This window comes from Thermosipho sp. 1074, assembly GCF_001999655.1.
Classification (GTDB): domain Bacteria; phylum Thermotogota; class Thermotogae; order Thermotogales; family Fervidobacteriaceae; genus Thermosipho; species Thermosipho affectus.
Window position 1 is genome coordinate 1 of record NZ_LBEX01000018.1, and the last position, 56694, is coordinate 56694.

68 protein-coding genes, 1 tRNA gene and 1 other RNA gene (1 of these 70 only partly in view) are annotated in these 56694 nt (G+C 32.3%); 43 read left to right on the forward strand and 27 right to left on the reverse strand.

Annotated features, from left to right (window positions below):
- The first annotated feature begins 43 nt into the window (after positions 1–43).
- Genes XO08_RS06655 through XO08_RS06665 form a run of 3 tightly spaced genes read left to right on the forward strand, consistent with a single transcriptional unit; the run spans position 44 to position 1120 of the window.
- Positions 44–553: a ferritin gene (locus XO08_RS06655; protein WP_075666234.1), complete on the forward strand. Its 510-nt coding sequence runs from the start codon at positions 44–46 to the stop codon at positions 551–553.
- Between the two features lie 4 nt (positions 554–557).
- Complete coding sequence (locus XO08_RS06660) at positions 558–743, forward strand: HTH domain-containing protein (protein ID WP_077287731.1); 186 nt, start codon at positions 558–560, stop codon at positions 741–743.
- Positions 740–1120, forward strand: coding sequence for a desulfoferrodoxin (locus tag XO08_RS06665; protein WP_075666236.1), 381 nt, complete (start codon positions 740–742; stop codon positions 1118–1120). Before XO08_RS06660 ends, XO08_RS06665 begins: the two co-directional genes overlap by 4 nt.
- Before the next feature lie 23 nt (positions 1121–1143).
- On the opposite strand, the gene XO08_RS06670 is transcribed toward XO08_RS06665, so the two are convergent.
- Entirely contained in the window at positions 1144–2799 is a 1656-nt protein-coding gene (locus XO08_RS06670) for an HD domain-containing phosphohydrolase (RefSeq protein WP_075666237.1), read from the reverse strand.
- Positions 2800–2908: 109 nt separating this feature from the next.
- Here XO08_RS06670 and XO08_RS06675 point away from each other — a divergent pair, with 109 nt between their 5' ends.
- The 4 genes from XO08_RS06675 to XO08_RS06690 all read left to right on the forward strand — a co-directional run bounded on the left by XO08_RS06675 (position 2909) and on the right by XO08_RS06690 (position 6389).
- Positions 2909–3271 carry a PadR family transcriptional regulator gene (locus XO08_RS06675; RefSeq protein WP_075666238.1) on the forward strand — a complete coding sequence of 121 codons (363 nt, stop codon included), beginning with the start codon at positions 2909–2911 and terminating at the stop codon, positions 3269–3271.
- Positions 3272–3718: 447 nt separating this feature from the next.
- Positions 3719–3907 (forward strand): hypothetical protein, encoded by a 189-nt coding sequence (locus XO08_RS06680; RefSeq protein WP_077287733.1) that lies wholly within the window; start codon positions 3719–3721, stop codon positions 3905–3907.
- 132 nt (positions 3908–4039) lie between these two features.
- Positions 4040–4594, forward strand: coding sequence for a thymidine kinase (locus XO08_RS06685; RefSeq protein WP_075666239.1), 555 nt, complete (start codon positions 4040–4042; stop codon positions 4592–4594).
- Positions 4595–4598: 4 nt separating this feature from the next.
- Positions 4599–6389, forward strand: coding sequence for a 5'-nucleotidase C-terminal domain-containing protein (locus XO08_RS06690; protein ID WP_075666240.1), 1791 nt, complete (start codon positions 4599–4601; stop codon positions 6387–6389).
- 28 nt (positions 6390–6417) lie between these two features.
- Here XO08_RS06690 and XO08_RS06695 read toward each other — a convergent pair whose 3' ends face one another.
- Together XO08_RS06695 and XO08_RS06700 are read right to left on the reverse strand one after the other, a co-directional pair.
- Complete coding sequence (locus XO08_RS06695; protein ID WP_077287735.1) at positions 6418–7059, reverse strand: lactate utilization protein; 642 nt, start codon at positions 7057–7059, stop codon at positions 6418–6420.
- 13 nt (positions 7060–7072) lie between these two features.
- Complete coding sequence (locus tag XO08_RS06700; RefSeq protein WP_075666242.1) at positions 7073–7696, reverse strand: redox-sensing transcriptional repressor Rex; 624 nt, start codon at positions 7694–7696, stop codon at positions 7073–7075.
- Between the two features lie 299 nt (positions 7697–7995).
- Between XO08_RS06700 and XO08_RS06705 the strand changes: the two genes are divergently transcribed.
- The 15 genes from XO08_RS06705 to XO08_RS06775 all read left to right on the forward strand — a co-directional run bounded on the left by XO08_RS06705 (position 7996) and on the right by XO08_RS06775 (position 19353).
- A complete protein-coding gene (locus XO08_RS06705) occupies positions 7996–8478 on the forward strand; it encodes a Na+/H+ antiporter subunit E (protein ID WP_075666243.1) in 483 nt (160 codons plus the stop codon).
- Positions 8475–8732 carry a cation:proton antiporter gene (locus XO08_RS06710; RefSeq protein WP_075666244.1) on the forward strand — a complete coding sequence of 86 codons (258 nt, stop codon included), beginning with the start codon at positions 8475–8477 and terminating at the stop codon, positions 8730–8732. The genes XO08_RS06705 and XO08_RS06710 overlap by 4 nt, the downstream gene beginning before the upstream one ends.
- A complete protein-coding gene (gene mnhG, locus XO08_RS06715; RefSeq protein WP_075666245.1) occupies positions 8729–9049 on the forward strand; it encodes a monovalent cation/H(+) antiporter subunit G in 321 nt (106 codons plus the stop codon). The genes XO08_RS06710 and mnhG overlap by 4 nt, the downstream gene beginning before the upstream one ends.
- On the forward strand, positions 9046–9285 hold the full coding sequence (locus tag XO08_RS06720; RefSeq protein ID WP_075666246.1) for a hydrogenase subunit MbhD domain-containing protein: 240 nt from the start codon (positions 9046–9048) through the stop codon (positions 9283–9285). The genes mnhG and XO08_RS06720 overlap by 4 nt, the downstream gene beginning before the upstream one ends.
- On the forward strand, positions 9282–10001 hold the full coding sequence (locus XO08_RS06725) for a Na(+)/H(+) antiporter subunit B (protein ID WP_075666247.1): 720 nt from the start codon (positions 9282–9284) through the stop codon (positions 9999–10001). Before XO08_RS06720 ends, XO08_RS06725 begins: the two co-directional genes overlap by 4 nt.
- A gap of 2 nt (positions 10002–10003) precedes the next feature.
- A complete protein-coding gene (locus XO08_RS06730; protein ID WP_077287737.1) occupies positions 10004–10345 on the forward strand; it encodes a sodium:proton antiporter in 342 nt (113 codons plus the stop codon).
- The gene (locus XO08_RS06735; RefSeq protein ID WP_075666249.1) at positions 10342–11691 is read left to right on the forward strand and encodes a complex I subunit 5 family protein; all 1350 of its coding nucleotides are present in this window, start codon (positions 10342–10344) and stop codon (positions 11689–11691) included. Before XO08_RS06730 ends, XO08_RS06735 begins: the two co-directional genes overlap by 4 nt.
- Positions 11692–13533, forward strand: a complete 1842-nt coding sequence (locus XO08_RS06740; protein WP_077287739.1) for a proton-conducting transporter membrane subunit — start codon at positions 11692–11694, stop codon at positions 13531–13533.
- Positions 13534–13536: 3 nt separating this feature from the next.
- The gene (locus tag XO08_RS06745) at positions 13537–14418 is read left to right on the forward strand and encodes a respiratory chain complex I subunit 1 family protein (RefSeq protein WP_075666250.1); all 882 of its coding nucleotides are present in this window, start codon (positions 13537–13539) and stop codon (positions 14416–14418) included.
- Between the two features lie 12 nt (positions 14419–14430).
- Entirely contained in the window at positions 14431–14973 is a 543-nt protein-coding gene (locus tag XO08_RS06750) for an NADH-quinone oxidoreductase subunit B family protein (RefSeq protein WP_075666251.1), read from the forward strand.
- Positions 14954–15484 (forward strand): NADH-quinone oxidoreductase subunit C, encoded by a 531-nt coding sequence (locus tag XO08_RS06755; RefSeq protein WP_075666252.1) that lies wholly within the window; start codon positions 14954–14956, stop codon positions 15482–15484. Before XO08_RS06750 ends, XO08_RS06755 begins: the two co-directional genes overlap by 20 nt.
- Complete coding sequence (locus XO08_RS06760; protein ID WP_075666253.1) at positions 15477–16580, forward strand: NADH-quinone oxidoreductase subunit D; 1104 nt, start codon at positions 15477–15479, stop codon at positions 16578–16580. Before XO08_RS06755 ends, XO08_RS06760 begins: the two co-directional genes overlap by 8 nt.
- 12 nt (positions 16581–16592) lie before the next feature.
- The gene (locus XO08_RS06765; protein WP_077287741.1) at positions 16593–18443 is read left to right on the forward strand and encodes an FAD-dependent oxidoreductase; all 1851 of its coding nucleotides are present in this window, start codon (positions 16593–16595) and stop codon (positions 18441–18443) included.
- Positions 18443–18946: a ferritin family protein gene (locus XO08_RS06770; protein WP_075666255.1), complete on the forward strand. Its 504-nt coding sequence runs from the start codon at positions 18443–18445 to the stop codon at positions 18944–18946. The genes XO08_RS06765 and XO08_RS06770 overlap by 1 nt, the downstream gene beginning before the upstream one ends.
- Positions 18947–19041: 95 nt before the next feature.
- On the forward strand, positions 19042–19353 hold the full coding sequence (locus tag XO08_RS06775; protein ID WP_075666256.1) for a ferritin family protein: 312 nt from the start codon (positions 19042–19044) through the stop codon (positions 19351–19353).
- Here the strand turns inward: XO08_RS06775 and XO08_RS06780 are convergent.
- The 9 genes from XO08_RS06780 to XO08_RS06820 all read right to left on the reverse strand — a co-directional run bounded on the left by XO08_RS06780 (position 19350) and on the right by XO08_RS06820 (position 25073).
- Positions 19350–19922 (reverse strand): NTP transferase domain-containing protein, encoded by a 573-nt coding sequence (locus XO08_RS06780; RefSeq protein WP_075666257.1) that lies wholly within the window; start codon positions 19920–19922, stop codon positions 19350–19352. The two genes, XO08_RS06775 and XO08_RS06780, sit on opposite strands and share 4 nt — an antisense overlap.
- 62 nt (positions 19923–19984) lie before the next feature.
- Positions 19985–20251: a 4Fe-4S binding protein gene (locus tag XO08_RS06785; RefSeq protein WP_075666258.1), complete on the reverse strand. Its 267-nt coding sequence runs from the start codon at positions 20249–20251 to the stop codon at positions 19985–19987.
- A gap of 4 nt (positions 20252–20255) precedes the next feature.
- A complete protein-coding gene (locus tag XO08_RS06790) occupies positions 20256–20579 on the reverse strand; it encodes a NifB/NifX family molybdenum-iron cluster-binding protein (protein ID WP_077287743.1) in 324 nt (107 codons plus the stop codon).
- Between the two features lie 9 nt (positions 20580–20588).
- A complete protein-coding gene (locus tag XO08_RS06795; RefSeq protein ID WP_075666260.1) occupies positions 20589–20933 on the reverse strand; it encodes a NifB/NifX family molybdenum-iron cluster-binding protein in 345 nt (114 codons plus the stop codon).
- Positions 20930–21811, reverse strand: coding sequence for an ATP-binding protein (locus XO08_RS06800; RefSeq protein ID WP_075666261.1), 882 nt, complete (start codon positions 21809–21811; stop codon positions 20930–20932). Before XO08_RS06800 ends, XO08_RS06795 begins: the two co-directional genes overlap by 4 nt.
- Positions 21808–22656 carry an ATP-binding protein gene (locus XO08_RS06805; protein WP_075666262.1) on the reverse strand — a complete coding sequence of 283 codons (849 nt, stop codon included), beginning with the start codon at positions 22654–22656 and terminating at the stop codon, positions 21808–21810. The genes XO08_RS06800 and XO08_RS06805 overlap by 4 nt, the downstream gene beginning before the upstream one ends.
- Before the next feature lie 128 nt (positions 22657–22784).
- Positions 22785–24128: an FAD-dependent oxidoreductase gene (locus tag XO08_RS06810; protein WP_077287746.1), complete on the reverse strand. Its 1344-nt coding sequence runs from the start codon at positions 24126–24128 to the stop codon at positions 22785–22787.
- A 142-nt stretch (positions 24129–24270) separates the two neighbouring features.
- Complete coding sequence (locus XO08_RS06815; RefSeq protein ID WP_077287748.1) at positions 24271–24621, reverse strand: PadR family transcriptional regulator; 351 nt, start codon at positions 24619–24621, stop codon at positions 24271–24273.
- 2 nt (positions 24622–24623) lie between these two features.
- Positions 24624–25073, reverse strand: a complete 450-nt coding sequence (locus XO08_RS06820) for a methylated-DNA--[protein]-cysteine S-methyltransferase (RefSeq protein ID WP_077287750.1) — start codon at positions 25071–25073, stop codon at positions 24624–24626.
- A 99-nt stretch (positions 25074–25172) separates the two neighbouring features.
- Between XO08_RS06820 and XO08_RS06825 the strand changes: the two genes are divergently transcribed.
- From XO08_RS06825 to XO08_RS06890, 14 genes are all read left to right on the forward strand, one after another.
- Complete coding sequence (locus tag XO08_RS06825; RefSeq protein WP_075666266.1) at positions 25173–26975, forward strand: family 20 glycosylhydrolase; 1803 nt, start codon at positions 25173–25175, stop codon at positions 26973–26975.
- Between the two features lie 89 nt (positions 26976–27064).
- Positions 27065–27631 (forward strand): serine O-acetyltransferase EpsC, encoded by a 567-nt coding sequence (epsC, locus tag XO08_RS06830; protein ID WP_075666267.1) that lies wholly within the window; start codon positions 27065–27067, stop codon positions 27629–27631.
- A gap of 16 nt (positions 27632–27647) precedes the next feature.
- Positions 27648–28502 carry a PLP-dependent cysteine synthase family protein gene (locus XO08_RS06835; protein WP_075666268.1) on the forward strand — a complete coding sequence of 285 codons (855 nt, stop codon included), beginning with the start codon at positions 27648–27650 and terminating at the stop codon, positions 28500–28502.
- Positions 28503–28689: 187 nt separating this feature from the next.
- A complete protein-coding gene (purE, locus tag XO08_RS06840; protein WP_075666269.1) occupies positions 28690–29142 on the forward strand; it encodes a 5-(carboxyamino)imidazole ribonucleotide mutase in 453 nt (150 codons plus the stop codon).
- Between the two features lie 12 nt (positions 29143–29154).
- Positions 29155–29841, forward strand: coding sequence for a phosphoribosylaminoimidazolesuccinocarboxamide synthase (locus XO08_RS06845; protein WP_075666270.1), 687 nt, complete (start codon positions 29155–29157; stop codon positions 29839–29841).
- A complete protein-coding gene (purS, locus tag XO08_RS06850; protein WP_075666271.1) occupies positions 29817–30065 on the forward strand; it encodes a phosphoribosylformylglycinamidine synthase subunit PurS in 249 nt (82 codons plus the stop codon). Before XO08_RS06845 ends, purS begins: the two co-directional genes overlap by 25 nt.
- Positions 30062–30694 (forward strand): phosphoribosylformylglycinamidine synthase subunit PurQ, encoded by a 633-nt coding sequence (gene purQ, locus XO08_RS06855; protein ID WP_075666272.1) that lies wholly within the window; start codon positions 30062–30064, stop codon positions 30692–30694. The genes purS and purQ overlap by 4 nt, the downstream gene beginning before the upstream one ends.
- Positions 30691–32469, forward strand: coding sequence for a phosphoribosylformylglycinamidine synthase subunit PurL (gene purL / locus XO08_RS06860; protein WP_075666273.1), 1779 nt, complete (start codon positions 30691–30693; stop codon positions 32467–32469). Before purQ ends, purL begins: the two co-directional genes overlap by 4 nt.
- A gap of 423 nt (positions 32470–32892) precedes the next feature.
- On the forward strand, positions 32893–34515 hold the full coding sequence (locus tag XO08_RS06865) for a phosphoenolpyruvate carboxykinase (ATP) (RefSeq protein WP_233120240.1): 1623 nt from the start codon (positions 32893–32895) through the stop codon (positions 34513–34515).
- A gap of 41 nt (positions 34516–34556) precedes the next feature.
- Positions 34557–35309 (forward strand): protease complex subunit PrcB family protein, encoded by a 753-nt coding sequence (locus XO08_RS06870; RefSeq protein WP_233120241.1) that lies wholly within the window; start codon positions 34557–34559, stop codon positions 35307–35309.
- Positions 35310–35320: 11 nt separating this feature from the next.
- On the forward strand, positions 35321–36199 hold the full coding sequence (locus tag XO08_RS06875; RefSeq protein ID WP_077288053.1) for a pseudouridine-5'-phosphate glycosidase: 879 nt from the start codon (positions 35321–35323) through the stop codon (positions 36197–36199).
- Between the two features lie 99 nt (positions 36200–36298).
- Complete coding sequence (gene yfcE / locus XO08_RS06880) at positions 36299–36850, forward strand: phosphodiesterase (protein ID WP_075666276.1); 552 nt, start codon at positions 36299–36301, stop codon at positions 36848–36850.
- Complete coding sequence (locus XO08_RS06885) at positions 36847–37440, forward strand: YigZ family protein (protein ID WP_075666277.1); 594 nt, start codon at positions 36847–36849, stop codon at positions 37438–37440. The genes yfcE and XO08_RS06885 overlap by 4 nt, the downstream gene beginning before the upstream one ends.
- Before the next feature lie 3 nt (positions 37441–37443).
- Entirely contained in the window at positions 37444–38637 is a 1194-nt protein-coding gene (locus XO08_RS06890) for a pyridoxal phosphate-dependent aminotransferase (protein WP_075666278.1), read from the forward strand.
- A 12-nt stretch (positions 38638–38649) separates the two neighbouring features.
- Here the strand turns inward: XO08_RS06890 and purB are convergent, their stop codons facing one another.
- Positions 38650–39927 (reverse strand): adenylosuccinate lyase, encoded by a 1278-nt coding sequence (gene purB / locus XO08_RS06895; protein ID WP_075666279.1) that lies wholly within the window; start codon positions 39925–39927, stop codon positions 38650–38652.
- Positions 39928–40070: 143 nt separating this feature from the next.
- On the opposite strand from purB, the gene XO08_RS06900 reads away from it, so the two are divergent.
- From XO08_RS06900 to XO08_RS06920, 5 genes are all read left to right on the forward strand, one after another.
- Positions 40071–40361, forward strand: a complete 291-nt coding sequence (locus tag XO08_RS06900) for a helix-turn-helix transcriptional regulator (protein ID WP_231450368.1) — start codon at positions 40071–40073, stop codon at positions 40359–40361.
- Entirely contained in the window at positions 40354–41229 is an 876-nt protein-coding gene (locus XO08_RS06905) for a cation diffusion facilitator family transporter (protein ID WP_075666281.1), read from the forward strand. The genes XO08_RS06900 and XO08_RS06905 overlap by 8 nt, the downstream gene beginning before the upstream one ends.
- Before the next feature lie 26 nt (positions 41230–41255).
- Positions 41256–41332: transfer RNA gene (locus XO08_RS06910), tRNA-Pro, on the forward strand.
- A gap of 67 nt (positions 41333–41399) precedes the next feature.
- Positions 41400–41768, forward strand: coding sequence for a 6-carboxytetrahydropterin synthase QueD (queD, locus tag XO08_RS06915; protein WP_075666282.1), 369 nt, complete (start codon positions 41400–41402; stop codon positions 41766–41768).
- Positions 41761–42879: a MalY/PatB family protein gene (locus XO08_RS06920; RefSeq protein WP_077287756.1), complete on the forward strand. Its 1119-nt coding sequence runs from the start codon at positions 41761–41763 to the stop codon at positions 42877–42879. The genes queD and XO08_RS06920 overlap by 8 nt, the downstream gene beginning before the upstream one ends.
- Here the strand turns inward: XO08_RS06920 and XO08_RS06925 are convergent.
- The 14 genes from XO08_RS06925 to rnpB form a co-directional block, all read right to left on the reverse strand.
- Positions 42869–44350, reverse strand: a complete 1482-nt coding sequence (locus tag XO08_RS06925; RefSeq protein WP_077287758.1) for a TrkH family potassium uptake protein — start codon at positions 44348–44350, stop codon at positions 42869–42871. The genes XO08_RS06920 and XO08_RS06925 overlap by 11 nt on opposite strands.
- 1 nt (position 44351) lies before the next feature.
- Positions 44352–45011, reverse strand: coding sequence for a TrkA family potassium uptake protein (locus tag XO08_RS06930; protein WP_077287760.1), 660 nt, complete (start codon positions 45009–45011; stop codon positions 44352–44354).
- Positions 45008–45433, reverse strand: a complete 426-nt coding sequence (locus tag XO08_RS06935) for a TrkA family potassium uptake protein (RefSeq protein ID WP_075666286.1) — start codon at positions 45431–45433, stop codon at positions 45008–45010. Before XO08_RS06935 ends, XO08_RS06930 begins: the two co-directional genes overlap by 4 nt.
- Positions 45420–46010, reverse strand: coding sequence for a response regulator (locus tag XO08_RS06940; protein ID WP_077287762.1), 591 nt, complete (start codon positions 46008–46010; stop codon positions 45420–45422). The genes XO08_RS06935 and XO08_RS06940 overlap by 14 nt, the downstream gene beginning before the upstream one ends.
- Positions 46011–46059: 49 nt before the next feature.
- The gene (gene tpiA, locus XO08_RS06945; RefSeq protein WP_304441961.1) at positions 46060–46803 is read right to left on the reverse strand and encodes a triose-phosphate isomerase; all 744 of its coding nucleotides are present in this window, start codon (positions 46801–46803) and stop codon (positions 46060–46062) included.
- Positions 46803–48011: a phosphoglycerate kinase gene (pgk, locus tag XO08_RS06950; protein ID WP_077287766.1), complete on the reverse strand. Its 1209-nt coding sequence runs from the start codon at positions 48009–48011 to the stop codon at positions 46803–46805. Before pgk ends, tpiA begins: the two co-directional genes overlap by 1 nt.
- A 66-nt stretch (positions 48012–48077) precedes the next feature.
- Complete coding sequence (gene gap / locus XO08_RS06955) at positions 48078–49076, reverse strand: type I glyceraldehyde-3-phosphate dehydrogenase (protein WP_077198532.1); 999 nt, start codon at positions 49074–49076, stop codon at positions 48078–48080.
- A 91-nt stretch (positions 49077–49167) separates the two neighbouring features.
- Entirely contained in the window at positions 49168–49884 is a 717-nt protein-coding gene (locus XO08_RS06960) for a hypothetical protein (RefSeq protein WP_075666290.1), read from the reverse strand.
- A gap of 12 nt (positions 49885–49896) precedes the next feature.
- Positions 49897–51216, reverse strand: coding sequence for a hypothetical protein (locus XO08_RS06965; RefSeq protein ID WP_075666291.1), 1320 nt, complete (start codon positions 51214–51216; stop codon positions 49897–49899).
- A gap of 13 nt (positions 51217–51229) precedes the next feature.
- A complete protein-coding gene (gene fliI, locus XO08_RS06970; protein WP_075666292.1) occupies positions 51230–52534 on the reverse strand; it encodes a flagellar protein export ATPase FliI in 1305 nt (434 codons plus the stop codon).
- Positions 52527–53210, reverse strand: coding sequence for a FliH/SctL family protein (locus tag XO08_RS06975; RefSeq protein WP_075666293.1), 684 nt, complete (start codon positions 53208–53210; stop codon positions 52527–52529). Before XO08_RS06975 ends, fliI begins: the two co-directional genes overlap by 8 nt.
- A gap of 40 nt (positions 53211–53250) precedes the next feature.
- Positions 53251–54471 (reverse strand): acetate kinase, encoded by a 1221-nt coding sequence (ackA, locus tag XO08_RS06980; protein WP_077287768.1) that lies wholly within the window; start codon positions 54469–54471, stop codon positions 53251–53253.
- A 22-nt stretch (positions 54472–54493) separates the two neighbouring features.
- Positions 54494–55429, reverse strand: coding sequence for a class II fructose-1,6-bisphosphate aldolase (gene fba / locus XO08_RS06985; RefSeq protein WP_075666295.1), 936 nt, complete (start codon positions 55427–55429; stop codon positions 54494–54496).
- A 43-nt stretch (positions 55430–55472) separates the two neighbouring features.
- An RNA gene (gene rnpB / locus XO08_RS06990) (RNase P RNA component class A) lies at positions 55473–55794 on the reverse strand.
- A gap of 39 nt (positions 55795–55833) precedes the next feature.
- Here rnpB and XO08_RS06995 point away from each other — a divergent pair.
- Positions 55834–56316: a DUF4894 domain-containing protein gene (locus XO08_RS06995; protein WP_232218175.1), complete on the forward strand. Its 483-nt coding sequence runs from the start codon at positions 55834–55836 to the stop codon at positions 56314–56316.
- A gap of 5 nt (positions 56317–56321) precedes the next feature.
- Positions 56322–56694, forward strand: the 5' portion of a protein-coding gene (ftsA, locus tag XO08_RS07000) for a cell division protein FtsA (protein WP_075666296.1). Its footprint extends 893 nt past the window's final position; 373 of the gene's 1266 nt are visible here — the first part of the coding sequence; its start codon is at positions 56322–56324; its stop codon lies beyond the right edge, outside the window.

Below are 56694 nucleotides of genomic sequence, written 5' to 3' on the forward strand. Positions count from 1 at the left end.
AATCGAAAATATTTCTAAACTTAACTAAAAAAGGGGGGGTATTATGTTAAACGAAAAAATGGTTCAGGCTTTGAATAATCAAGTAAATGAGGAATTTTATTCGGCGTATTTATACCTTTCCATGGCAGCATATTTTGAAAATATTGGATTAAAGGGGTTTGCAAATTGGATGAGGATTCAAGCAATGGAAGAAAGGGATCATGCTATGAAAATATTTGATTATCTTGCAAGACAGGGTGCAAAAATTAAATTGGTGACAATAAATGAGCCACCACAAGATTTTGGAGGTATAAAGGAAATTTTTGAAGAAGTTCTTAAACATGAACAACATATTACTTCTAAAATAAATGAATTGGTTGATTTAGCAGAAAGTTTGAAAGATAGGGCTACTTTTAATTTCTTGCAATGGTTTGTTGATGAGCAAGTAGAAGAGGAAGAAAATGCAAATGATATTCTAAGCCAATTAGAATTAATTGGTGATAATAAAAACGCACTTTTCATGCTTGACAAGGAACTTGCTCAAAGGGTTTACACACCAATTGTTGCGGAGTGATATTATGAACAAAGAGAAGATAATTGAAGTATTAAAATATGAAAGAAGACCTATGAAAACTGGAGAAATTGCTGAAAAATTAGGAGTAGATACCAAACTTGTAAGTAATTTAATTAAAGAGTTGAGGAAAGAAGGTAAGGTGGAAAGTCCAAAGAGGTGTTATTATTCAATTAAGGAGGGAGAATCATGACAAAAAGAGGGCAAATATACAAATGTGAAAAATGTGGAAATATTGTTGAAGTTTTACACGAGGGTGCTGGAACACTTGTTTGCTGTGGAGAACCAATGAAACTTTTAGAGGAGAAGACGGCAGATTCTACTCAAGAAAAACATGTTCCGTTTATTGAAGAAATTGAAGATGGTTATAAGGTTAGAGTTGGAGAAAATGCAATGCATCCTATGGAAGAAAAACACTATATAGAATGGATAGAACTAACAGTAGATGGAGTTGTTTACAAAAAATTTTTGAAACCTGGTGATAAACCTGAAGCAATTTTTGAGGTGAAGAAGGGAAGTAAGGTTTCAGCAAGAGAGTATTGTAATATACATGGACTTTGGAGAAAGTAACCCGGGGATAAACCCCGGGTTATTTAATTGTTCTCATTTAAATTATCCCATAATTCTTTGATTTCTCTTTCATATTTTTTGAAGAGCTCTAATATTTTTGGGTTAAAATCATCAGGTGATGTTCTCCCATCACCTTTTATTATTATTTCTAATGCTTTTTCGTGTGAAAGAGCAGCTTTATATGGTCGTTTAGAACGTAGTGCGTCATAGACATCTATTATGTTAACTATTTGTGCTTCTATTGGTATTTCATCTTCCTTTAAGCCATATGGATAACCCTTTCCGTTGTATTTTTCATGATGATATAGTGCAATTTTTTTTGCTGTCTCAAGTCTTGGATCGCCATTTAATATCTCTGCACCCCATATTGTGTGTTTCTTCATTATTTCCCATTCTTCTTTTGAAAGAGGGCCAGGTTTTGATAGTATTTTTGGGGGGACTTTTATTTTACCTATATCATGCAATGGTGAATAAAGGTAAACTTTTCTAACAAGGGTTTTTGGCAATTGCAATTTTTTTGCTAGAAATTCAGATAGTATTTGTACTCTTTTTATATGATTTCCTGTAGTTTCGTCAAATCCTTCTACTATGTTTGACATTTTTTCTATAAATAATTCATAGGTTGATTCAAGTTCACCAGAATATCTTTCAATTTCACTGTATGCATCAAGCAGTTCTTCGTTTGTTGATTTAAGTTCTTGAAAATTTGCTTCAATAATGGAAATCATATCTGCTACTTCATTGATTAGAAAATCTATTTCTTTTATATTTGATGAAATTTTTGAAGAGTTAAATGTTTGGTTTGTAAGATAATTTTTAGTTTCATTTACTAGGTTTTTAATAGGTGTTGCTATTGATTCTTTAAGTTCTCTTTCAATATTTTTATGGACGGTCTTTGCAAGTAAAAAGATGAGAAGTATACTAGATATAGAAGTAAAATAATATGGCAAAAGTTCTAAAAATAAATTTTTATAAATGACAAAATATACATCACCGCGAGCTTCTTTGGATACTATTAGATAATTTTTATAAATGTAATCACCCTTTTTTATGGCAAAATCAAATTTCTTTCCAATATTTTCTGGAGTTCCATAAAGAATTGTGTTGTCATTTTTTGAGATTAACAGTGCGTTTTTGCTTAAAGTTTTTAAAAATTTTGGATTTAAATCTATTCCAATTATACCTGAAATGTTTTTTCCTTCCACGTATTTTGAAACGGTAATTACAATTTCTTTTGTAATTTTGTCAACATAAGGTTCAGTAATTTGAACTTTATCTTTTTTATTTATTGCAGATACGAACCAAGGTCTGTTTTTTGGATTTTCATTTTCTATCGAAGAGTTATGTGGATATATAATAAGATTTTTCTGATCAGTTGAGAAGTATATATATGAAATTTCTTTTGAAAATTTTTTGTATATATTTTTTAAAGCATTTTCTAATTTCTTTTGATCATCTACAAGTTGTGGGTCAAGAGAAATAAATTGTAGAATGTTTTCAAGGTTAAAAAATAAGTTGTTCCATCTTTCTGTGGATCTTTCAAGCTGAATGAATGCTTCTATTGATATAGAACGAAATCCCAAAAAAACAAAGAATATTCCAGAGACTATTGCAATAACGATGAATGGAATGATGAGATGTTTGTTAATTTTTCTTTTAAAAAAGTCATTTAAATTCAAATTATCACCCCATTACTCTTTTACATTAGTATTTTAACATGATTTTGTGAATTTTATAAGTGAAAAGAATGGTATAATTAAAATAGTAAAAGTGTGCGGAGGTGAATTTGTGCCAAGAAGACTTGGAAGAAGAGGAAGAGGATTTGTGTTAGGTGATTTTTTAACGGCAAGTTTGCTTTTATTGTTGAAAGAGAAACCTTCTCATGGTTATGAACTTGTACAAAGACTTTTTGAATCTAAATTTTATAATTTCAGGCATGATCCAGGTGTCATATATAATATATTAAGGAAATTGGAAATAAATGGGTTTATAACATATGATTTAGAAGAAGGAGATGGTCCATTTAGAAAGGTGTATAAGATTACAAAAGAAGGAGAAAAGTATCTAATGTTGATTAAAAGTGAAATAGAGAGCCTGAGCGAACAATTGGAAAATTTTTTGGATGAATTTTACAAAATGGAAGAAAGTTAATCTATTAGAGTATAACTTTACTTAATGAAAACTTTAAAGGATAGATAATTAGACAAAAAATGAAAAAAACAAACGAGTTTTTAGGAAATTTTAATAATTAGGTGTTATACTATTGTTACCCAACTAGTAATAGGAAAGGTCAGGGAAAATGTACATATGAAGCATGCGGTATTAAAAGAAACTTATTTTTATCGATGTAGTTATATATGAAAAATATGTAAAAACAGTTGTTATTGTATTAGGAAATTTTTTTTATTTGAAAGTAGAAATGTTTATAATGTACAATTGGCGTTGGTATGGAATAGAACTATAATGAAATAAAAATTCTAAAGAAAACGAGTTTTTTAAAATATTAGCAAAGGGTGAAACAAGAAAAAGGCAATATTCAAGAAAGAGGAGACTTATTTTAATGAATTAAAGGAAAGTTGAAATATGATGTTAATATGATTGTTATTACTAGGAGTTTTAATTTGTTGTTTTATAAAAAATTCCGATGTGTTGAAAGAATTAGATAATTTTCAAAATAATAGTGGTGGTGCAAAGAAAAAGGCTTTAGAAATATTAAATGAAAAATTTATTAATGGAGAAATCACAGAAGAATATCTTAGAAAGAAAAAACTTGTCGAAAAAAATTGAAAATAAGATTTGTTATATATAGGAAAATGTATTATTAAAAAATTTCAATGTATTAAATCCCTTCTTTTTTTAAAGAAGGGATTTTGTTGTGATATAATATATCTAGAATTACATTGTTTTGGAGGGAATGAAATGCCTGGTAAGATAACAGTAATTACTGGACCTATGTATTCTGGTAAAACAACGGAACTTTTGTCCTTTGTTGAGATTTATAATATTGGGAGAAAAAAGACAAAGGTTTTTAAACCAGCTATTGATAATAGATATGGAGAAGATATAGTATCAACTCATACGGGTTTTAAAGTTAAAGCATTTAAAGTTGATAAGTCCAAAGAAATATACGAATATATTGATGAGACGGTAAGTGCAATTTTCATTGATGAGGTGCAGTTTTTTGATATTGAATTAATTGATCTTGTAAAAGATTTGGTTTTTAAAGGTATAGATGTTTATTGTGCAGGATTAGACATTTCTTATCTTGAAAATCCATTTGAAGTTACAGCAAAGCTTTTAGCTATTGCAGATGAGGTTATAAAGAAAAAAGCAGTGTGCGAGAAATGTGGAGAACATAGAGCCACATATTCATACAAAATAGTTCCAGATGGTGGAGAAATAGATATTGGTGGTAAGGAAAAATACATAGCAATTTGTAGAAAATGTTTGCATAAGTTAAAAAATGGGAGGTGATGGTGTGAGGAAGATTTTTGTTTTATTTTTGTTTGTTTTTATGGTTTTAAGTTTTTCAGTCCAGTTGGTTATTTTACATACCAGTGATTTGCATGGAAACATTTTACCAATTAGTTATGCTACAAACAAGCCTTCTGATGTGGGACTTGCAAAAATTGCAACTCTAGTAAAGCAAATGAGAAAGGAATGTGGGAATGTTATTTTGATCGATTCTGGAGATTTAATACAAGGTACTCCATTGGAATACTATCATGCAAGAATTGACAACAAACCTATTGATCCTATGATTTTAGTCATGAACAAATTGGGATACTCTGCATGGACATTGGGAAATCATGAATTTAACTATGGATTGGATATTTTGAACAAGGCGGTTTCAGAGGCACAATTTCCGGCATTGAGTGCAAATATATTAGATGAAAATGGAAATCCCGTGTTTAAGCCTTATCATATAGTTAATGTAGGTGGAATAAAAGTTGGAATTTTAGGTTTGACTACGAAATTTATCCCGAATTGGGAGGATCCAAAGAATATAAAAGGATTAAAATTTGAAGATCCTGTGAAAGTTGCAAAGAAGTATGTAAAAGAATTAAGGGATAAAGTGGATGTTATTGTCGTAGCATACCACGGAGGATTAGAAAGAGATCCAGAAACAGGAACCCCAACTGAGGAATTGACAGGTGAAAATCAAGGGTATCAACTTTTACAAGAAGTAAATGGGATTGATGTGTTATTGCTTGGACACCAACACAGAACAATTGCTGCAAAAATAAATGGTGTACCAGTATCAATGCCATCAAAATGGGGAAAATACCTTGGAAAGATTGTTTTAAATTTAGAAAAAGTTAATGGAAAGTGGAAGATTATTGATAGTTCTGTGGAAGAAATACCTGTAAAAGGCGTTGAAGCTGATAATGAAGTTGTTGCTATGGCAAAGCCATATGAAGAAAAAGTTCAAGCATGGCTCGATCAACCTGTAGGTTACGCTAAAGGAGATTTTTGGATTTATGATCCATTATTTGCAAGACTACAGGATAATAGTTTAATTGAATTCGTTAATAAAGTTCAAATGTACTACAGTAAGGCTAAAATTTCTTCGACAGCTTTGTTCAATAACGACATAAAAGGTTGGAAAAGTGGACCAATAACATTAAGGGATATAAATGCCGTATACATTTATCCTAATACATTAAAGGTTATAAAAGTTACAGGAAAAGATATAAAGGAAGCTTTGGAAAAAAGTGCGGATTATTTTGCTTTTAATAATTTTAAAGTTTCTGTTAATAAAACTTGGGTTGAGCCAAAACCAAGACATTACAACTATGATATGTGGGAAGGTATAAGTTATAAGATAGTGCTAAATAATCCTTCAGGAAATAGAATAATTGATTTAATGTTTGAAGGGAAACCTATCGAAATGGACAAAGAATATGAAATTGTGTTAAACAATTATAGAGCTGGTGGTGGCGGGGGATATACAATGTTTAAAGGAAAACCAGTTGTCAGAGAGGTAATGATGGAAGTATCAGAATTAATGGCAGATTACGTCCTTAATAGAAAAGAAATAAAAGCGACAACCGATAATAACTGGGAAGCAGTTGTTAAATTTGAATATATAGTAAAACCAGGTGACAATCTTTGGAATATTGCAAAGAGATTTGGAATTTCGATAAAAGATTTAATAAGATGGAATAATATTAAGAATCCTTCAATATTAAGAGTAGGAGAAAAATTACTATACTATAAAAACTATATCGAAACTTTGCCACCTATAAAGGAAGTTTCAGGTTTTTAAAATCCAAGGGGATTTCCCCTTGGATTTTTTATAAACCCAATTCTTCCAAAACAAGGATAACTTTAATCCTTCCAGGATGTCTGTGATCAGATTCTATGATTGTGTAGTAATTACATATTCTTTGAGCCGAGGCACAATTAATGCAATATCCTGTTTGTGTGCAAGGTGTATTTAAGTCTAGACGTTTGCTATTCATTGGGGATATGTATCTTATTCTTTCCCTTGCTTCTAACAGATTTGAGACAATTTTATTTACACTAGTTACCAAAATTACATTTTTTGGTCCGTATATTACAGCTGCTACTCTATTTCCATTTCCATCTAAAAGTGCTATTTCACCATTTTCAGTTATTGCATTTGCACTACAAATGTAATAATCTGCAAAAAAAGCTTTTCTTTCTAATTCGTATTTTTCTTCTTTTGATTTAGCACTATATCTGTCATAAAAAATGTAATTCCCATTTCTTAGTGCATCTAATAGTTTGATTTGATTTAACGTTAGAGAGCCACCTGTGGCAACAGAAGAATTTTCTGGAATAAGTTCCAATACTTTTTTGAGTGCTTCATTTGTATCTTTGACTATGTATGCATCGTGACCTTTTTTATTTAAATTATCTGCAACTTTTCTTGCAAGTGAAAAGTATTTCCAAAGATAAAGATCCCTTCTCATTACTTTCACCTTCTTATTTTAAACTTCTTTCAATTTTAAAAGATAGCGCTTTAAAAGATAAAGTAATATCCACATCTTCCACGTGAAGTTTTGTTCTTAATTTTATTGGTGCAAAATTTATTAATCCTTTTACACCTAATTCTTCGAGCTTTTCAACCACTAATTGAGCAGCATTTTCGGGAACGGCAATCACAGCAATTTCTACGATATTTTTTTTGAAAAATTCTTCGATTTCAGAAATGTGTTTGATTTGAAGTTTTCCAATCTTTTTTCCAACCTTTGATCTGTCAGCATCAAATATTCCAATTATATTGAATTTTTCTTTTTTTAAACCTTCATAACTTACAAGTGCACTTCCTATATTTCCTGCTCCTATTACAACTACATTCCAAATTTTATTAACACCTATTATTTTTTCAAGACTATTCATTAGTTCGTATGTGTTATATCCCACACCTCTTTTTCCAAACTCTCCAAAGTATGAAAGATCTTTCCTTACTTGACTTGATTTAATTCCTAGTCTTTCCGCAATGTCTTTTGATGCGACAAACTCAATGCCTTCTTCGTATAGCCTGTTTAAACATCTATAGTAAAGGCCTAGTCTTTTTACAACTGGTTTTGGTATTTTCTTTTCCATCTTTTTCCTCCTTTCAATTTTGTGAAGATAGTCACAATAAATTATACTATATTTTTCACAAATAATTCAAGGGGGGATTGATAGAAATAATACTGGAAATTTTCGTTTTGTTTGTTTTTTTGATATTTGGAAATATTGTTTAAAAATAAAAAAATTTATCTATATAGAATAATTTGAATCTATTTTTGTGATTTGAATAATTTCAATTTTATGTTAAAATACACTTAGAAAGTGGACATTATAACTCGGGATTTAATAACGAATTCAAATTTATTATTCTTTATAAAGGAGGGAACGTTATGAGCTTGTCAACCTTTTTTGTGACCTATTTCACATGGATATTACTAACAGGTTATAGTAATGTTTCAGAACTTATTGTCGGTTTTTTTGTATCGCTTGTTATTTCCATGATATTTAAAAAGTATTATGGAATAAAATTTGACAAGTTATTTTTAGTAAGATTTGTGAAATTTGTGTTAATATATCTTCCTGTTTTTATATGGGAGATGATAAAGGCGAATTTTGATGTAGCTGTACGTGTTTTAAATCCTAAACTTCCTATTAATCCCGGATTTGTTAAGCTTAACACGAATTTAACAAAAGATAGTTCAAAGTTTGCGCTTGCAAACTCTATAACTTTAACTCCAGGTACTTTAACATTAGATGTTAAAGAAGATGTCCTCTATGTTCATTGGATTGACGTTAAAACTACAGAAGAAGGAGAAAAGAAAAAATACATTTCGGAAAAATTTGAAAAAATTCTAAAGGGGGTATTTGAATGATTTTCTTACAATACATTTATTTTGTGCTTGTGGGTCTTGGAGCCTTATTATCTTTTTTAAGAATCTTATTTGGACCTACAAGTGCAGACAGAGTTGCCGCCCTTGATACTTTAAACGTAGTTTTAACTGGAACAATAGTTTTTTTGGCATTGATTTTTAACAATGGATTGTATCTTGACATAGCACTGGTTTATGGCTTGTTATCTTTTGTTGAAACTGTAGTTATTGCACGATATTTGGAGGGGAAAAAATGATTATAGTGGGATATATACTGATTGTAATTGGTGCGTTTTTTTATTTTTTGGGAGGACTTGGGATTTTTAGGATGCCTGATGTTTACAATAGGCTTCAAGCTGGTACCAAAGCTACTACTTTGGGTTCATTTTCTGTTGTATTAGGTGTGGGGCTTGTTGATATTGATTATTTACCAAAAGCTTTATTGATAATAGCATTTATTGCTTTGACTAACCCTGTCGGGAGTTCAGTTTTAGCTAGAGCAGCGTATTTGAAAGGGATTAAACCTACGGAAAAAACTATAGTTGATGAATACAAAGGTGGTGGAGAAGAATGACAATCATCACTATTTTTGTAGGGGTCTTGATGATTATATCAGGAATTTATGCAGTAGAGGCAAAAAAAATACTTGATTCTTTTATAGCACTTTCGCTTTTGAGCTTGTTGTCTGTGTTTTTGTTTGTAATTATGAAAGCTCCAGATGTTGCTATTACAGAAGCATCGGTGGGGGCCGGCTTGACAACAGCAGTATTAATTTTAGCTTTTAGAAGAATAGGTGGTGAGAAAAAATGAGAAGATTTTTTTCCGTTTTAATAGTATTAGGTTTGATTTTGTTCTTATCAAATTCTTTATCTATTCTTCCAAAATATGGACAGGCAAAAATTTCTAAAGTTTCGGATGCTTATATAAATAAAAGTGTGAATAGTGAAAAAAGAGAGGTTAAGTTTGGTGAAACTAAGGATTTGGAAGATGGTGCCGCAAATGTTGTAACTTCAATAGTGGTTGATTACAGATCTTTTGATACTTTAGGTGAAGTTACGGTGCTTTTCACTTCGGCATTAGGTGTGGGTTTTGTTTTACATGGGATTAGAAGAAAAAAATATGGAAGAATGCCCAATTTTGTTTTGAGGGTATCTGTGGGGATTTTATTACCACTAATACTTTTGTTTGGAACTTATGTATTTATTCACGGCCATCTTACACCTGGTGGAGGATTTCCAGGTGGAACGATAATAGCTGTGGGAATACTTTTATTGTATTTATCAAACGAAGAATTTTCTCTTTCAAAAACATCCAAATTTATCGAAGGCTTTGCGGGAAGTCTATACGTAATTTTGGGATTAATTGGATTGGCCGTAGGAGGAGTGTTTCTTGTTAATTTCCTTCCAACAGGAGTAATAGGTACTTTGTTTAGTGCTGGTATTATACCAATTGTATATATTTTAATTGGATTTAAGGTTGGAGCGGAATTATCTGGAGTAATTGCCGATATGTACAGGGAGGGATGATAATGGTCTATTATATTGCTTTTGTTTTAATAGGAATAGGTATATACGGAATCTTAACTCAAAAAAATTTGTTTAAATTTTTAGTATCTTTAACGATTATAGATACCGCGATAAATATATTTATAATTTCTCTTGGATATATTGAAGGAAAAGATGTACCAATATATTCTCAATATACCCCTGTTGCCAATTTTGTAGATCCATTACCACAAGCATTGGTACTTACAGCAATTGTAATTAGTGTTGGAACCCTTGCGCTTGGTGCATCTTTATTGATAAAAGTTTACGAAAAATATGAAACTTTAGAAGTTGAAGAAATCGCCACAAAGGAGGCGAAAGAATGACGGCGTTGCTTGTTGTTGTACCTTTACTTTCTGCATTTTTGTTTGTACCTTTTAAGGAAAAGGCAAAATATGTCCTGCCATTTATAGTTATTATTAACCTTTTTTTATTGATGAATATTCCTGTTAATTCCACGGTGCAAATGGGAGGATGGAAGGCACCATTTGGAATTGTTTTAGTTTTAGATTCTGCAAGTTTTAACACACTTTTGGTTGTTAACATAATATTTTTAATTGTTTCGTTGATACCTCAAATTGCCAATGGTTTATCGATAGTAGTGTTGATTTTACTTTCTTCATTGAATGGAATAATTTTAACCGGTGATATTTTCAACTCATTTGTTTTCTTAGAAATAACAGCGGCTGCAGCTTACATTATTGCATCTTCAAAGAAAAATTATTATGGTGCGTATAAATATCTTATTGTTGGAAGTGTTGCAGGTGGATTTTATCTTTTAGGTGTTATATATGCATATATAGGAACAGGTTCTTTGAATTTTGCAGATATTTCGCTTAACATGAAAAGTTCATTTTTGCCTTATGTTACCCTTATGTTGTTTATAGGTTTGGCGGTTGAAAGCAAAATTTTACCATTAGCAGGTTGGATTCCAGACGTTTATGCTTCTGGATCTGCAATAACACCAACTATTTTGGCTACAAGTGTAACTTTCTCAATGTTTTACCTTTTAAGTAGGATATTTATCACAATCTTCAACGGTTATTTTTTGGATGTTTTGTATGTTTTTGGATTGATTACTTTGGTATTAGCTGAAATTGCCGCATTTAGACAGGAAAATCTTCTAAAAGCGCTTGCGTTTTCCTCTATAGCACAAGCGGGTTTAGTATTAAGTGTGCTTTCTCTCAATACATCTAACGCATTAACTGCTGCTTATTTTCATTTGTTGAATGATGCAACGTCAAAAATAATTTTGTTTGTTATTGGTGCAACCTTAATAGGAAGTTTTATGAATAACAAAACTGCAGGTATTTCCTTTAGTATTGCATCGTTTTCGTTAATTGGCTTTCCACTTTTTGCAGGATTTAGAAGTAAATTGTTAATTTTGCAAAGTGCATTTGAAAAAGGGGATTATTTGTTACCTGCGCTTTTGTTGTTTTCAACTATAATAGAAGCTGCATATTTGTTGAGGTGGAATATAAAGCTTTGGTATTGTAAGTATAAAAAAGATTCTAATATTTCATGGAATATTTTGTTAATTGCTTTGGTGTTATCTCTACTTTTAATCTATATAGGTATATACCCTGAAATGTATCTAAAGATATCTGAAAACATATCACAAGGTATAATGAGCTCTCAGACGTATATTAATAACGTTTTAGGAGGGATGTAAATGATATCCTTAACTAATTTAATTTTGGTTTTTCTTTTTGGTTCAGTTGTAAGTTATCTGTTGACAAAATCTAACAGAGTTTTAGGTTCAATATTTAACTTTTTACTCACCGCGTATGCACTTTATGAAATTTGGAATTTAAATATAAATTATAGTGAAAAACTTTTTGGACTTTTTAACAATTTAGAAAGTACATTTAAAGTTACATATTTAGGGAAGTATTTTGCTTTAGTAAGTATGATTATAATTTCTTTTGTGGCATTTTTTATAATTGAATGGATTAAGAAAAAGGGTATTAAACCTGCCGCTTTTAACGCTTTTATGTTGATTATGATTTCTGGAGTTTTAGGGGTATTTTTTGCAAATGACTTGTTAACTCTTTACATTTTTTGGGAATTAGCCGTTTTGGGTTCATTTTTGATAGTTCCCATGGGAAAAGAAGATTCAAAAAAAGCAGCTGTAATTTATGCTGTGACAAGTGCCATTGGAAGTTACATGTACCTTTATGCAACCTTTGCAATTTTTAAGAGGTATGGTGTGCTTTCGTTTGAACAGGTATCTCAACAATTAGTTAATGATTCGTCGTTGTTTAAATGGTTTATAATTTTATTTATTGCAAGTGCTGGTATAGCAAAAAGTGGAATTTTTCCACTCCATACTTGGCTTAGAATTACCCACGGTAACGCTCCAGATGCGTTTAGTGCAATCTTATCTGGGCAATTGGTAAAAATGGGATCTTATGTTTTGGCAATTGCAATATCTGTTTTCCCAACTGTTCAAATGTTTTCTTCATTTTATCATGGGATTCCACTACTTAATTACCTTTTAATTTGGCTTGGTAATATTTCAATATTAATTGGTACGTTTATGGCAATTAGGCAAAATGATATGAAACAATTAATTGCATTTTCATCTATTGCAAATGGTGGATACATCCTCGTGGGATTAGGAACTATGAATTCAATAGGTTATGCAGGTGGATTGTTTCATGTATTTAACCATGCAATAGCTGCTGCTATGATTTTCTTATCTTTTGCAGCAGTTGTGTATAGGACGGGAACTACGAAGATTGATGAAATGGGTGGATTAATTTGGAGAATGCCATGGACATTTGTTACATATCTTGTTGGAATAATTTCACTTGCGGGGATACCACCTACAAGCGGATTTATATCAAAGTGGATGATTTTTAGTGCGCTTGTCAACAAGGGTATGTTTATCACGTTGGCAATTACATTTATTGGAAGTGTCGGATCTTTTCTTTATGTTTTTAGACCATTAGCAGGTGTATTTTTGGGGCAGCTAAAGAGAAAACATGCGGATGTAAAAGAAGTCCCAGGTATTATGTTAATACCTATGTTGTTGTTTGTTGTTCTGGTGCTTTTTATTGGAGTTTATCCAAAGCCAGTTTTAGATTATATAAGTTCAATAGAGAAAGTTCTTGGAATAAAACCTATTTCATACAGTGGATTTGAGATAGTAACTCCGTTGGGTAAGTGGAATACTTTAACAGTTTTTACAATGTTTGCAGTAGGTTTTATAATCGCAACAGTTTTGTATTTGATATTCCCAAGGGGAAAGAGGGTTGAATTAACTGATCAATATACTGGTGGGGATTACTTATACAATTATGACTTGTACCACTATGCGACAGGATTTTATAGGTTTATTGAACGATTGTACGATAGACATCCATCTTTTGAAAAATTGTATGGTATGTTAGCTGTGTTCTTTAGATCAATTGGTGATATTGTAACTGATTTGATTTATAAACCAAGTCCGAGTGGATACGTTTTTTGGATTTCTGTTGTAATCCTCATAATATATTGGGTGAGGTGGTAAGAGATGACAATATTAAAGGTAATTGCAGTTTTATTAACGGGATTTTTTGTTGGATTAACTCTAGAAGGAATTGCAAGGAAAATAATGGCCAGAGTACAAAGAAGGTATGGCCCGCCTTGGTATCAGAATTTTATAGATGTTTTCAAGGCTCTTTCAAAAAGGGGAATTTCTCATGGTTGGATTTTTGATTTTGGAATCTTAATGGCATTGGGAGGAGTTATTGCAACTTTAGCTTTTGTACCATTGGGGGATTTAGTTGCATTTCCTGGACTTGACAATATTTTTATAATAGTGTATTTGTTTGCAGTTGGATCACTTGGAATGGCAATGGGAATGGTTGGTTCTGGGAATCCTAATGCTAGTATAGGGGTTGCAAGAGCTTTAACTCAAATGCTTGGTTATGAACTACCTTATTTAATTTCTATAGCAGGTGTTTTGTATTATTATAAAACCAGTTCTGTGTCTGGGTTGATGATGGCTCAGCAGGATACTTGGACTTTATTTAAAATGCCAATAGGTGGAATTGTTGCTTTTGTTTCGCTGCTTGGAATGCTGGGTAAAAAACCTTTTGATACACCTATTGCACCTGCTGAAATTGCGTCTGGTCCAATGGTGGAACTGTCTGCCAAATATATGGGACTTTTAATGTTAATGCATACTTTTTCGATATTCGTTGAAATAGGATTGTTTGTGGATATATTCCTTGGAGTAAGTAATTATTTTACATTTCTTTTGAAATTTACTATAGTTTGGATAATTGCAACATTAATTTCATCGGTTTTGCCAAGATTTAGAATAGAACAAGTTGTTAAATTTTATTGGAAAGTACCGTTAAGTTTAGCGTTTGTCCAGGTTTTATTTGTATTACTTGGTTGGGTATTTTAGGAGGTGAAAGAAATGGCCGTTGATGAAAGAAGTTTATGGGAAAAAATAGCAGATAAACTTAGAAGTAGATCATTGTGGATGCTACATTATTGTACAGGTTGTGGAGCTATGGAACTTCCTCCAACAATGACTTCAAGGTTTGATATGGAAAGATTTGGTATGGGGCCAATGGCTACTCCAAGGCAGGCGGATATTTTGTTTATAACTGGATATCTAAGTGCTAAAACACTTAGAAGGGTTATTTATACTTATGAAAAAATGGCGGAACCTAGATATGTTATTGGATTTGGATCATGTACGTTAAACGGAGGTATATATTACGATTCATATGCTACAATAAACAGATTGGATTATTACATTCCCGTGGATTTGTATATTGCGGGTTGTATGCCAAGACCTGAAGCATTACTTGAAGCATTTAATGAACTTATGAGGATGATAAGAAGAGGAGAAGCAAATGGATGGAAAAAATACAAAGAAAATTATGAATGGTATAAACAGAATCAGATAAGATCCCTTGGGGAGGTGTTTGTACATGATGAATTCCATGAGTAATACAGTAGAGAAACTAAAAAGAATAGTTAATAATTTAGATATAACAAAGGTAGACGAGAGAGAAATAAAACTTGAATTACCAAATGAACAAGTTTTACCAGCGCTTTTAGCTTTAAAAGAAGATGGATATTCACATTTATCTTTAATAACGGCAGTTGATTGGATAGATGAGGGAAAGTTTGAGCTTGTTTATATTCTCTATTCTTGGAATAATGGTGGAAAATTTTTGATTACAACAAAAATAAATAGGGATACTCCAAAATTTGTTACTGTAAAACACATGTGGCCTATTGCAAGATATTACGAAAGAGAGCTCCATGAGTTTTTTGGAATAAAGTTTGAGGGAAATAATGATATGAGGCCGCTTTTCTTAGAAATGTGGGATGACATGCCACCTTTAAGAAAGGATTTTGATCCATTTGAGTATTCGAAAAAGAAATTTCCAGATAGGGAATATCAAAAGGATGTCATTCATGAAGCTAAGATAATAAGAGGTGATATAGATGGGTGAAGTAAAGCTCTTTTTTGGTCCTAACCATCCGGGAATGCACGGTAATTTTAGTGTCCATATGTATGTTGAAGGGGATACTGTTGAAAAAGCAAGACCGTTACCTGGTTTTTTGCATAGAGGTTTTGAGAAGCTAATGGAAAGAAGACTTTGGTATCAGAATCTTGCATTAATCCCAAGGATTTGTGTGCCTGAACCAGATATTAATGAAGCATGTTATGCAATGGCTGTTGAAAAGATTGCAAAGATAGATGTTCCTGAAAGAGCCCAATGGATAAGGATGATTGTTTTAGAATTAGCAAGGATTGCAAGTCATTTAATGAGTTTTCCGGGTATTGGCGGCACTATTGGCCTTTATACAAGTTCATTTTGGGGAGTATCGGATAGAGATCGTATTTTAGATATTTTTGAAAGTTTAACTGGTGCAAGAGTTTATCATATGTACATAATACCCGGAGGAGTTAGAAAAGATTTAACTCCAAAGATACAAGATTTAATCTTTAATACTTTAAATTACATTGAAGAAAGATTGGGAGAATATGAAACTTTGATTTTTAAGAATAGGATAGTTCATACGAGATTAAAAGGAATAGCTTTATTAGATAAGGAAACAGCATTAGGGCTTGGTGTTACTGGAGTTGGCCTTAGAGCGACAGGAGTGCCGTATGATATTAGAAAAGTTGATCCTTATTTGTTCTACGATAAAGTTGATTTTGAAGTTCCTACAGCTACTGAAGGAGATGCATATGCAAGGGTATATCTTAAATATCTTGAGATATACCAAAGTATAAAAATAATTAGGCAATGTCTTGAAAAAATGCCAGAAGGAAAAATTAATGTTCCAATTAGTGAAGGTAACGCCCTTAGGTATAGAGTACCAAAAGGTCAAGCTTACGTGCATATAGAATCAACAAGAGGAGAGTATGGTTATTATATGGTTTCAGATGGAGGAGAAAAACCATATAGAGTAGCAGTACGTGGGGCTTCATATCCTCAAACATTTATAGGTATAGAAAAGTATTTGCCTGGAACAAGAATAGAAGATGTTCCAATTTGGCTTTCAACAATGGATGTTTGTGCTCCAGAGGTAGATAGATAAGGAGGGGACATAATGGCAAATAAATCAATTCCTAAAAAAGAGTTTTTTGCTCCTATAAAAGCGTGGAAATATATATTTAAAAAGCCAGTTACTATAAAAGTTCCTTATGTTAAAAGAGAGGCTGCAGAAAGATATAGGGGATTTCACATAAATGATTGGAATGAGTGTATTGGATGTGGAACATGTGCAAAGATATGTCCGACAGATGCCATTAGAATGGTTGAAGTTGATGATTTGCCACACGAATACGGTAAAAAACCCCAACGTCCTGTTATAGATTATGGAAGATGTTCATTCTGTGCGATGTGTGTGGATATATGTACTACAGGTTCACTAAAGATGACGAGAGAATATGTCCATGTTTCTCCAGAACCAGAAGATTTTATATTTGCGCCTACCGAAAAGGGAATCCATGGAATTGAGGATGTTCCTGTAGGATGGATTAGAGATGAAGGTTCTGATTTACTTGAACTTGAAAGAGTAGAAATGGAAATGATTGAAGGTGAGGGGCGTTCAAAATCTTTTATTGAATATGTGAAAGGATACAGCAAGGAGCAAGCCATGCATGAGGCAGCACGATGTGTTGAGTGTGCTTTGTGTACGGATAGGTGCCCTCAACATATGCAAATTCCAGAGTACATAAAGGCAATATGGAGAGATGATTTAACAGATGCACTAAAATGGCTTTTAAAGGGAAATGAGGAAAATAATATGTTAGGTGCAAATCCATTTTCTGCAGTTTGTGGAAGGGTTTGTACGCACAAATGTGAAGAAGCTTGTTCTTTGGGAAATAGAGGAGAGGCTATAGCAATAAGGTGGTTAAAGAGGTATATTGTTGATAACGTACCAGAGTATGATAAAGTTTTAGAAGCTAGACCGGAAAATAAAGGTAAAAAAGTTGCAATTGTTGGTTCAGGGCCTGCAGGGCTTTCAGCTGCGTACTTTTTAGCAACTATGGGATATGAGGTAGAAGTTTTCGAATCTTTGTCAAGACCCGGTGGGGTAATGAGATATGGGATACCATCCTACAGGTTGCCAGATGAGGCTCTTGACAAAGATATAGCTTTTATTCAAGCTTTAGGTGTAAAGATACTCGTTGGTGTTTCTGTTGGAAAAGATATACCTCTACAAAAATTAAAAAACGAATTTGATGCGGTATTTGTATCAACAGGGTTTACTTTGGGACGTTCAACTGGAATTCCAGGAACGGAACATGAAGATGTAATTCAGGCATTACCTCTTTTAAGGGAAATTAGAGATTATCTTAGAGGAGAAGGACCAAAACCCAAGATCCCTAAAAGTTTAGTAGTAATAGGTGGAGGTAATGTGGCAATGGATGTTGCAAGATCTATGGCAAGGCTCCAGATAATGGAATACGGTAAAGTTGATGTAAAGGTAACGAGTTTGGAAAGAACATATGAGGAAATGCCTGCTGATATGGATGAAATAGAAGAAGGGGCTGAAGAAGGTGTAAAATTCTATCCGGGATGGGGTCCTGTAAGGATCGTTATTAAAAACGATAAAGTTATGGGAATAGAATTAAAGAAGTGTTTACAGGTTTTTGATGAAAATAGAAGATTTAATCCTAAATTCGATGAAAATGAAAGACAGACATTAGAAGCTGAAATGGTTGTTGAAGCTATTGGTCAAGCACCGGATTATAGTTATCTTCCTGAAGATTTAAAAGAAAAATTGGAGTTTGTCAGAGGAAGAATTTTGACAAATGAATATAGACAGACATCTGTTAAATGGTTGTTTGCGGGAGGAGATATTGTAAATGGCCCGGATATTATACACGGTGTAGCAGATGGATATTGGGCAGCAAGGGGAATTGATGAATTTCTTACAAAGGGGGTAAAATAATGTCTATTGAAGATATTTTAAAGGTTGCGGAAAATTTTGAAATAGAGGGATTTAAGTTTTACAAAGAGAAAAAAGAAGAGGTAAAAAATAAGTTGGCAAGAGAAGTGTTGGAATTTTTACAAGAAATGGAAAAAGAGCATACGGAGTATATTAGAAAGATAAGGAAAGCCTTAGAAGAAGAAGAAGAAATACCAGTTGCACCTTTAGATACGACAAAAGATTTTTTTAATGAGAGACTTAGGGGCCAAAAGATAGAAGAAACACCATCTGAAGATGATATCAAAGATTTGTCAATTTTAAGAATGGCATTGTTAATAGAAAAAGATTTTGTAAATTATTATGATAAAGCTGCAGAAAGAGCAAAGGTAATGGAAGATAAGACGCTAGAAAGTATATTAATAAACTTAAGAGAATGGGAAAAGGGACATGTAAATTTAGTTAAAGAGCTTATCTTACAGATATTTGAGAAAAACAGATTGGATTTGGGATTTTATCCATTTTAAATAAAAAAGGCACCCATTTGGGTGCCTTTGTTTATAGATGAAAATGCAGTATAATAAAAGTGTACCATAACTTAATTTTTAAAGGAGTGGATAACATGCCAGAATTTTCTAATCCATTTTCAGGGTTAAAATCTGATAGAAAATTAACTCATGATGAATTGGTTAGAGCTATTCGTTATATGATTTCAGCTGAGTATGAAGCTATACAACTTTACATGCAGTTAGCAGAATCTACGGATAATGAACTTGCAAGGGAAGTATTAATAGATATAGCAAATGAAGAGAGAGTACATGCAGGTGAATTTTTAAGGTTATTAAAAGAACTTGAACCAGATGAAGAGAAGTATTACAACGAAGGAGCTATGGAAGTTGAAGAAGAAATAAAAAAGTTAAAGGGTAAACTTTAATCGTCTATATCTCTTAAAATTCTATTTGTACTAAAGTTTACTTTTGTCAATAAAGAAGGATTTTTGTTTATTATTTGCTTGATACCTATGTCATTTTCAAGTTTAAAAATTTCATCGAAAAGTGATTTGTGTACAAAAGTTGGAAAACCCTTCTTGTTGTTAAAAAATGGAGCAATAATTAAGTGTCTTCCATTACAGTATTTTTTGAGTGTCTTTATATCTTCTTTTTTTATAAACGGCATATCTGCTAGGAAAATAGCAACATATTCGGGGAGAATGTTTGTGCTTTTTATTTCTTTTATTGCTAATTTGATCGATGTACTGATACCTTCTTTGTAATTTTTGTTTTTAAGAATAAAAAAATTGTCTGGAACCACAAAATTGTCCTTTATAAAATTCCATAAAGGATTAACAACTATGTAATTTTTATCGAAATTGCAACTTTTTACTAGGTTTATTACCATTTGAAGCATGAATTTATCACCAATAGTATGTAGCAATTTTATGCCGTTTTTATACCTTTTTCCTTCACCTGCAGCTAAAATAATTGAATATATGCTTTTTTGCATTTTTATCCCCTTTAAATATTATATCATATAAAAAATCTCTCTGCAGATGCAGAGAGATTTGTTTAATATCCTCTTCCCCTTCCATGTCCTAAACCTCTTCCAAAGCCGCGATGGCCCATTCCTTTTCCCATACCTCTAAGTGAGGGGTTTTCATAGTTTGGTCGAATTGCGTTTTTGGGACATTTTTCCATACATAAGCCGCATCTTGTACAAATGTTGTTGTTTATAAAAGGATAGCCATCATCTTGGATGAAGATAGCATTTTCCACAGGACACACATTGACACAGACCTTACATTTTACACAATCTTCTTTCTTTACCCATGGCATATTATCACCCCTGTAATTGCATTTTAACTAATTCCAACGCTTTACTTACTTCGGGTGTATCCACTGTAATTGGTATGTATCCAAGTTCTTTAAGTCTTTTTTTGGAACTTTTTCCCATAGATATTCCTACCCATACTTTGCAATCTCCTAAAAATTCAAGAATTTCATCCACTTTTGCATGTAAGTGGGTTTCTGCATATGGATTTTTCCTTTCTTCTTTTTTTATAAAATTTGTTCCATCAAATTCGTAAATCAAATAAGTATTAGAGTGACCAAAATGTTCTGGGTTCATTGTTTTTCCATCTGCTGTTCCTATTGCAACCAACATAATATCACCTTAATTTGTTGCGCTTTCTGTTTTTTCTAGTTTTCCATTCTTGAAATTTTCAATTGTATTTTTTACTGTGTCTTTTTGTGTTATATAAACATCTATTTTTGCAGCTTTAAGGACATCAAAAGCGTTCTTTCCCACACTTTGGGAAATTAATACTTTAACGCCTTTGTTTACAAGCATTTGGGAGACTTTTGGACCTTTACCATGTGCTTCTGATGAGTCGTTTTCTATAACTTCTACTATTTCATCTTTTTCAGTATCGTAAATGATAATATACTCGGCCCTTGCGTACCTATCGTTGATCATTGAATCAAGAATTTTACCTTCAGATGGAATTGCTATTTTCATACTTTCTCCTCCTTTTTTATGATTTTAATTAATTTTTTGTATATTTCCATTATTGCCTTTGCCGCTTTACTATCTTTAAATATAACTATAGGTTTACTTTCAAGGATTGCGTTTTCTACAGTTTCGTCAAATGGAATTTTTCCCAGTATTGGTATGTTTTCTTTTTGACAAAAACTTTCTATTTCTTTTGAAATTTTTTCATTAATGTCGTATTTGTTAATTACAATTGCAAAATCTCTTTTAAAATGCCTAACGGTATCTATGATCCTTTTTAAATCATGTATACCACTTGAAGTAGGTTCTGTTACAATTATGACGAAATATGTGGCGGCGATTGATGAAGTTGCTGGACAACCAATGCCAGGTGCTCCATCGATTAAAACTATTTCTTTTTTTAGACTTTTAGCCTTTTCAATTGCTAATTTTCTAACCTCTGCAACCAATCCTCCTGAAGTTTCTTCACCTGGAGTTAAATTTCCATGGACTATATTTTTTGTTTCTGAGGTAGAATAATAAAATTTACCAGATAATGATTCTTCCAATTTAATGGCATTTTGTGGGCATGAAATTACACACGCATTACAACCTTCACAGGCATATGGATCAACTTTATATGAACCATCAAATACAATTGCTTCAAATCTGCATATTTTTTTGCATATCCCACAATTATTGCATTTTTCGTGATCAATTATTGCTTTTTTTCCTCCGTAGTATTCATGTTTTTCTAATACCTTTGAATTAAACATTAGGTTTAAATTTGCCGCATCTACGTCACAATCTGCTAGAATTGCATTGTCAAATAAAATTCCAAGTGAAGAACTTAATGTTGTTTTACCGGTTCCACCTTTACCACTAACTATTGCTATTTGTTTCATTTTACCAGCTCCTTTATTGTTTCATAAACTGCTATGAATTTTTCTTGATAATCCGGAAAATATTCAGTAAATAATTTTCCTTCGGAGTAGATTTTGGCGATTTTCCTTTCAAAAGGCACTCTCATTAAAATTGGTATTCCTTTTTCTGCAGCAAAGTCATCAATTATCTTTGTTTTGGAACTATCACGATTTATTATAATGCCTGAAGGAATGTTCATTTCGCTAACAAGTTCGAAAGCAAGCTTTAAATCGTGCAATCCAAAGGTAGTAGGTTCTGTAACGAGAATTGCAAAGTCAACATTTCTTAGTGTTTCAACAACTGGACATGAACTTCCAGGTTGCGAATCAATTATTACAATTTCTGCACTGTTATCAATATGTTTTTTTAATTGTCTAATAATTTTGACACCAGAGGGCTCACCTATGTTTAACAATCCCATCCCAAATTTTAAATTTTCATTTATTTTTCCCAGCATTATTTTACCGATGCTTTTGGGATTTTCAGTTATGGCGTTTACAGGACATACCATTTTACACACTCCACAGCCATGACACAAGCTTTCAAAAACCATAGCTCCAGATTCAAAGACGGATATGGCTCCGAATTGACAGTTTTTTGAACATTCACCACATCTAATACATGTATTATTATCAACAACAGGAAGTAAAAGTTCTACATTTTCTTCGTGAGTAAATGAAATATCGAAAAAAATGTGATCATTTGGTTCTTCCACGTCTGCATCGAGTAATTGTACAGATTTTATTTTGGATAATGTCCATGCGAGGTTTGTTGAGATGGTTGTTTTACCAGTTCCACCTTTTCCGCTTAATATTGCAATCTTCATACGACACCCTCCTATATGCATTTTACATATACCTACTTTCATTATAATAATCAATGGTAAATGTGTCAAATTAATTTAATTTAACATTTATATTAAATAGCCCGTCTGAAAATAGACGGGCTACTTTTTTATTTGGATATAAAAACATTTTGTGCGGCTTTAATTAATGGGTAAGCTGTTGGCGCCGATGTTAGAAGAGGATGTGTACCAATTTGGGAAATGAATAATTCTGTAATACTTGTATTTTTTTGTATAGCTATTCCTATAACATTTATAAGTTCACCTGCGCTATCTCCGCCGACTACTTCTCCACCAATTATGACATCGGATTCTTTTGATACTATCAACTTTACGATTTGTTTATTTGCATTTGGAAGAGATCCAGGATGTTTGTCGACACCTTCGAAGTATCCTGTTTTGACATCAAAATTGTTTTTTAAGGCTTCTTCTTCGGTTAAACCTGCGGAGGCAAAAACCTTGTTTCCAATCTTTGTCGAAAAGATTCCTATGGTTCCAAGAAAACTTCTTACAGTTGAGAGTTTATACAAATTCATTCCTGCAATTCTTGCTTCAGAAGTTGCAGTTGAAGCAAGCATTATAGAAACACTTTTTCTTGTTATAAAATCGACCTTTTGTGCACAGTCACCAATTGCAAATATATCTGGATCACTAGTACGCATATAACTATCAACTCTAATTGCATTGTATTTATTCAATTCTAATCCCATATTTTTTGCTAATTCAGAATTTGGGGTGTATCCTGTGGCAAAAATTACTGCATCTGCTTTTAAGATTTCATTATTTTCTAATTTTACCCCTTCAACTTTTCCTGAACCTGTAATTTCTGTGACTTTTGTGTTGGTTAATACTTTTATTCCCATACTTTCAAGTTCTTTTTGGGCTATATTTGCTATATCACTATCGAAGGCTTTACCCAAGATATGTGGCAAAATTTCAACAAGTGTAACATCTTTTCCAATGTGTGCTAATTGGTCAGATATCTCTACACCAATAAAGCCTGCACCTATAACTACTACTTTGTTCGATCCTTTTAACGCTTCTAACATTTCATCAAGGTATTCTTTGTTTTTTGGAACGTAAAATACGTTTTCTAAATCTTTACCTGGAATATTCGGGATAAATGGTTTTGATCCTGTTGCAAGTATTAGCTTTTCATACTCAAATTCGTTACCACTCTTTGTGAATATTTTCTTTTCCTTTCTGTCAATTTTTATTACCTCATCTTGTAAAAAGTCTATCCCTGCTTTTTCAATAGGAGCTAGTGGAATAATGTTTTTTTCCGTTGTTCCTAAAAATCCAAAAACGTATGGAATACCACATGGAACCATTGCATCTTTTTCTTTCCTAATCATTAGAAAGCTTTTGTCTGGATAACAACATTTTCCCGTTGTAGCCGCTACAATTCCCGCTGCACTTCCGCCTATTGTTATTACATCGTATTTCTGTTTCATATCAATCCCTCCTTAATTATCTGGGTGAATAAATTCACAATAAAAAGTGCCACATACTCTTATGAAGACATTTTTGTTATATATATATTGCATATATATTCAATTTTATTATAGTATTCTATTATGTATATGTCAAGAACAATTATTCGAGTTCAAACTTTGAAACTTTTGTGATGAATTTTTCTATAATGTTTTTAATCTTTGTTAATTCTTTCTTATTTAGTTTGAGTTGTTCAATTCCTTTGTTGGTTATATTGTAAACTTTTTTTGAAGGGCCTTGAGCATTTGAATCCCATTTAGATGTTATAAAACCTTTGTTTTCTAGTCTTGATAAAATTCTATATAAGTTTCCCATTTGGCCCAATCCAGCAAGTTCTATCCCGTATTCTGAGAGTCTATTTGCGATTTCATATCCATGGAGAGGAGTTTCTGCTATAATTAGCAATATAAATGGTTCTATAAAAGTTTTCCTGTATTTTCCTGCGCCTTTCATAATTACCTCCAATTTGTAATTTTTTCCAATTCAAGAAGATATTTTTTCCATTTCAAATCGCTATTAAATCCGCCTATATTGTTTTTTCCAATTACTCTATGACATGGAATATATATTGGGAGTTGGTTTTTGTTCATGGCAAATCCTACTACTCTTGGGTTTACATCTAATTTTTTTGCAATTTTGCCATATGTCATTGTTTGACCATAGGGTATATTTTTAACAAAGTCCCAAATTTTTTTGAAAACTTTTCCTCCAGATATTTTTACATTAAAATCAAGTTTTTTTCTATTTCCATTTAGGTATTCAATTATCTGTTGAGTGAAAATATTATCCTGAGTTTCTTCTTCTTCTTCTTCAATTTTGTTTGAAAGCTTGATTTTGGTTACTTTATTATCTTCAACGTATAAAATTATACTTCCAATTTCCACATTTACAAAGAATTTTTCCAAATTTTCTCCTCCATTTCCTATTTAATATTATATCACTTTTTGATGTATGATTTTTGTTATATAATATTATTATAAATGTCTTTTTAAGAGGTGATTTATATGTTGTTGGTTCCAAATCCTAAAGAATTAAAGATTAAAAATGGGTATTATGAAATAAAATCTGGTGGTTACATTTTTATTCCTACAAAATCACTTTTTGCGTCGGCAAATATGGTAAAAGAGCTTCTAAATGAAAATGGTATAACCATTAATATTACGTTATACATGGGGAAAAAAGTTTTTATTTACTCGAAGATAGATAGAAATAAGATAAAAAAAAGAGATGGATATATTCTAGAAATCAATGAAGACGGAATTTTTATAGTTGCCAATAATAACGCAGGAATTCATAATGGGTTTATGACCTTTATGCAGATTGTGAAAAACTTTGAAAATAAAATACCTTTTCTTGAAATAAAAGATTGGCCAGATATTGAGAATAGGGCATTTATGCTTGATATAAGCAGGGATAAGGTACCTAAAATGGATTTTTTCTTTGAACTTATTGACCTATTAGCACAATTGAAGTACAATCAGCTTCAACTTTATATTGAACACACTTTTGCATATCAAAATCACGAAAGGGTTTGGAAAGGATATTCGCCATTAACTGCGGATGAAATCATAATTTTAGATAAATATTGTAAAGAACGTTTTATTGAATTAATCCCAAACCAGGCTTCTTTTGGACATATGGAAAAATGGTTGATACACAATGAGTACAGTTATATGGCTGAGACTTTTGAGTTTGACACACCCTGGGGAGAACATTATTCCAAACCTTTTACCCTTTCTCCTGCTGTAAAAGACACGATATTGTTTTTAGATTCGCTTTATAGCGAACTTTTACCTCATTTTTCTAGTAAGTATTTTAATATAAATGGAGATGAAACGTTTGATCTTTGTCAAGGAAAATCAAAAGTTTTATGTGAAAAATATGGAAAAGGTAAAGTTTATTTGGATTTTATTCTAAAGATACATAAATTGGTTAAAAAACATGGGAAAAGAATGATGATGTGGGCGGATATATTAAAATATCATCCAGAGCTTTTTGAAGAACTTCCCAAAGATGTAATTTATTTGATTTGGGGATATGAAAAAACACATGAATTTGACAGAGAATGCGAATTATTTAAGAGGTTTGATTTTTACGTTTGTCCTGGGACTTCTAGTTGGAATTCGTTTTTAGGGCGAGTTGAAAATGCAATTTTGAACATTAAAAATGCCGTGGAAAATGGGTTAAAATATAAAGCTAAAGGGATTATGTTAACTGATTGGGGAGATAATGGTCATTGGCAACATATTCCCATTTCATATCCCGGGATTTTTTATGCAAGTGCTTTATCTTGGGGATTCAATGAAAATAAAGATTTGGATGTTTTTGATTTTCTTAAGCTTTATTTTGGAAAGGAAACAGCAATTCTTTTGGTAGATATGGGAAATGCGTATAAATTAACAGGTGTTGATTTTCCAAATTCAACCATTTTTGCACTTGTTTATATTTATCCTGAAAAACTCAGATATGAGTTTTTAAAAGACCTTGATTTGGAAAAACTTTTAAATACAAAGAAATTTTTAGAGGAAAAGTATGAATTTACAAAACATGTGCATGATGAATTAATAAAGAAGGAGTTAAGAAATTCTATAAAATTTTCTATTTTATCTTTAGAAATAATAATAGCATTGAAGAAGTTAGCTATGAGAACTATAAGGGAACTTCCTAAAGTTACCAAGCAAGAATTTAAAATAAGATTGGAAAAGTTAATCAGTGAATTTAAGGAAATATGGTTATCAAGAAATAGAATAGGTGGGTTGAAATCTAGTGTGCAGAAATTAGAAAAAATAAAGAAGTTTTTTGAGTAGCGCACCTTTAAGGAGTGGTTTGTTTACAAAAAAATGAAGTATGGTATAATTGAATTAGTATTTTCTAAGTGGAGGTGAAGATTTATGGGGTGCGTAGTTTTATAAGAGATTTTATTGATACTATTAAGGCTATTGAAGAAGATAGAAAGGAGCTTTCCAAAAAAGATCCTTCCATTGAGAAAGTTTACCAAATTTTTTTGCATACCGGTTTTCAGGCATTGGTTCTTCACAGACTTTCACATCTTTTTTACAAATATGATTTAAAATTTCTTGCTTTTTTGGTTCATTATATTTCAAAAATTTTATTTTCTGCAGATATAAGTCCTGCTGCTTATATTGAACCTGGGGTTGTAATTGATCATGCTATAGGAGTTGTAATAGGATCTACTGCAACGGTTAGAACGGGGACTTTGATATATCATGGTGTTACACTTGGAGCTAGAAATATTCAAAAAGGTAAAAGACATCCTGATATTGGAAAAAATGTTTTAATAGGTGCAGGGGCAAAAATTTTAGGACCTGTAAAAATAGGTGATGATGCAAGGATAGGAGCTAATTCTGTTGTGCTTGCGGACATTCCAAGTGGAACAACTTTTGTAGGGGTGCCCGCAAAAAATGTGTATGAAAAAATTGAAAAAATAGAATGGATTATATAAAGGGAGGATAAAGTGTATGGTGGAAAGTACACATTTGATATATATTGAAAAGTTAAATCTTTTTGCAAAGTTAGAGAAAAGTAATTTAGGAGGTAGTATTAAGGATAGACCCGCATTTTTTATGTTAAAAGGAGCTTTGAAAGATGGGATAAAGACAAAATTAGTTGTTGAACCTACTAGTGGAAATACGGGAATTGCACTTGCTTGGATTGGGAAAAAATTAGGATTTGATGTAATACTTACAATGCCGGAAACTATGACAAAGGAAAGGATAGATTTGATGAGAGCTTTTGGAGCAGACGTTGTCTTAACACCGGGTGAAAAAGGTATGAAAGGGGCAATTGAGAAGGCAAAAGAAATTGTAAATGAAAAAGGAGCATATATGCCAAATCAATTTTCAAATAAATACAATGTTTTGGCACATAAATTAACAACTGGGCCGGAGATCTTACGACAAATGAAGTTTGATGTTGACGTGTTTGTTGCGGGTGTAGGAACTGGTGGAACTATAACAGGTGTTGGTACTGTGTTGAAAAGTATTTTTGGTGATAAAGTTAAGATTGTTGCTGTTGAGCCAGAAAGTTCAGCAGCTCTTTCTGGAAGACCTGCAGGAAAACATAAAATACAAGGTATTGGTGCAGGCTTTATACCAGATATTTTAGATTTAAATGTGATAGATGAAATAGTTACAGTTTCCGATGAAGAAGTGTTTGAGATGTTTGGTTACTTGAATAAAAATTTAGGATTAAATGTAGGAATTTCTTCTGCTGCCAATGCGTTGGTTGCTACAAGATATTCAAAGCTTGGAAGAGTGGTTACAGTTTTTCCAGATGATGTTAGTAAATATATTTCTATTTTAACTAATTTGTAACTTCTAAAGTGTTGACCTTTTGTTTTTTTTCATGATATACTGATAGTGTAGCCTTTAATTTGGTCCAGTGAGGCCAAAAAGGAGATGAGAAAATGTCTTTAATTTTAGTTTTTTCAGGAATTAAATATGAATATTGGCTTCTACCGTTCTTACGGTAGAGGCCTTTTGTTTTTTAGGGGGTGTTAGTTTGGTTGTCATTGTTGCGGGAAGTAAGAGTGATTCTTATGTGGTTGATAAGGTAGTATCTATTTTGGATGAGTTTAAAGTGGAGTATGTGGTAAAGTATTTATCTGCTCATAGGACGCCAGAACTTTTGGATGAATTTATCAAAAAGTGTGAAAGAGATGGTGTAAAAGTTTATATTGCTATCGCAGGAGGGGCTGCGCATTTACCAGGGGTTATTGCTTCTAAAACTTTAAAGCCTGTCATAGGTGTTCCTGTGAAGTCGGAAGATTTAGGGGGATTAGATTCTTTACTTTCAATTGTTCAAATGCCCAATGATATTCCAGTTGCAACTGTGGGGATTAACAGGGGGAAGAATGCGGCTATGCTTGCAGTTGAAATGTTAGCGTTAACCGACGATGTTTTATCTAAAAAGTTAAAAGAATACCGCTCAAAGCTTGTGGGGAAGTATCTCTAAGGGGGAAACTATATGGAGGGAAAAACAAAAATAGTTGAAAATTATGGGGATTATGTTATTTTGAACTTTAAAGATGATATTACTGCGGGGGATGGAGAAAAACATAGTATTTTAGCAGGTAAAGGATCTATTTGTGCGGAGATAACGGCAATAGCAATGAAATATTTAAATTCTAAGGGGATTTACACGCAATTTTTGGATTTTGAAAAACCTAATAGAATAAAAGCTGTGCCGTTGAAAATGTTTCCAATTGAAGTAGTTGCCAGATTAAAAAAGGCGGGATCTTTTATAAGAAGGTATGGGGGAGATGAAGGAGAAGAGATAAAAGAACCTCTTGTTGAATTTTTTATTAAGGACGATACTAAACATGATCCCATGGTGTGTGATGAACACTTGGTGCTTTTTGGATTATGTACAAAGGATCAAGTAAAGGAAATAAAAAATATTACAAAAAAAATAGCTTTGGAATTAAAAAACTTTTTTGAAGAAATTGGATTTGATTTGTGGGATATGAAGTTTGAATATGGTCTAGATAGAAATGGAAAGGTTTGTCTTGGAGATGAAATTTCTCCCGATACGTTAAGACTTAGGAAAACTAAAGAAATATTTGATAAAGATGTGTACAGAAAGGATTTAGGAAATCCTCTTGAAAAATATAGGGAGGTTTTAAACGCATGCAAAAGTTTAAATTTATTGTAGATATACAATATAAGAGTAATGTAAGGGATCCACGGGGAGAAACGATTGCAAGAGTATTAAGGGAAGAAAATAACATACCCGTTGATAGTATAAGAATAGGAAAATCTATACATGGTGAGATTGAAGCAAAGGATAAAGAAGAAGCCAAAAGAAAGGTGATTGAAGCTTGTGAAAGACTTTTAGTAAACCCTGTGACAGAGGAGTATAGGGTGGAGATAGAATGAAGGCCGGTGTGGTAGTTTATCCAGGTTCAAATTGTGATAGAGACGCGTATTATGCTTTAAATTTGGCTGGATTTAAAACTTATTATGTTTCACCAAAAGATGATATAAATAATCTAGATTTGGTTGTTTTGCCTGGGGGATTTTCATATGGGGATTACTTAAGACCTGGAGCAGTTTCTGCAAGAGAGTCTAGTTCTATAAAAGAATTTGTGGAAAATGGAGGTTTTGTTATTGGAATATGTAATGGATTTCAAATTTTAGTGGAAATGGGATTGTTGCCTGGAGCACTTTTACAAAATGAATCTGGAAAGTTTATTTGTAAGTTTGTAGAGCTGGAAGTTGTTGATAATACTACTCCTTTTACCTTATTCTATAAAAAAGGTGAAAAAATAAGACTACCTATAGCCCATGGTTTTGGAAGATATGTTTCTGTAAGTAATCCAAATGTAGTGTTTAGATACACAGAAAATGTAAATGGTTCAGATGAGTTTATTGCAGGGATATATGAGAAAAATGTATTGGGGATGATGCCGCATCCTGAAAGAGCGGTAGATGAGTATTTGGGAAGTACAGATGGTTTAAAACTGTTCAGATCTGTTTTTGAATACATTAGAGGTGGTAATATATGAAATATATAGATATTTTAGAGAAAAAGTTAAATCGAAAAGCAACACTTGCAGAAAAAGAGGCTTTTACTGTAATGTGGAGTGAGCATTGTGGTTACTCTCATACAAAAAAATACATAAAATCTTTACCGTTAATTAGTTTGGAATCCGGCAATGCAGGATTGGTTTCTCTAAATGAGGACTATGTTCTTTCGTTTAAAATTGAAAGTCATAATCATCCTAGTGCTATTGAGCCATACAATGGGGCTGCAACGGGAGTGGGGGGGATTATAAGAGATATTCTTGCTATGGGGGCAAGACCTACAGCTATTTTGGATTCGTTACATATGCATAAGGTTATAGATGGCATAATAGAAGGAATAGCCGATTATGGGAATTCAATAGGGGTGCCTACAGTAGGAGGAGAACTTAGGATAAATGATGCCTATAGGTATAATCCTCTTGTTAATGTAATGGCTGTTGGAATTGTAAAACATAAAGATATAGTTCCTTCTAAGGCAACAAGACCGGATCAGGTTATTGTAATTTTTGGAGGAGCTACAGGTAGAGATGGGATTCATGGTGCATCCTTTGCATCTGAGGATTTAACTGGAAAGCGGGCAAATAAATTATCTATCCAAGTTGGAGATCCGTTTTCTGAAAAGATGCTTATTGAGGCGTTTCTAAAAATGTTAGAAGAGGGGTTAATAGAGGGAGCACAAGATTTAGGTGCCGGAGGAGTTTTGTCAGCTACTTCTGAATTAGTTGCTAAAGGTGGATTTGGGGCGGTAATAGACCTTGAGAAGTTACCGTTAAGAGAACCTGATATGAAGCCAATTGAGATTTTAATAAGCGAAAGTCAAGAGAGAATGGCAATAATAACTTCTCAAGAAAAAGTAAAAAAGGTTTTAAAAATTGCAGAGGAACATTTGTTATACGGTGCAGTTGTGGGAAAAGTGACAAATGATGGAATTTATCATGTAAGATATAAAGGAGAAACCATTTTAAAGGTTCCTGCTTCGTTATTATCAGAAGCGCCGGAAGAGGAAATTGTCGACTTTTCTGTTGATTCAATTCCAAAAGATATTTCTTTGAAATTTAAAAACGTGGATGCAAGCGAAGTTTATATGCAGTATGATTATATGGTGGGAACTAATACGGTACTTCCACCTGGGTTTGGTCCTGCTGTAATGAGAGTTAAGGAGACATCTCTTTTTTATTCGCTTTTGACCCATAGCAGAGCTGATATTGGCGAAAAAAGTCCATACTGGGGTTCATATATAGCTGTATTGGAAAGTGTTAGAAAAACTTTATCTGTAGGTGGGGAGCCACTTGGAATTACCGATTGTATAAATTACGGAGATCCAGATGTTGATCCAGTTGGATTGGCGGCTATGATGAAGGGATTGAAAGATGCATGTGAGTTTTCCGGCATAGGTGTGGCAAGTGGAAATGCTTCATTGTATAATACAAATAATGGAATTCCCATACCAGCTACTATGGTAATTGGAATGGTTGGAAGGGTAGAAAAAGTTATTAAGCCAAAAATGGGAGATTTATATTTAATTGGTTGGAACGATTTTGAACTTGAAAGGGAGAAAATTCTTTGGAAAGAAATTAAAAATCAAGTTTTAAAAGGAAATTTTGTAATTTCATCTACAAGATTTGATAAAATTACATATTTAAAGAATTTAAAATTGAAGCTCCCACCACTAAATCACTCGCCTATCCATCAATTGATCTTGGTTATTGGAAAAGATGTAAAGAGTAACCTTCCCTTAAAGAAACTTACTCCGTAAATATATTTATCTTAGAAAGTGGAACAAAAAAAAACAATTTACCAATTTTTTCACACAACATGGCTTTAGTACTCAACTGGAGCCATGTTGTTTGTTTTTTTAGGTATCTCTTTTCGTTTTCGTTTAATTTTTTTGCAAGTTATCTGGGTGAAATAATATTTTCCACTCTTTAACTATCTTTTGTCTTAATATCCGTTATAGCACTTGCAAATTTTTCTATTGTCTTTTGTTTTTAAAGTTTCTTTTTTGTGATATTTTTTTGGTTTAATGAAAAAACTGGAGATATTTTTTTAATTGGAGTGTTTATGTCCGAATATTAGAGTTTATTACATTTATCCTTTATTATATTAAACTATAATAGTTAAGTATTTGATTTTATATATATTTTTTTACTGTTATAATCTTCTCTGTGAAGGGGGAGATATGATGGCGACAAGAGAATATTTTAAGATTGATGAGATTTCAGTAAATAATCCTCTTTTTTCACCAATGCGAGCGACCATTGAGACTGCTTTTTATAGAAATAATGTAGAACTTGTTACTACTCCTAAAGAAGCATATAAACTTGCAAAAAATTCTCCGGGGACTATAGTGACTAGTTGGGAAGTTTACAATCCAGAAATGCTTGGACTTGAAAGAGGCACAAAAGTATTATTATTTAATGATGGTGCGGTAACGGGTAGATATGCTGCAGGTCGAAGAATATTAGGTACAAGTGATGATAATAAATATTTGGAAATTGTCCGTGAAGCGGTTTATAATACGAGATATAAAAAAATGTACCATGGAATATCGTTTTCAGGACTTTCAGAGGAATTTATGGTGAAAAATCATATTTTAATACCTCAAGGTCATGAAATTTTACTTTATAATTGGCTGTTAAATTTTCAATATCCTTCTCAGGAATATGAGAGCATGTATAGAAAATCTTTTAGATATAACGAAGGAGATATATATATTTTTGTAGATCCTGATTGGAAACACCCAGATTTCCCATTAGGACTTGCAATTTTTGATTCAGAACACAATTGTGCAGCTATTCTTGGAATGAGATATTTTGGTGAGTTAAAAAAGGGGACCTTAACACTTGGATGGGGTATTGCAAATAGGAATGGATTTGTAGCTTGTCATGGTGGAATAAAGATATTAAAAAATGAAAAAAAGGATTTTGTAGCCGCATTTTTTGGATTGTCTGGATCCGGAAAGTCAACACTTACTCATACAAAACATTCAAAATACGATGTAACTGTTTTACATGATGATGCGTTTATTATATCAACTAATTCTTTGTCATCTGTTGCACTTGAACCATCTTATTTTGATAAAACAGCAGATTATCCGTCAAATTCAGAAGATAATAAGTATTTATTATCTATACAGAACTGTGGTGTTACAAAAGATGAAAATGGTAATTTGATTCCCGTAATGGAAGATTTAAGAAATGGAAATGGAAGGGCAATAAAATCAAGGCTTTGGTCAGCTAATAGAGTTGATAAGTTTGATAGTCCTATTAGTGCGATCTTTTGGTTAATGAAGGATCCTACATTACCACCAATTGTAAAAATTGATTCTCCAAATATGGCATCGACAATGGGTGCTTTGTTAACAACAAAAAGGACATCTGCAGAAAAGTTGGATAATGATGTTGATCCAAATGCATTGGTTTTTGAACCATATGCAAATCCATTTAGAACCTATCCGTTAAAAGAGGATTATGAAAAATTTAAATTTGTATTTGAAAAAGGAGTTCAATGTTATATTTTGAATACCGGATACTTTATAAACAAAAAAGTGCCAAAACACATAACAATACAATTGATTGAAGATGTAGTGGAAAATAACATTGAATGGGTAAAATGGTTTGGGACTTTTTACTTTGCAAAGATTGATGGATTTCTTCCAAATATGGAGGATATGGAATATATTGAATCGTTGAAAAAATCGTTTTTAAAAAGAAAAGATTTCATTCTTTCAAAAAAAGGTACTAGGGATGAACTTCCAGAAGAGGTTTTAAGAGCAATTGAGCAAATTATAGGGCTGCTTTGAGCAGCCCTTTTTTGTGATATAATCAGTTTGGGGGTGAAAGTGTGAAAAAATATTTATTTTTTTTGTTTTTGTTATGTGTATCTACTTTCTTTTCTATCAATGTAATGGTGTACAAAGTTGATGCTGTTTTTCCAGACCAGATGTTTAATTTTGTTGGTACAAAGAGTAATATGATATATTATTTAAAATTATTTGATGATGGTGTACAAAAGGGGTATATAATAAAGGGTTGGTATTTTGTACCAAAAAATTTTATTGAAAAAGCTACTTTAAAGATCAAATCAAAAGATGAGACAATGTATATAGGAATAAAAAACAAAAAAGATGGAATTTATTCCGTAATTTCTCCATTCCTTTTAATTTGTCCTTCAAAGTCTAGAGTATATTTGGGAGATTATGAAATTGATAAAGTTGAAAAAAATACGGAGGTAGGAGCTGTTTTAATGCCAAGATTCGAAAAACAGGGAATTTATACTGGAATTGTTACTCAAAGATTTATACAGAAAGATTTGTTTGATAGTGATGATGAAATTTATGTTGTAATTTCAATGGGATTACAAAAAACAGGTGGTTATTCGCTCGTTCTTCAAGATTATGCTGTTAATGAAAATAAAGTATTGATTAATTTATATTTTAAAGAGCCAGAAAAGGGAAGTATTGTTACCCAAGCATTTTCGGTTCCATCATACAGCCTAAATCTTGGAGAGTTAAAAAGCGGAGAATATACGATAAAAGTAATTGTAAAGACTAAGAAAGGAGAAATTAATTTTTCAAAGAATATTAAAGTAAAATAGGAGGTGTGATTATTTTAGAAATTTCTCAAATAGTGAGTGAGGCGTTAAAAAACAACAAACCAGTGGTTGCGCTAGAAAGTACGGTTTTAGCCCATGGTCTTCCTTATCCTGAGAATCTGAAGGTTTTCAGAAGGTTGGAGGAATTGGTAAAGGATAATAACTGTGTTCCAGCAACTATTGGTGTGTTAAAAGGGAAAGTAAAAATTGGGATGTCAGAAGAGGAAGTGGTTGAACTTATTAAGGATAATCCTATAAAGGTGGGTACTAGGGAGTTACCATATGCAGTTTCTTTGAAAAAATCTGCGGCAACTACTGTGAGCTCTACTGCAAGACTTGCAAGTTTTGCAAATATAAAGGTATTTGCCACAGGAGGCATTGGTGGTGTTCATAGGGGAGAGTGGGATGTATCACAAGATATCATGGAACTTTCAAATACAAATATAATTGTTGTTTCGGCGGGGTGTAAATCGATATTAGATATAAGGAGGACGTTGGAATTTTTAGAAACATTTCAGGTGTTAACTTTAGGGTATAAAACAGAATATTTTCCAATTTTTTATAATGGATTGTCTGATGAGAGGATTTACAAAGTTGAAAGCACAAAAGAAATTGCAAAAATTTTTGTGACGAAAGAAAGTCTTGGAATAAAAGGTGCAATTTTAGTAGCAAATCCTATACCTAAAGTATACGAAATAGACAACGATGAAATAGAAAGATATATAGAAATAATTGAAAAAGAAATGGAAAATGTAAAGGGGAAAGAAGTGACTCCTTATATTTTAAAACGATTGGTGGAATTATCCAATGGAAGAACTTTAGAATCAAATATAAAACTTTTAGAAAATAACGTTGAACTCGCTTGTAAAATTGCGCAAAGTTTAGAATGGTGAAGTATTTGATTCTTAAATAATTTTAAAGACTTTTGAATAAAGTAATACAGGAGTGACCTTATTTTTTTGACCTGTTATATTTAAAGAAGGGGTGAAACTGTGAAAATTCTCGTAGTTTCTGATACACATGGTTCATTGAAAAATTGGAAAAAGATAAATATAGTACAAGAAGTAGATGAAATATTCCATTTGGGTGATATATTATATCATGGTCCTAGAAATCCTTTGCCCGAGGGATATGATCCAAAAAATCTAGCAGAGGAACTAAAAAATCACAAAATAAACTATATTAGAGGAAATTGTGATGCAGATGTAGATTTAAAAGTTTTGGGTGTCCAGGAAATGCCTAAGCAAAGTATAGAATATTTTGGAAAAGTACCTGTTTATTTATTTCATGGGGAAGTAATTGAAAATGATGGATTTGATTTAATTTCTTTTGCAAAGAAGCATAACGTAAAAGTAGTTTTGCATGGGCATACACATATTCCAAAAATAGAAGAAATTGATGGAATAATCGTTGCAAATCCTGGTAGTCTTTCATTACCAAAAGGTGGTTTTCCTCCTACGTATATGGTTATCGAAAAAAATAATGAAGTTGTAATAACCATATTTGATTTAAATGGTAAAGAGGTGCTAAAGAAAAAGTTATGAATAGTTATAGGACGGTCTTTGGAAGGTATGAAAAAAAGATAAATATAAAAAGATCTATTTTTATTGCAGCTATTTCCCATGCTGATGATTCAGAAGAAGCAAGAGAGTTTATAAGAGAAATTTCAAAATCATACAATGATGCAACTCATAATTGTCCTGCGTATAGAGTGATAGAGCATGAGCAGATAGTGGAGTTTTCTTCAGATAACGGGGAACCTTCAGGAACTGCAGGACGTCCTATTTTAGGAGTTTTGAGGAAATTTGATTTACTAAATGTGGTTGTAGTGGTTACTCGATATTTTGGTGGTGTAAAGCTTGGAGTTAGGGGATTAATTGATGCATATTCAAGTGTTGTGGAGAAAGCTTTGGCGGAAATAAAGATAGTAAAAATGGTTCCAATAAAGGTTTATAGGATAAAAGTTGATTATAATAAATATGGAAAAGTAATGCAAGAGTTGCATTATTTAAATTTTGAAATAATAGGAACTGAATATTTTGGGAATTTTGCATATATTGATGTAAGAGGGAATGAAAATCTGAACGGGTATGAAATAGTAGAAGAGAAAACTATATTTGTTAAGGAGGAATGATTTATGTTGTCGAAAAGGGCAATTAGTGCTCCTGCAAGTCCGATTAGAAGGTTAGTACCATATGCAGATGATGCAAAAAAGAGAGGAATACATGTTTATCACTTAAACATTGGTCAACCGGATATTAAAACTCCAAAGCAGTGGTATGAATATATTGAAAAGTACAAAAAAGATGTGGTTTCTTATACACATTCACAAGGTATAAGAGAGCTTAGAGAAAAATTTTCTGAATATTATAATTTATGGAACATAACTGTGCAACCTGATGAGATAATGGTGACAAATGGTGGTAGTGAGGCAATAATGTTTGCACTCGGTGTTGTTTGTGATCCAGATGATGAAGTTATTGTTGTTGAACCTTTTTATGCAAATTATGCAGGGTTTGCCTCTTATTTAAATATAAGACTTGTGCCTGTAACTGCAAAGCCAGAGGAAGGCTATAGAATGCCTGATATAAAGGAATTTGAAAAGGTAATTTCTCCGAAAACAAAGGCAATTTTATTTTCAAATCCGTCAAATCCAACAGGTGTTGTTTATTCAAAAGAAGAATTAAAAACAATTGCAGAAGTTGCCAAAAAATACAATTTAGTGATAATTTCAGATGAAGTTTATAGGGAATTTACATTTGATGGTACACAGGCAATTTCAATGTTTAGTTTTGAAAATATAAAGGATAGACTAATTATTGTGGATAGTTTGTCGAAGAGATATAGTGCATGTGGTGCAAGAATTGGTACATTTCTTACCAAAAACAAAGAATTTTATAGAGCAGCTTTAAAATTTGCACAAGCAAGGTTATGCCCTGCTGAAATAACACAATATGGTGCATTAGGGCTTTTAGAAGCGGATGAAGAATATATGAAAGAGGTTATAAAGGAGTATAATATAAGAAGAGATATTGCATTTGAAGAAATGAGTAAGATACCTGATATAGTTGTTCACAAACCTCAAGGTGCGTTTTATCTTGCTGCTAAACTCCCAGTTGATGATTCGGAAGAATTTATAAAATGGATGCTCTCAAATTTTGAAGTAGATGGAAAAACTACTATGGTTGCACCTCTTTCAGGATTTTATGTAACACCAGGATTGGGAAAAAGTGAGATAAGAATAGCATATGTGTTGAGTGCAGAAAAGTTAAAAGATGCAATTAATATAATGGCAAAAGCGATAGAAGAATACAATAAAAGGTCCAAGTGATACTTGGACCTTTTATTGAAATCTTTTAAAAATTTTATTAACATTTCTTAGGTAATATTTTGGATCAAATATTTCTTTAATTTCATCTTCAGTTAGGTTAAATTTTTTCTTGACGGCATCTTTAAAAGAAGTTTTATTTTCCCAACAATAAAGTGCTATTTCTTGAACTTTTTTGTACGCTTCTTCTCGAGTTAAGCCTTTTTCCACAAGTTTTAATAAAACCCTTTGCGAATAAACTAACCCATTTGTAATTTCTATGTTTTTTTGTATGTTTTCCGGATAAATTACTAGGTCTTCAATTAGTTTTTGTGTTTTTATAACCATATAGTATAATGTTGTTGTTAAATCTGGAAACATATATCTTTCAACAGATGAATGGGAAATATCTCTTTCATGCCACAAAACTATATTTTCAAGTGCCGCATTAACATAACTTCTTATTATTCTGGACATACCAGTGAGTCTTTCGCATAAAATTGGGTTTTTCTTATGTGGCATGGCAGAAGAGCCTCGTTGTCCTTTTTTAAACGGTTCTTGCACTTCTAATGTTTCTGTTTTTTGTAAATGTCTGATTTCAACTGCCATTCTTTCAATAGCGCTTGCTACTAATGCAAAAACTTCAATTAAAAATGCGTGAACGTCCCTTGGAATTACTTGAGTTGCAACTTTTGTAGGTTTTAGAGAGAGGAAAGATAGGGCTAATTTTTCAATTTCTGGATCAATATTTGCATAATTTCCCACAGCACCTGAAAGTTTACCTATAGAAATTTCTTTCATGGCAAATTCCAATCTTTTTATATTTCTTTCGATTTCTGCATGCCAAGAGAGGAATTTTAATCCAAATGATGTAGGTTCGGCATGGACACCGTGCGTTCTACCAATAGTTGGTAGATCTTTAAAGTTTAATGCCTTAGTTAGGAGTATTTCTGACAACTTTTTAAGTTCTTCTATAATTAACTTTGTCGCTCTAACAAGTGCAAGACTGTTTGCAGTATCTACTATGTCAGAGGAAGTGAGTCCAAAATGGAAAAATTTTGCTTCTTCACCCATTTTTGACGTAGCTACTTTTATAAAGGCGATTACGTCGTGATCAACTACTTTCTCTACCTCTAAAATTTTATCAACGTTTATGTAAGCATTTTTTTTAGCTTTTTCATACGTTCCTTTTGGTGCTATTTTCAATTCTTCATAGGCACGTATAACCGATAGTTCTACTTCTAACCATCTTTCATACTGACTTTTTAAAGACCAAAGAGATTTTAAAGGTTCAAGAGCATATCTTTCTACCATCTGTTACCCCCCCACACATTTTTTTACGTATAAAGTATATCATTAATTAGAACTTAATATGATAATTTTAAGTAAATCTTTACAGAAAACATCACTTGATGTATAATATATATGAACAATTATTCATATATAGAGGTGATGATATGATATATGAATTGTCTGAATTTTTTAAAGTGCTAAGCGATCAAACTAGGCTGAAAATTTTACTTGCACTTTCTGAAAAGGAATGTAATGTTACTGAACTTCAAAAAATAACTAATTCAACTCAATCAACTGTTTCGCATCAATTGAGAATTTTAAGGCAGACCAATCTTGTAAGGTACAAAAAGATTGGAAGAAATGTATACTATAGGTTATATGATGAACATATTGTTGTGATTATTAAGTATGCGATAGAGCATATACAAGAGTTTGGAGGGAGTAAAAATGCATAGACATAGTCACGATATAGTAGAAAAAAAATTAGCTTTTTCTGTTGGTTTTAATTTAATTATCACAGTTTCGGAGGTAATTGGAGGTCTAATTTCAGGTAGTTTGGCACTTGTGTCAGATGCGTTGCATAATCTAAGTGATACAGGTGCGCTTTTAACGAGTTATTTTGCAAGGAAGATTTCCAAAAAGCCAAGAGATAGAAAGTATACATATGGATATAAACGTTCAGAGTTAGTTGCATCAATTATTAATATAGTTGTTTTACTTTCCATTTCCTTTACAATTATATTAGAAGGTGTGAAAAAATTGGTATATCCCAGTGAAATAAATACATTAGTTATGTTAGTGATAGCATATATTGGATTATTTGGTAATCTTTTTACCGCAGCTTTGTTATTTGCACATAGAAAAGAAAATTTAAACTTGAAATCTGCGTTTTTGCATATTTTCAGTGATATGTTTTCTTCAATTGGTATTATTGTAACTGGTTATATAATGAAATATTATAACCTTTGGATACTTGATCCTATAATTACTTTTGTTATTGCAGGTTATATAATCTTTGAATCAATTCATATACTGAAAGAATCAATTCGCATAGTTATGCAGGGAATTCCTGAAGGAGTTGATTTAGATAGAGTAAAAAAATTATTGGAAGAATTCGATTTTGTCGAAAATGTACATCACTTACATATTTGGTCTTTGGATGGTCATACCCTTTATTTGGAAACTCATGTAAAGGTAAATGGAGAAGAATACGATAGATATCTAGGAGAAATGAAAGGGTTGTTAAAGAAGAATGGTTTTTTTCATTCTACAATTCAACTAGAATCTAAAGAGTGTAATGAAAATTGCATTGCAGATTTTTGATTGATATGTTAGAATAGTTACGGTGTCTGGGCGTAGTTCAGATGGCTAGAACGCCAGAATCGGGATCTGGAGGTCGTGGGTTCAAATCCCGCCGCCCAGACCAAATATGCCTCCTTTATAAGGAGGCATTTTTTGTTAAAAATGATAAAATAAATGTTAGGGGTGATAGTTTGCTTCTTGTTACAAAGGAATTTACATTTGATGCTGCACATAATTTGGTAAAGTATCATGGGAAATGTGAAAGATTGCATGGACATACGTATAAATTGATAGTTACAGTAGCTGGTGAAAAAGACGAAGAAGGAATGGTGATTGATTTTATTGAATTGAAAAACATAGTAAAAGAAAATGTATTGAACATTTTGGATCATTCATACATTAATGATATTATTGAGCAACCAAGTGCGGAGAATATTGCAGAATGGATATGGGAAAGGTTGATAGAAAAGTTAAAGACAGATAGGTATTTTTTATATGAAGTAAAACTTTATGAAACACCTACATCTTATGTAACGTTAAGGAGGAATTTAGATGTTTAATAAGATACCTGATAGAAGGGGAACTAATTCATATAAATGGGATCTTAAAAGAGAAGATATAATACCTCTTTGGGTTGCAGATATGGATTTTGAAGTTTCAGAAGAAATAAAAGAGGCTATTTTGAAAAGGGTAAAGCATGGAGTTTTCGGATATACATTTAGACCTGATAGTTATTACAATGCTGTAATAACATGGTTTAAAGAATATCATGATTTTGAAATAAAAAAAGATTGGATTGTTGCTGTCCCAGGCGTTGTACCAGGTATTTCATTTGCAATACAGGCTTTTACGCTTCCGGGAGAAAAGGTTATTGTCCAGCCACCGGTATATAGACCATTCTATGAAGTGGTTGTAAACTCTGGTAGAAGAATTGTGTATAATAATTTGATCGAAAGAAACGGCTACTATGAAATGGATTTTGAGGATTTGGAGAGAAAAATAGATAAGGATGTTAGAATGTTAATATTATGCAGTCCACATAATCCCGTTGGAAGAGTTTGGAAGAAAGAAGAGTTAGAAATATTAGGAGAAATCTGCTTGAAAAATGATATAATTGTAGTTTCTGATGAGATTCATGCAGATATTATTTTTAATAATAAACACAGGGTCTTTTTAAGTATAGATGAAAAATTCTATAATAATACAATTGTCCTTACTTCACCAAACAAAAGTTTTAATATTGCAGGACTTCAGTCTGGAAATGCGATAATTCCAAATAAGCTTTTAAGGGATAGGTTTGAAAGGATAATTGAATTACAGCATTTAGGACATTCCAATATTTTTTCCATTGTTGCGACGGAAGTTGCTTATACAAAGGGAAGACATTGGTTGGATAAATTATTAGATTATATTTATGAAAATGCTTTATTTGTTAAAAAATTTTTTGAGAAAGAACTAAATATAGATGTTAATTTGCCTGAAGGAACATTTTTAATGTGGATTGATTTTAGAAGAATTCAAAATCCTCACCAAAAATTATTGAATGCAGGAGTATGGTTGAACGATGGGGTAGAATTTGGGCCAGGTGGTGAAGGATATCAACGTATGAATATTGCTACCTCCAGAGAAATTTTGAAAGAGGCGTTGAATAGGATCAAAACTATTTTTTAATGGTTTCTTTTAGATCCACGACAAGTTTTGCGATTGCGTATATGATTACTAAGAATTCTAGTCTTCCTGTAAACATTGCTATTGTTAATGTCCACATTGCACCAAGTGGCATTGTTGGTTTTGTTATGCCCACGGATAAACCTACACCATTCATTGCAGATGCAAATTCAAACATGGAACTTGTTAAGTCATAGCCATAAGTGGATAATATTATACTACCTATAAAAAATGTGAAAAAATACATAGAAAATACTAAAAATATTTCTTTTATATCGTCATTTGTAATGGTATTTTTATTTTGACCTTTCCATGCAAAAATTTTAGTAACACTTTTAGAAGGTAAAAGAAATTCTTTTATAGAATGTATTACCACTTTTATAGTTACCCAAATTCTGTACTGTTTTAATCCACCGGCAGTTGAATCCATACCACCACCTGCCATCATTAGTGAGGTTAAAATAAACATTGCAAGCCCAAAGTTAATCCACGTGGGATTAGTTAAATCGACAGTTGAAAAACCAGTACCAGTTATTGCAGATGCTGTTTGAAATATTGATTCTCTAAATCCTTCTGAAAAACTGTTAAATATTTTTCCAAATCCATTTATGCTAATTAGAGTAGAGGTTAGGAAAATTGTTGAAAGCATAAGCCAGGGCTCTCCATTTTTGATCAAGGCTTTGAAATTTCCTTTCCATAGTACATAATGAACACCAAACCCCGTACCACCTAAAAACATTAGAATTATTATAATTATTTCTAAAGACAAATTATTATATTCACCTATACTGCCATTTCTAACAGAGAAACCACCCGTTGCAAGTGCTGTTAGAGAATGATTAAATGCGTCGAAAAGTGGCATTCCAAAGATATCTAATAGTATGGTGCCTATTATAGCGTAAGAGACGTATATCAATGAAATTATTCTAGCTGATCTTTTTATATTGGGAGCGATGTTATCAACTCTTCCTTCTGCATGGTATAAACCAAACCCCTTGGGACCTATTACTGAGCCCATCATTATAAGTGCAAAGCCTGCTCCCCCTATAAATTGCATAAAGCTTCTCCAAACTAAAATCATTTTTGAAACATTTGTGACATCTGTAAACATAGTCAATCCAGTTGTTGTAAAACCACTGGTAGATTCAAAAACAGCTTGTGAGAAGGTTAAATGTTCAATAATCATAAACGGAATGGAACCGATTAGTACAACTGAAAGCCATGTAAGTAGAACAATTACAGCACCTTCTCTAACAGTTACAGTTTGTGGAGAAGAAATATTTGATATTTTAAAAAGGGTATAACCCAAAATAAACGAGAAAAACGCAGGAAATGCAAATCCAAAGATATTTATCATTTCATTTGGATAGAAAAGTACCAAAAAAATGGGGAAAAGAATAATTATTGTATAGTACATTAATATTAAACCAACGTTGTATATAATGACCTTGTATTGTTCTGATTTTTTTGGCATTTTATTCCTCCGTTAATATATTTAATATTTCAGTTTGAGCAGTTGGAAGACCTACGATATAGAGCCTATCATTTGCTTTTATTTGAGTGTTACCATGTGGAATTATAACTTCTCCTTTTCTTAGAATTCCTCCCACTACACATTCGTGTGGAAGATTTAAATCTTTTAAGTATTTTCCAACAGCTTTAGAGGTTTCAGGGATATCTACTTTCAAAAATGATAGTTTTCCTTCTTCAATTGAAAGAAATTCTTCAAGTTCTTTTCCAAAAAGAAGATTTTCTACTGCCTTTTGCAGCATGGTAGTTGTACTTACAACTGCTGTGATTCCCAATTTTTCAAAAAGTTCTATATTGTCTGGATTGTTAACTAGAGTTACTATGTTTTTTACTCCGAATATTTTTCTGGCGTATTGGGTTATTATTAGGTTTTCTTTATCTTTGTTTGTTAAAACTACAATTATATCTTCTTCTTCTATATCAAGTTGTTCTAATAATTTCTTTTTTGTTGCATCTCCGTGTATTACCACTGCTTTCAAATCACGTGCAAAATCCTCACATACTTTTTGGTCTTTATTTACCAAATATGTTTTATATCCCTTACTTGAAAAGGATTTTGCCATAAAGTATGCTATTTTTTCGCCACCTATTATGACAACTTTCATAGCAAATCACCAACCAATATTCGCTTTAATTCACCAATTATAAGTAGAGTTGGAGAAATAATTTCAATATCGTATTCTTGAAATAAACTTACATTATCTGGATCATAGACCCTTGTAATTATTTTTTTTGCTCCAAAATAATATTTGCACATTAAAGAAATAAGAAAATTTGTATTGTCGTCGTGAGTAAGTACCAAGACATAGTCTGCTTTGTTTATTTTGGCATTTTCAAGTACGTCTTTTTCAGTGGCATCACCCACAATAGAAAATCCAGTGAAATCTGGTGATAAATTTTCAAATGAGCTTTCTTCCTTATCAATTACAACTACACTGTGTCCCATAGAAGATGCAATACTTGATACGTTACCGCCAACTTTACCACAGCCAATTATTACAAGATAAAGTTCGTCAATTTTTTTCATTGTTTTCCTCCTCATCAAGGGCTTTTGCGGCTTTTAGATGTTTTTCGGCAAGATTAATGTTTCCCCTTTTCTTTAGTAGTTCGTACATCAGATAATGTGGAATAGGCGAAGAAGGAAGTATGTAAAACATTTGTTTTATCATTTTTTCTGCTTTGTTTAATTCTCCTAATTCTAAATATTTATTTGCATTTCTTAATGCTTTATCAAATGAATCTTTTTGCTCCTCGATTAAACTTTTTACTTTTTTTGTTAATTCATCTTTTGTAAAAGGTTTTGAAAGAAAATCTACTTTGTCATATTTAAAAATTTCGGATAATATTTCTGGTTTTACATATGCAGATACAACTAAAATAGGACACTCGTATGCGTTGTTGCGTAATTCCCTAATTAATTCCAAGCCTGATTTTCCTGGAAGTTTTAAATCGGTGATAATAAGGTCGTACTTTAATTTATTTTCCACGATCTTTTTTAAAGCTTCCTCCACGCTAATGAGTGAATCAATTTCATATTCATCTAAAAATTTCTCTATAAGCAATCTTACATTTCTTTCATCATCAATAATGAGTATTTTTCTCATTAGGTACCCTCCTAAAAAAAGAAACTAGGGGGAATCCCCCTAGCTTTTATTATATCACTATTTTCATTATTTTGCCAAGTTCTATGAAACTTTCCTTTAGACTTGCACCACCCACTAAACCACCATCAATATCTGGTTGTATTATTAATTTAAAGAAATTATTTGGTTTAATACTTCCACCGTACAATATTCTTATCTTTTCTGAGGCTTCATCACCGTACATTTCTTTAATCAAGTTTCTTATAAATTTGTGCACTTCTTGCGCTTGATGTGGAGTTGCAACTTTACCCGTACCAATTGCCCAAACTGGTTCATACGCGATTATTACTTTTTCTATATCCTTAACTCCTTTTAGTCCTTTTTTTATTTGTGTTTCGATAACGGCAAATGTAAGATTATTTTCCCTTTCTTCTAATTTTTCGCCCACGCAGAAGATGGGATTTAAACCAACTTCTAGGGCTTTTAATATTTTTTTGTTGATTAATTCATCGGATTCTCTAAAGATATTTCTTCTTTCACTGTGACCTAAAATAACGTATTCTACACCAGCATCTTTAAGCATTTTCCAAGAAATTTCTCCTGTAAATGCACCTTCATCTTCAAAATACATGTTCTGAGCTGCAAGTTTTATGTTTGAATCTTTTAATATTTCATATACAGCAGGAATTGATATAAATGTTGGTGCTATTATTACATCAAATCCTTTCATTTTTGCGAACTCATTTAGTAATATAGATGCAAAATGCATGGATTCAGAAGGAGTTTTATTCATTTTCCAATTACCTGCAAGAATTAATCTTCTATTTTTTTTTTATTGGCTATAGCTGCAATACCAGGTAGTTCTTTTCCTTCTAGGAATTCAAGAGATGCGCCGCCTCCAGTTGAGACATGTGAAACTTTATCTTTTAATTTAAATTTAGCTATAGCTGCTGCACTATCACCACCACCAATAATTGTTGTTGCCCCTTTTTCAGTTTCATTTGCGATAGCAAGAGCTATTTCTTTTGTTCCATTTTCAAAGTCTTCAATTTCAAATACTCCCATAGGTCCATTCCACACAATTGTTTTTGCATCTGCTATTTTTTCTTTAAAGAGGCTTATTGATTCTGGACCAATATCAAGGCCCATCCAACCTTCTGAGATGCCTTCATCAATCTTGAATATTTTCTTCTCAACACCACTTTCTATTTTTTGTGTGCATACGGCATCTACGGGTAATATAAATTCTACTCCTTTTTCTTTTGCAGAATCGAGAATTCTTTTTGCAAGATCTAATTTGTCTTCTTCAACCAATGAGGAACCAACATCTTTTCCAAGCGCCTTTAAGAAGGTAAACATCATTGCTCCACCGATTAAAATCTTGTCGGCTTTGTTTAATAGATTGGTGATAACACCTATTTTGTCTGAAACTTTTGCACCACCGAGAATTACTACGTATGGTTTTTCTGGATTTGATGTTGCTTTGGAAAGAAATTTTATTTCTTTTTCCATTAAAAATCCTGCTACACTTGGTATGTATTGAGCGATACCAACATTACTTGCATGTGCTCTATGTGCTGTTCCAAAGGCGTCATTTACGTGTATATCTGCAAGATCGGCCCATTTTTTGGCAAGTTCTGGATCATTTTTTGTTTCACCTTTATCAAAACGGGTATTTTCAAGAAGAATAATATCTCCAGGTTTTGCATTTTCAATCGCTTTATTTACAGGTTCACCGTATAATTCTGGAACAAACATTACTTCTTTATCTAGTAATTCACTGAGTCTTTGGGCAACAGGTTTAAGTGAAAATTCAGGTTTTCTTTCACCTTTTGGTCTTCCAAGATGTGACAAAAGAATGACTAATGCTCCATTTTCAATTGCATATTTTATTGTAGGTAGTGCTTCTACAATTCTTGTATCATCTGTTATGATTCCATCTTTTAAAGGGACATTAAAATCTACTCTCATAATTAATTTTTTTCCATTTAAGTCTAAATCCTTGATTGTCATTTTTTCCATTGGTATTTCCCTCCTTTTTAACAATGGGGGCAGCTTTGCCCCCATTGGTATTAAAAATGGAATAGATTATAACATTTTTTCTACAAGCTCTAGTGTATCTACGACTCTACAAGTGTATCCGTACTCATTGTCGTACCAAGAGAAAATGTTTACCAATTTTCCATCCATTACTTTTGTAAGGGTAGAATCAAAGATTCCTGCATATCTTGTACCAACTATATCTCCACTTACTATTGGTTCAGTATTGTATCCTATAATACCTTTTAATTTGCCTTCTGTTGCTTTTCTTACAACTTCGTTTACTTCTTCTGCGGTAGTTTCTTTTTCAACTATTATACTTAAGTTTGTAAGTGAACCAACTGGTGTTGGTACCCTTATTGCCATACCATCGAGTTTTCCTTTCAATTCTGGAACAACCAAAGCAACGGCTTTTGCAGCGCCTGTTGTTGTAGGAATAATATTTATAGCAGCAGCTCTTGCCCTTCTTAAGTCTTTGTGTGGAAGATCAAGTATTCTCTGGTCATTTGTATATGAGTGAACTGTTATAAGATGACCTGTTACAATTTTAAATTCATCGTTAATTACTTTTGCAATAGCTGCTATAGAGTTTGTTGTACAAGATGCACATGAAATAATTGCATGCTCAGGTTTTAATTGTTCTTCATTACATCCTAAAACTACTGTAATATCTTCACCTTTTGCGGGAGCGGTAATAACAACTTTTTTTGCACCTGCCTTGATGTGCTTTTCTGCTCCTTCTCTTTTTCTAAATACACCTGTAGATTCGACTACAACGTCAATTCCTAAATCTTTCCATGGAAGATTTTCTGGATCTTTTTCAGCAAATATTTTGATTTCTTTACCATCAATAATAATGGAGTTTTCTGTTGCTTTTACTTCGTTGGGTAAAATCTTGTGTACCGAATCATATTTGAAAAGATGAGCTAATGTTTTTGCATCGGTTAAATCGTTAATGGCTACAACTTCAATGTCGCTATTGCGGCGTATGAGTTCCCTAAGTACTAACCTTCCAATTCTTCCAAATCCGTTAATGGCTATTCTCATGTTTTCCCTCCTTTTTTCATGGTCCTCGTGAAAAATTTTACTATCTTTTTTTGACATCCAATCTACAAATTCAATAAAATTTTTGTTACAATTAGAATAAAAATTCTATGGTATGGATATTTTCTGGGTTTACAAACATTACACCTACTGCCGTTTCAATTAAAAAACTATTAGATTCAAATTTAAGTATCTTTGCGTGTATTTTCGCGCCATCTCTTAATGTAAATACTATGTTGTATTTTGTATTTTCAGGGTAAATTATTAATTTAATTAAGCTGGTTGGGATGGATATAATACCTTTTTCTACGGTGAATGTGATTACGTCACCAAGTCTTGAAGAAAAGTTTGCACTAAATGTTCCTCCTGTTTTTAAAGTAATTTTTAATTTATCAGTTTTCCCTGGGATAATGGATGTATACTGTTTGTTTTCAGTATTTTTTTGTGTTTCTACAAAATTAGAGTATTTAATAGCATCTCTACTTGAAAACACAAATGTTCCGTTATTTGGTAGAAGTACAGTGCCTGAATTTCCATCAAACTTTGTGAGTTTTCCGGGAATATTGATCCATTCATTTTCGTTTGGTTCGATCCATGCGCCAGCTATTGGAGTAGCACTTTCATCGAAATATACTTCTTTTATCAAATCTGTGTACGATACAATTTGTCCTACAATAGATTTAATGCTTATAATATTTGAATTAATAGTCTGTATTTCTCCTTTTATTTGACTGCCATCTTTGAGAACTATAGTATCTGAAAAAGCTAATATTGTAATCAAAGTTAAAAGTGTAATAAAGATCTTTTTCATTGTTTTTCCTCCTTATATTTCAATTTTAAAAAATATACTTAGTTCTAAGATGTTTTTTTGTTCATTTGAGGGGGCAAAGTATGGTAAGCCATTTGCATCGTTTGCATCCACTTTCTTTAAAACATTAAATATCTTTCCAATTTTGGAGTTAAATCCTAAACTAATTATATCAAATTTTTTAAGGACACTGAAATGTAAAAATACACTTTTTTCAAGTTTGGATTCGTTAAGCAAATTAAAATTTGGATCAAATGTGTCTTTGTCTGTCCAAGGATTTATTGGTGATTTTGTTCCAGAGATTACCAACTCAATTGCGGTGTTCAATTTTATTTTGTCTATGTATTCTGCTTCTATCATAAAAGCAAGATTATTTTCTCCATATTTGTATCCAATGTATATATCTTGATAATCTATGGGAAAGTTGTTAAGCTCCAACGTGTTGTAATATGTATAACCATAATAAAATGCGTTACTTGATTCATCGATGCTAGATGGTTGAAATGTGTATTTTGTTGCCCCTGCATGAAAAATCTTTAATTTTATCTTTTCAAGCATTAAAGTGCTTCCAAAAGACCAGGCTATTTTGTCTACTGTATTGTGTTCTGGATTAAAAAACCTGTTTGCGTTAAAGTCATCTATTAAAATCTGTCCGTATAAGTTATAGTACTTACTTTTATATTTTGCAAAAAACCCCATTAAACTGTTATCATTAAATGAATTTCCATATATGTTGTTTATTCTATAGATTTGTATAAAAAAGTTTGGTAAGGGATTGGAAAAATATTCAAAATCAAATATTCTATGAACATATACTGCTGCTTCTTCAAATCCAAATGTAAAGTTATGGATTTTTATAGCGTAATATTTTAAATTAATGCCTTTGTCAATAAAACCATTTTTGTTGTATGTTGCTAGTATATACCTTGACTCGTATAGAAAATTAGAATCTTCATATTTTATTGATGCTTCAGGTTTTGAATGGCCGAGGGAGGATATGAATAGGGAATAAGGTGAATCTATCACGTCATAATTTTCGAAATTTCCGAATTTGATTTTTAGATTATTTTGAGTAATTACAATGCCAGCATTTTTTATTTTTATATAATAATCCCCATAAAATTGTGGATAAAATGGGAGAAATTTCCCGTCATTTGACAATTTCATAGATGCCATGAATGAAAAATTATTGTTTGTGTAGGAAAATTCAGGTATAAAGGTATTTGAAAAGTATTTTATTCCGTTGTATAGGGAATTTTCATATGTTAGAGAAAATTTTACGGCGAATAAAAAAGCGGGAAAAGAAATAATCAAAATAAACAAAAACTTTTTCATTAATTTTCCTCCCCTAAATTTTTTTTGCGATTGAAATCAAGTATTGTACCGTGTCTTCAAAGGACATACTTTCATCGATTGATTGTTTTAGAAATTTATTTATTTCTTCTATAAGTTCAATTGATTTGTCTATTTTAGGATTGGTACCTTTTTTATATGCACCAACATCTATTAAATCTTTTGCATCGTAATATGTTGCAACTAAGTCTCTAAGTTTCATAGCGGCAATCTTGTGTTCTTTAGTAACAATGTCGTTCATTAATCTGCTCACACTCATTAATATGTCAATGGCTGGATAATGGGCTGATTCTGCAAGTTTTCTTGATAGTATTATATGACCATCTACAATTCCACGTACTGTATCAGAAATAGGTTCATTAAAATCATCTGCTTCTACAAGTACAGTGTAAATTCCCGTAATGCTTCCCTTATCGGAATTTCCCGCTCGTTCTAAAATTTTTGGAAGACCTGCAAAAACACTAGGTGGATAACCCCTAGTTGTTGGAGGTTCTCCAGTAGCAAGGCCAACTTCTCTTTGTGCCATTGCCCACCTTGTTAAAGAATCGACCATTAAAAGGACATTATATCCTTTATCTCTAAAGTATTCTGCGATAGCAGTTGCCGTTAGTAAAGCTTTAACTCTTAAAAGAGCAGGTTGATCCGAAGTTGAAACTATAACTATTGAGCGCTTTAATCCATCTTTTTTTAGATCTTTTTCTATGAATTCTCTTACTTCTCTTCCCCTTTCACCAATTAACGATATTACATTTATATCTGCTGAGGTGTTTCTGGCTATCATTCCAAGGAGTGTGCTTTTTCCAACACCACTCCCTGCGAATATTCCTATTCTTTGACCATATCCAAGGGTTAAAAAACCGTCAATTGCTCTTATTCCAACAGATATAGGTGTTGTTATTCTCTTTCTAATCAAAGGGTTTGGAGCTTCTCTTACAATGGGGATCTTTTCTTTTGAAAAGATCTTTTTACCATCCAGTGGTCTTCCAAGGGCATCTATAACTCTTCCAAGCAGCTCTTCTGAAACTGGGATACTTACATGTTGGCCCGTTCTTAGTACTTGACACCCTTTTTTTAATCCAGAGATGTCTTCAAGAGGCATCAGAATGACACCACTTTCATTGAATCCAACTACCTCCGCATATGCCTTTCTATATTCGGTAAGTATTTTGCATAGTTCACCAAGAAAGGCATCAGGCCCTTTTGATTCAATTGTTAGTCCCACTATTTTGTTTACTGCACCTATTTTTTGATAGGGTTCAAATTCCAATAATTTCTTTTTTAAAAATTCAAATTTATCCATTTTTAAGAACCTCATCTATAATTTCGTTGATTAATTTCATTTGAAATTTTAGATCAGTATTGATATTTCCTATTTCAGTTTCTGCGATTACACCAAATTGTACTTTAGAATCTTCTATTATTTCAATCCCTTTATTGTTTAGTTGAGAGATAATGTTAGGATCTAATAGTTTGATATCTTCAGGATTTAAGTATAACTTTACATTTTTCATTCCAGCGATGTGAGTTAAAATTTTGTTTAATTTTCTCTTTGTTATCTCTTCATCTATTTCTTTTTCAAGAATTTTTGAAATAATTATTTTTGTTAACTGGAACAAGTCATTTTCAAATTGTTCCACAATTTTTAGTATGTTCTCGTCGAATTTTTGTATTAAAAAATTTATTCTTTCGTTTAATTTGCTAATACTCTCATGAGTAGCCTTTTTTTGAGAGTTAATTAGATTTTCTTTTTCCTTTATCGATTCATCCAAAATTTTTTGTGCATCTTTTTTTGCTTTTTCAATTATTTCATTTGCCTTTTTTTGTGCTTTTTCAATTATCTCATTTGCCTTTTTTTGTGCGTTTTTAATAATATCAGCTTGTTGTTTTACCTCTTCTTTTTCTTTTTTTTCTTCTACATTTTTTTTGTTAATTACTTGAGGAGTGTCAATATACACGTATCTTTTTTTTATTATCATATTTAACACCTCTAATAAAGGGCTGGCGAATGCCAGCCGATTAATAATCAAGTTGTTTGAGACCTTTTTCAATTATTTCTTTTGTATCCCTTGCAATCATTAATTCTTCATTAGTTGGAACTACTAAAACTTTTGTTTTGGAATCAGGAGTTGAAATTATCATTTCTTTGCCTTTTACGTTGTTTTTCTCTTTATCAATTTTTATTCCTAGAAAACTTAGATAATTTTCGCAAATTTCTTCACGAGTAATTGGTGAATTTTCTCCTACCCCAGCAGTAAATGATATAGCATCTACGCCATTCATTGCCGCTGCGTATGCTCCAATGTATTTTGCGATTCTATATTCATATATGTCGAGTACTAATCTGCATAGTGGATCATTTTCAAGTGCTTTATCTTCTATGTCTCTCATATCAGAACTAAAGTTTTTGGACAATCCTAAAACTCCGCTTTTTTTATTTAATATTGTGTAGACTTCTTCGGCGGATAATCCTTCTTTCTCCATTAAGAATGTAACTATAGATGGATCAAGGTCTCCAGAACGAGTTCCCATAACTAAACCTTCAAGAGGTGTGAATCCCATTGAAGTATCGATACTTTTTCCATTCTTAACCGCGGCAATAGAAGCACCGTTACCAAGGTGAACGGTTATGATTTTGGAATTGTTATAGTCGAGTTCCAACAATTCCGCAGTCCTTTTTGAAACATATCTATGACTTGTTCCGTGGAACCCATATCTTCTAACTTTGTACTTTTCATAATATTCATATGGTATTGCGTAGAGATAGGCTTTTTTAGGCATTTTGGCATGGAATGCGGTATCGAAAACTCCTACATTTGGGACACCGGGAAGCAATTTCATAATAGCTTTTATGCCCATAAGATTTGGTGGATTATGTAAAGGTGCAAGGTATGAAAACTCTTCAATAGCATTTATAACTTCATCAGTTATTAATACAGAGCCAGAGAATTTTTCTCCTCCATGTACAACTCTATGACCCACTGCATCGATTTCGTTAAAGTCTTTAATTGCCCCTATTTTTTCGTCTTTTAAAATTTCTAGTACGGCTTTGAGTGCTTCGTCGTGATTAACCATGGGTTTTTCTACAATAAATTTTTCTCCGTTTTTTTTGTGAACTATTCTACTTCCAGGAATACCAATTCTTTCGGCTATACCTTTGCAAAGTACATTTTCATCATCCATGTCAAGAAGTTGGTATTTAATTGACGAACTGCCGCTGTTTACAACGAGAACAACCATCTTGATTCCCCCTTTTAAAATTTTAAGCTTTCCCGGCTGCATTAAGGAATTCCAATCTTTCCATAACTACTTCTTTCACAAACTCCATACCTTGTTTGAAATATTTTCGCGGATCAAATTCTTTTTCATTTTCAAGAAGATGTTTTCTAAGACCGGCAAGAAATGCTATTCTAAGGTCTGTATCTGTATTTACTTTATTTATTCCTAGTTTAACACACTCTTTAATATCTTCTTGTGGGACACCTTTTGCACCACCCAGATTTGCCCCGTATTTTTCTGCAAGTTCTACGAATTTTTTTGGTACACTGGATGCACCGTGTAACACCAATGGAATCTTAGTTAATTCTTTAACCTTTTTAAGTCTTTCAAAATCTAATTTTGCTTCCCCTTTAAATTTGAATGCACCGTGGCTTGTACCAATGGCGGGAGCAAGGAAATCTACGCCTGTCCTTTCTACAAATATTTTTGCTTGTTCTGGATCTACTAGAACATTTTCTTCAGCCATAACGTTGTCTTCAATTCCAGCTAATTGTCCTAATTCCGCTTCAACGGATACACCGGATGCGTGTGCCCATTTAACTACTTCTTTTGTAATTTCTAGATTTTTTTCGAAAATTTCGTGTGAAGCATCAATCATTACAGAAGAATACCCGGCTTTAATTGCAGCTGCAATATATTCTAAGTTTTTTCCGTGGTCAAGGTGAAGTGCAATTGGAATGTCTAGTGTTTCAGCGTAGTTTTTGACGGTTTCTACGAAAAACTTTGCTCCTCTTAAAGGATCACCATTTCCAGCGTATTTAATTGCCCCTTCACTTGTTTCTATTATTACGGGCGCCTTTTTTTCTGCAGCTCCTTGTAAAATAGCGATTAAAAACTCTAGGTTGTTAATATTAAAAGCGGGAACTGCGTAATAATTTTTACTTGCTTTTTCCAAAATTTCCTTTGTGTTTACATACATTTTTTCAACCTCCTTTTATATGAAAAATAAATTGTTTTTAATATTTAGGAGTGGAGCGGTAAGCCGGATTCTGTTGCTGGAGGCATCTATCTTGGGAATTTGTTACCAAATTCCTCGAGCGGTCTACCCGGGCTAGTGGGCGGGCCACCCAAGCCCTGCTTGACCTTGCTCCAGGTAGGGGTTGCCAAGCGTATGGATTACTCCATACCTGGTGAGCTCTTACCTCACCGTTCCACCCTTACCATATAGGTGGTCTTCTTCTCTATGGCCCTGTCCAGGGATTACTCCCTCCGGACGTTATCCGGTACCTTGCCCATGGAGTCCGGACTTTCCTCGGCAAGTGCCGCGCCTCCACGCTCCACTCCAGTTTGTCATATTTTCATAATTTTATGATAAAATAGTTTATGATGTTTGATAAAAAGATTATATTTTTGTGGAGCGTATTATTCATCTTTTTTTTGTTTTTCTATTATCCAAAAAGTAATTTAAATTATGTCGAGGAGTCTAATAACGTCCCTAGGTTTATTTTACCATATGAAGATAATTTGTGGATAGTTTCCTCAAATGGTAAAATAATTGACATAGTAGATAATTATAAAGTATTTTCTTCTTTGCCTGTGATTGTGATTCCTATAGATGAAATAGATTATTTTAGAGGGAAGGTTAGTGAAAAATATTTGAAAAATCTATCTTTTGGTATACCTAACTTTGTGTATGAAATAAATTTTGTTGAAAATTACATGGTATTAAACAATAATTCAAAAGTGTTTTTTAATGAGAATTTTGATTTTAAAGTTTATTTTGAAAAGTTGAAAATAGTGTATAAATATATTGAACCAAACGAGGTTTATTATTTTTCTAATGATAGGTTAATAAAGGCGAGGTGAAATATATGGGTAAATGGGATCCTGTAACTTCTATAGATATAGGTAATCATAGTATAAAAGGGGTTGTGATTAATTATTCTAATGATGGGAAAGAAGTTATTGCATATTCAACCATTAAGTCCAAAGGAATTGAATCAGGAGAAATAAAGGATGTTGTTGCGCTTAATGAATCTATGAATGTTTTGATTGAAAATTTGGAGGAACAAATTGGAAAAAATTTAAAAGGAGATTTTTTGGTCTCTTCAAGTGTGGGGAATTTCAAGCTTCAGGAGATTAGGGAAGAATTAATACTTACCGAATCTGAAAGTTCTGTTGCCGTTAATGAGAAACACGTAGAAGAGTTGAAAAGTTTGATTTTAGGAACTATACTTGGGGATA

What these genes read in the sequence shown, in the direction of transcription:
- XO08_RS06655 (WP_075666234.1), top strand. Translation starts at nt 44, where the DNA reads ATGTTAAACGAAAAAATGGTTCAGGCTTTGAATAATCAAGTAAATGAG.
- XO08_RS06660 (WP_077287731.1), top strand. Translation starts at nt 558, where the DNA reads ATGAACAAAGAGAAGATAATTGAAGTATTAAAATATGAAAGAAGACCT.
- XO08_RS06665 (WP_075666236.1), top strand. Translation starts at nt 740, where the DNA reads ATGACAAAAAGAGGGCAAATATACAAATGTGAAAAATGTGGAAATATT.
- XO08_RS06685 (WP_075666239.1), top strand. Translation starts at nt 4,040, where the DNA reads ATGCCTGGTAAGATAACAGTAATTACTGGACCTATGTATTCTGGTAAA.
- XO08_RS06695 (WP_077287735.1), bottom strand. Translation starts at nt 7,059, where the DNA reads ATGAGAAGGGATCTTTATCTTTGGAAATACTTTTCACTTGCAAGAAAA.
- XO08_RS06700 (WP_075666242.1), bottom strand. Translation starts at nt 7,696, where the DNA reads ATGGAAAAGAAAATACCAAAACCAGTTGTAAAAAGACTAGGCCTTTAC.
- XO08_RS06705 (WP_075666243.1), top strand. Translation starts at nt 7,996, where the DNA reads ATGAGCTTGTCAACCTTTTTTGTGACCTATTTCACATGGATATTACTA.
- XO08_RS06710 (WP_075666244.1), top strand. Translation starts at nt 8,475, where the DNA reads ATGATTTTCTTACAATACATTTATTTTGTGCTTGTGGGTCTTGGAGCC.
- mnhG (WP_075666245.1), top strand. Translation starts at nt 8,729, where the DNA reads ATGATTATAGTGGGATATATACTGATTGTAATTGGTGCGTTTTTTTAT.
- XO08_RS06720 (WP_075666246.1), top strand. Translation starts at nt 9,046, where the DNA reads ATGACAATCATCACTATTTTTGTAGGGGTCTTGATGATTATATCAGGA.
- XO08_RS06725 (WP_075666247.1), top strand. Translation starts at nt 9,282, where the DNA reads ATGAGAAGATTTTTTTCCGTTTTAATAGTATTAGGTTTGATTTTGTTC.
- XO08_RS06730 (WP_077287737.1), top strand. Translation starts at nt 10,004, where the DNA reads ATGGTCTATTATATTGCTTTTGTTTTAATAGGAATAGGTATATACGGA.
- XO08_RS06735 (WP_075666249.1), top strand. Translation starts at nt 10,342, where the DNA reads ATGACGGCGTTGCTTGTTGTTGTACCTTTACTTTCTGCATTTTTGTTT.
- XO08_RS06740 (WP_077287739.1), top strand. Translation starts at nt 11,692, where the DNA reads ATGATATCCTTAACTAATTTAATTTTGGTTTTTCTTTTTGGTTCAGTT.
- XO08_RS06745 (WP_075666250.1), top strand. Translation starts at nt 13,537, where the DNA reads ATGACAATATTAAAGGTAATTGCAGTTTTATTAACGGGATTTTTTGTT.
- XO08_RS06750 (WP_075666251.1), top strand. Translation starts at nt 14,431, where the DNA reads ATGGCCGTTGATGAAAGAAGTTTATGGGAAAAAATAGCAGATAAACTT.
- XO08_RS06755 (WP_075666252.1), top strand. Translation starts at nt 14,954, where the DNA reads ATGATGAATTCCATGAGTAATACAGTAGAGAAACTAAAAAGAATAGTT.
- XO08_RS06760 (WP_075666253.1), top strand. Translation starts at nt 15,477, where the DNA reads ATGGGTGAAGTAAAGCTCTTTTTTGGTCCTAACCATCCGGGAATGCAC.
- XO08_RS06765 (WP_077287741.1), top strand. Translation starts at nt 16,593, where the DNA reads ATGGCAAATAAATCAATTCCTAAAAAAGAGTTTTTTGCTCCTATAAAA.
- XO08_RS06770 (WP_075666255.1), top strand. Translation starts at nt 18,443, where the DNA reads ATGTCTATTGAAGATATTTTAAAGGTTGCGGAAAATTTTGAAATAGAG.
- XO08_RS06775 (WP_075666256.1), top strand. Translation starts at nt 19,042, where the DNA reads ATGCCAGAATTTTCTAATCCATTTTCAGGGTTAAAATCTGATAGAAAA.
- XO08_RS06780 (WP_075666257.1), bottom strand. Translation starts at nt 19,922, where the DNA reads ATGCAAAAAAGCATATATTCAATTATTTTAGCTGCAGGTGAAGGAAAA.
- XO08_RS06785 (WP_075666258.1), bottom strand. Translation starts at nt 20,251, where the DNA reads ATGCCATGGGTAAAGAAAGAAGATTGTGTAAAATGTAAGGTCTGTGTC.
- XO08_RS06790 (WP_077287743.1), bottom strand. Translation starts at nt 20,579, where the DNA reads ATGTTGGTTGCAATAGGAACAGCAGATGGAAAAACAATGAACCCAGAA.
- XO08_RS06795 (WP_075666260.1), bottom strand. Translation starts at nt 20,933, where the DNA reads ATGAAAATAGCAATTCCATCTGAAGGTAAAATTCTTGATTCAATGATC.
- XO08_RS06800 (WP_075666261.1), bottom strand. Translation starts at nt 21,811, where the DNA reads ATGAAACAAATAGCAATAGTTAGTGGTAAAGGTGGAACCGGTAAAACA.
- XO08_RS06805 (WP_075666262.1), bottom strand. Translation starts at nt 22,656, where the DNA reads ATGAAGATTGCAATATTAAGCGGAAAAGGTGGAACTGGTAAAACAACC.
- XO08_RS06810 (WP_077287746.1), bottom strand. Translation starts at nt 24,128, where the DNA reads ATGAAACAGAAATACGATGTAATAACAATAGGCGGAAGTGCAGCGGGA.
- XO08_RS06815 (WP_077287748.1), bottom strand. Translation starts at nt 24,621, where the DNA reads ATGAAAGGCGCAGGAAAATACAGGAAAACTTTTATAGAACCATTTATA.
- XO08_RS06825 (WP_075666266.1), top strand. Translation starts at nt 25,173, where the DNA reads ATGTTGTTGGTTCCAAATCCTAAAGAATTAAAGATTAAAAATGGGTAT.
- XO08_RS06835 (WP_075666268.1), top strand. Translation starts at nt 27,648, where the DNA reads ATGGTGGAAAGTACACATTTGATATATATTGAAAAGTTAAATCTTTTT.
- XO08_RS06845 (WP_075666270.1), top strand. Translation starts at nt 29,155, where the DNA reads ATGGAGGGAAAAACAAAAATAGTTGAAAATTATGGGGATTATGTTATT.
- purS (WP_075666271.1), top strand. Translation starts at nt 29,817, where the DNA reads ATGCAAAAGTTTAAATTTATTGTAGATATACAATATAAGAGTAATGTA.
- purQ (WP_075666272.1), top strand. Translation starts at nt 30,062, where the DNA reads ATGAAGGCCGGTGTGGTAGTTTATCCAGGTTCAAATTGTGATAGAGAC.
- purL (WP_075666273.1), top strand. Translation starts at nt 30,691, where the DNA reads ATGAAATATATAGATATTTTAGAGAAAAAGTTAAATCGAAAAGCAACA.
- XO08_RS06865 (WP_233120240.1), top strand. Translation starts at nt 32,893, where the DNA reads ATGATGGCGACAAGAGAATATTTTAAGATTGATGAGATTTCAGTAAAT.
- XO08_RS06885 (WP_075666277.1), top strand. Translation starts at nt 36,847, where the DNA reads ATGAATAGTTATAGGACGGTCTTTGGAAGGTATGAAAAAAAGATAAAT.
- XO08_RS06890 (WP_075666278.1), top strand. Translation starts at nt 37,444, where the DNA reads ATGTTGTCGAAAAGGGCAATTAGTGCTCCTGCAAGTCCGATTAGAAGG.
- purB (WP_075666279.1), bottom strand. Translation starts at nt 39,927, where the DNA reads ATGGTAGAAAGATATGCTCTTGAACCTTTAAAATCTCTTTGGTCTTTA.
- XO08_RS06900 (WP_231450368.1), top strand. Translation starts at nt 40,071, where the DNA reads ATGATATATGAATTGTCTGAATTTTTTAAAGTGCTAAGCGATCAAACT.
- XO08_RS06905 (WP_075666281.1), top strand. Translation starts at nt 40,354, where the DNA reads ATGCATAGACATAGTCACGATATAGTAGAAAAAAAATTAGCTTTTTCT.
- XO08_RS06920 (WP_077287756.1), top strand. Translation starts at nt 41,761, where the DNA reads ATGTTTAATAAGATACCTGATAGAAGGGGAACTAATTCATATAAATGG.
- XO08_RS06925 (WP_077287758.1), bottom strand. Translation starts at nt 44,350, where the DNA reads ATGCCAAAAAAATCAGAACAATACAAGGTCATTATATACAACGTTGGT.
- XO08_RS06930 (WP_077287760.1), bottom strand. Translation starts at nt 45,011, where the DNA reads ATGAAAGTTGTCATAATAGGTGGCGAAAAAATAGCATACTTTATGGCA.
- XO08_RS06935 (WP_075666286.1), bottom strand. Translation starts at nt 45,433, where the DNA reads ATGAAAAAAATTGACGAACTTTATCTTGTAATAATTGGCTGTGGTAAA.
- XO08_RS06940 (WP_077287762.1), bottom strand. Translation starts at nt 46,010, where the DNA reads ATGAGAAAAATACTCATTATTGATGATGAAAGAAATGTAAGATTGCTT.
- pgk (WP_077287766.1), bottom strand. Translation starts at nt 48,011, where the DNA reads ATGGAAAAAATGACAATCAAGGATTTAGACTTAAATGGAAAAAAATTA.
- gap (WP_077198532.1), bottom strand. Translation starts at nt 49,076, where the DNA reads ATGAGAATAGCCATTAACGGATTTGGAAGAATTGGAAGGTTAGTACTT.
- XO08_RS06960 (WP_075666290.1), bottom strand. Translation starts at nt 49,884, where the DNA reads ATGAAAAAGATCTTTATTACACTTTTAACTTTGATTACAATATTAGCT.
- XO08_RS06965 (WP_075666291.1), bottom strand. Translation starts at nt 51,216, where the DNA reads ATGAAAAAGTTTTTGTTTATTTTGATTATTTCTTTTCCCGCTTTTTTA.
- fliI (WP_075666292.1), bottom strand. Translation starts at nt 52,534, where the DNA reads ATGGATAAATTTGAATTTTTAAAAAAGAAATTATTGGAATTTGAACCC.
- XO08_RS06975 (WP_075666293.1), bottom strand. Translation starts at nt 53,210, where the DNA reads ATGATAATAAAAAAAAGATACGTGTATATTGACACTCCTCAAGTAATT.
- ackA (WP_077287768.1), bottom strand. Translation starts at nt 54,471, where the DNA reads ATGGTTGTTCTCGTTGTAAACAGCGGCAGTTCGTCAATTAAATACCAA.
- fba (WP_075666295.1), bottom strand. Translation starts at nt 55,429, where the DNA reads ATGTATGTAAACACAAAGGAAATTTTGGAAAAAGCAAGTAAAAATTAT.
- XO08_RS06995 (WP_232218175.1), top strand. Translation starts at nt 55,834, where the DNA reads ATGATGTTTGATAAAAAGATTATATTTTTGTGGAGCGTATTATTCATC.